Below are 57671 nucleotides of genomic sequence, written 5' to 3'. Positions count from 1 at the left end.
CCTCGCGCTGGCCGGCGAAGTCGTCGAGCAGGCGCAGATGGGTCTCCTCGCGCAGCAGCGCCTGGTGGGCGTGCTGGCCGTGGATCTCGATCAACCGTTCACCGAGCGACCTGAGGTCGGCCGCCGTGGCCGGCTGGCCGTTGATCCAGGCCTTCGAGCGGCCGGCGGCGGTGACCACCCGGCGCAGCAGGCAGTCGTCCGCGGGCAGCTCGCGCTCCTCGAGCCAGGCGCGCGCCGCGGGCAACCGGTGGATATCGAAGCGGGCCGAGAGGTCGGCGCGCTCGCGGCCGTGGCGCACGCTGGCGGCATCGGCTCGCTCGCCCAGGCAGAGCCCCAGGGCACCGAGCAGGATCGACTTGCCGGCGCCGGTCTCGCCGGTGATGGCGGTCATGCCGGTGGCGAGCTCCAGCTCGAGGTGATCGACGATGGCGAAGTCGCGAATGGCAAGCTCTGTCAGCATGACGCCTCCCCGGGGCTCGTTCGAAACCACTGTCTATTCGTACACATGTTGTGCGTTTATACAGTAGTCCAGGGGGGCCGACAATGCACGTCGACGCCATCGGAGGACGCCGTGTCGTTGTCATGGCTTGAGTTCGGCGCACCCAGCCCCATATATCCCCGCAGACGGCGAACACGTTTCGACATTCCCGTGGGTGGCGCGCGCGTCGCCCCCCCAGTTTTCACGAGCGGTATTTCAGGAGAGACACATGGCCAAAGACCCCCAGACCCCGCTTGACGAGGAACTCGCCCGCCAGGAAGAGGAGGCCGAGCCCCAGGCACAGGAGGGCGAGCTGGAGGCCGCCATCGAGGGGGCCGAAGAGGCCGAGCTGGTCGCCCGTGAGGCCGAAGCCTCCGACAATCCGGAGGCCGAGGTGCTGGCGGCCCGCGTCGAGGAGCTCGAGCAGAGCCTGGCCGAGGCCAAGGACCAGGCGTTGCGTGCCGCCGCCGAGGCGCAGAACGTGCGCCGTCGTGCCGAGCAGGAGGCCGAGAAGGCGCGCAAGTTCGCCCTGGAGAGGTTCGTCAAGGAGCTGCTGCCGGTGGTCGACAGCCTGGAGAAGGCGCTCGAGGCCATGGGCGAGGACGCCACCGAGGCGCACCGCGAGGGCGTCTCGATGACGCTGAAGATGCAGCACGACGTGCTCGGCAAGTTCGGCGTCGAGATGGTGGAGCCCCATGGCGAGCCCTTCGACCCGCAGTATCACGAGGCCATGGCCATGGTGCCCAACCCCGAGCTCGAGCCCAACACCGTGATGGACGTGATGCAGAAGGGCTACCTGCTCAACGGTCGCCTGGTGCGACCGGCCATGGTGGTGGTCAGCCAGGCCGCCGGCTGACGGCGAGCAAAAATGGGGGCGGCGGGTCTTGAAAAGCGCCGAGCGGCCCCCAGATAGACGACAACTCCGCGGCGCAGGCCGCAGAACGCGACTTTCAGAAACATTGCAACGACTTTCGAGGATTTCCTATGGGACGCATCATCGGTATTGACCTGGGGACCACCAACTCCTGTGTTGCCGTGCTCGACGGCGACAGCGCCAAGGTGATCGAGAACGCCGAGGGCGCGCGCACCACGCCGTCCATCATCGCCTACACCGATGATGGCGAGATCCTGGTGGGCCAGGCGGCCAAGCGCCAGGCGGTCACCAACCCGACCAACACCCTGTATGCCATCAAGCGCCTGATCGGCCGTCGTTTCAAGGACGACGTCGTGCAGAAGGACATCAAGATGGTGCCCTACGCCATCACCGAGGCCGACAACGGCGACGCCTGGGTGGAAGTGAAGGGCAAGAAGCTCGCCCCGCCGCAGGTCAGCGCCGAAGTGCTGAAGAAGATGAAGAAGACCGCGGAAGACTACCTGGGTGAGACGGTCACCGAGGCGGTCATCACCGTGCCGGCCTACTTCAACGACTCCCAGCGCCAGGCGACCAAGGACGCCGGTCGCATCGCCGGGCTCGAGGTCAAGCGCATCATCAACGAACCCACCGCGGCGGCGCTGGCCTACGGCATGGACAAGTCGCGCGGCGACAAGACCATCGCGGTCTACGACCTGGGCGGTGGTACCTTCGACATCTCGATCATCGAGGTGGCCGACGTCGACGGCGAGACCCAGTTCGAGGTGCTGGCCACCAACGGCGACACCTTCCTGGGCGGCGAGGACTTCGACCTCAAGCTGATCAACTATCTGGTCGACCAGTTCAAGGCCGACAGCGGCATCGACCTGTCCGGCGACAACCTGGCCATGCAGCGCCTCAAGGAAGCCGCCGAGAAGGCCAAGATCGAGCTGTCCAGCGCCCAGCAGACCGACGTCAACCTGCCCTACATCACCGCCGACAACACCGGCCCGAAGCACCTCAACGTCAAGGTGACCCGGGCCAAGCTGGAGTCGCTGGTGGAAGACCTGGTGCAGCGCTCCATGGGGCCGTGCAAGACCGCGCTGGCCGACGCCGGCCTGTCGGCGTCCGAGATCGACGACGTCATCCTGGTCGGCGGCCAGACCCGCATGCCCATGGTGCAGAAGAAGGTCGCCGACTTCTTCGGCAAGGAAGCCCGCAAGGACGTCAACCCGGACGAGGCGGTGGCCGTGGGGGCGGCGATCCAGGGCGGCGTGCTCGGCGGTGACGTCAAGGACGTGCTGCTGCTCGACGTCACCCCGCTGACGCTGGGCATCGAGACCCTGGGCGGCGTGATGACCCCGCTGATCGAGAAGAACACCACCATCCCGACCAAGAAGACCCAGACCTTCTCGACCGCGGATGACAACCAGACCGCCGTGACCATCCACGTGCTGCAGGGCGAGCGCAAGCAGGCCGGGGGCAACAAGTCGCTGGGCCGCTTCGACCTGGCCGACATTCCGCCGGCGCCGCGCGGCGTGCCGCAGATCGAGGTCGCCTTCGACCTGGACGCCAACGGCATCCTGCACGTCTCCGCCAAGGACAAGGCCACCAACAAGGAGCAGTCGATCGTCATCAAGGCCTCCAGCGGCCTCTCCGACGAGGAGATCGATCAGATGGTCCGCGACGCCGAGGCCCACGCCGACGAGGACAAGAAGTTCGAGGAGCTGGTGGCGCTGCGCAACCAGGCCGACGGCATGGTCCACGCCTCGCGCAAGACCCTCGAGGAGGCCGGCGAGCAGGCCAGCGCCGAGGAGAAGCAGGCCATCGAGAGCGCCATCTCCGAGCTCGAGGAGGCGCTCAAGGGCGACGACAAGGACGCCATCCAGAGCAAGCTGGATGCCCTGACCGAGGCCTCCGGCAATCTGGCCCAGAAGATGTACGCCGCCCAGGCCGAGGCCGCGCAGCAGGCCGAGGGCGAGACCGGTGAGGCCGGTGCCAAGCAGGAAGATGACGTGGTCGACGCCGAGTACGAAGAAGTCAACGACGACCAGAAGAAGCAGTAAACCACGACATCTGAACCACGGATGACGCCAGCGCGGGGGCCCGACTCCCGCGTTGGTGTTTCCGCGGTGTCGCTACGGAGGCGGACAGACCCATGTCCAAACGTGACTATTATGAGGTGCTGGGCGTTGAGCGCGGGGCCGACCAGAAGGACATCAAGAAGGCCTATCGGCGCCTGGCCCAGAAGTTTCACCCCGACCGCAACCCGGACGACGACACGGCGGCGGCGAAGTTCCGCGAGGTCTCGGAGGCCTACGAGGTCCTGACCGACAGCGAGAAGCGCGCCGCCTACGACCAGTTCGGCCATGCCGGTGTCGACGGCCAGGGCGGCGGCTTCGGTGCGGGTGGCTTCGGTGGCGCCGGGGCCGGGGGCTTCAGCGATATCTTCGGCGATGTCTTCGGCGACATCTTCGGCGGCGGCGGAGGCGGGCGCCGCAACCCCAACGCTCCGGCGCGCGGCAGCGACCTGCGCTACAACCTCGAGCTCGACCTCGAGAGCGCGGTGACCGGCACCACCGTGGACATCCGCGTGCCGCGCCACGTCGAGTGCGAGCGCTGCGACGGCAGCGGCGCCGAGCCGGGTTCCTCCAAGGAGACCTGCCCGACCTGCCAGGGCCATGGCCAGGTGCGCATGCAGCAGGGCTTCTTCGCCGTGCAGCAGACCTGCCCGACCTGCCACGGCAGCGGCCAGCACATCAAGGTGCCGTGCCACAAGTGCCACGGCGAGGGCCGGGTACGCGAGACCCGCACCCTGTCGGTGAAGATTCCCGCCGGGGTGGATACCGGCGACCGCATTCGCCTCAACGGCGAGGGCGAGGCCGGCATCAACGGCGGCCCGCCCGGGGATCTCTACGTGCAGGTGGCGATCAAGCCGCACCACATCTTCCAGCGCGAGGGCCGTCACCTGCAGTGCGAGGTGCCGATCAACTTCGTCGACGCCGCGCTCGGCGGCGAGCTCGAGGTGCCGACCCTCGACGGCCGGGTCAAGCTGAAGATCCCGCCCGAGACCCAGACCGGCAAGCTGTTCCGCCTGCGCGGCAAGGGCGTCAAGCCGGTGCGCGGCGGCCCCCCGGGCGACCTGCTCTGCCGGGTGGTGGTCGAGACCCCGGTCAACCTCAAGGAAGATCAGAAGGAGCTGCTGCGCCAGCTCCAGGAGAGCCTCGGCGAAGGCAACAGCCACTCGCCGAAGAAGACCAACTTCTTCGACGGCGTGAAGAAGTTCTTCGAGGACATGAAGCCGTAACCTCCCGGCTTCCGCCCGACGCGAAGGGCCCCCGGTATCGTCGGATACCGGGGGCCTTCTGTGTTCGGACTTCAGCGCTGGAGATGGTCCAGGCGCCAGGTCAGCGCCTCTCTATCGGGATGCCACTTGGTATCACGAGGCAATGCCAGTGGCTTGCCGCTCAGCTCGCAGAGCCACTGATTATCCGCCACCAGCGAGTCCACAGTGGGGCTGACGTGCCAGCGATGATCCGGGCCCGGGGCCGGCGCTCCCATTGGGGTCAGACCCTGACGAATCCCCACGTTTTTCTCGACGTTGATCGCTTGTTCGCCGAAAAAGGCGCCGAGGCTGCCCCTATGGGGTCAGACCCCAGCCAAGTCGCGTAGCCCGTCATGGTGCGTCTTGCGAGCGGTTTCGACGCCGCCGGGGTCTGACCCCATAGGGCCTCCCAGCGCTGGCAGTCTGTCACCTACCCATGTCCAACGTATTGATAATTCTGAAATGTTTCTGGGTGGCCTCGGGTCTGGCCCCAAGGGACATGCCGCCGACATCTGCCGCGAACACGTCGTTCTGCTCAAGTAGCGGTTTTGCGCCGGTGGGGCCTTCTCGTATTCCGGGGATGAAGGCTAGAGCCAGCCGGCGCGGCGGAAGCGTTGGTAAAGCAGTCCGCAGGCGCCTCCCATCATCAGCAGGGCCAGGGGGTAGCCGAGTCGCCAGTCCAGCTCCGGCATGTGGGCGAAGTTCATGCCCCAGATGCCGGCCAGGATCGTGGCCACCGCGAAGATGGCCGCCCAGGCCGCCAGCCGCTTGTGGACCTCGCCCTCGTCGATGGCCACCATCGAGAGGTTGACCTGGATCGCGGTGATGGTCATCTCGCGGATGGTGTCCACCGTCGACTCGATGCGGTGCAGGTGATCGTAGACATCGCGGAAATACTCCCGTGTCTTGCGGCACAGCGCCGGTACCCGGCCGCCGAACAGGTGCGCCGCGGCCTCGCCCAGGGGCATGGCGGCATGCTTGAGCTGCATGGTCTGGCGCTTGAGCTTGTAGAGGCGCTCCAGGCTCCGACGGGCCGAGCCCCTGACGAAAATCTCGTCCTCGATGCTCTCGAGCTCGGCCTGCAGCGCCTCGATAACCGGGAAGTAGCGGTCGACGATGGTGTCCATCAGGGCATAGAGCACGAAGGCCGGCCCATGCCGCAGCAGTTTCGGCTCGTGCTCGCAGCGCTGTCGGACTTCGGCGAAGCCCCGGCCCGGGTGCAGGCGCACCGACAGCACATAGCCCGGGCCAGCGAACACGGCCACCTGGCCGGCCTCCAGCTGGTCGTCGCGTATCGTGATCATATGCATGATCATGAACAGCGCTTCGCCGTACTCCTCGACCTTGGGGCGCTGGTGCCCGTTCAGGGCGTCCTCCACGGCCAGTTCATGCAGGTCGAACACCGTCTGGAAGGCAGCCATCTCCTCCTCGTCCGGGTTGTGCAGCGCCACCCACACGAAGCAGTCCGGCATCCCCAGGTAGTCGCCGATCTCGTGGGTCTGGATGTCCCGCACGCGGTGTCCCTTCTCGTAGGCCACGCAGTTGACGATCATTGCCGTGTCCTCCCGCTGGGTGATAGAGCCGTGTGGAAGAGCATAGACCCTGGGGGCGCTCGCCTGCGGCCCCCCTTCTGACGGTGCGGCATGCGGTGTGAGGGGGCGAAGTGCGGGCGGGGCTGGCGCCGAGTGGGCGGCTCGTCATAGGCTGAGCCTTCCAGCGACAGACGACGGGAGAGGACCATGCCGATTTCACGCGCGGAGATCGCCACCGAGTCCGGGGCGAAGCTGATCAAGCGGCTGTGCAAGCACTGGACGCACAAGCTGGAGGTGGAGCACGAGGAGGGCGAGGGCCGGGTGGCCTTCGAGGACGGCACCTGCCTGATGCAGGCCGAGGCGGACAAGCTGGTGGTGGCCATCGAGGCCCTGGACGAGGAGAGCCTGGACCGCCTGGAAGGGGTGGTGGCGAACCACCTCGAGCGCATGGCGGGCGACGAGGAACTGGTCATCGTCTGGGAAAATTGAGCGTCGCCGCACCGACACCACGTGTCGCCCACCTGGGCATGCTGCTGTGGGCGGTGCTGGTGGGGTTGTCGTTTCCCGCCGTGGGGCTGATGAGCGAGCTGCCACCGCTCTCGCTCACCGCCCTGCGCTTCGCCATCGCCTGCGCCGGGCTCTGGTGGCTGGCACGCCGCTCCCCGGCCTTCCTCCCCGGCTGGCGGGCGCTGCCGCTCTACGGCCTGATGGGGCTCTGCCTGGCGGGCTTCTTCGGCGCCATGTTCTGGGCGGCGCACCATGCCACGGCGCTCTCCATGGCCACCCTCTATGTCACCGTGCCGCTGCTGGCCTTCCTGCTGGGGCTGGGGTTCGGGGTCGAGCGCCTGGCCTGGCGGCTGCCGGCGATCCTCGGCCTGGGGGCGGCCGGGGCGCTGGGGCTGGCCTTCGCCGAGTCGTTGGGGGCGCCGGAAGGATTCGGCCTCGGCAGCGGCGAGGTGGTGTTCTTCCTCGGCTGCGTCTCCTCGGCGCTCTACCCGGTGCTCAGCAAGTGGGGGCTGGCCAGCGGCCGCCTGGACGAGTCGGCGGCGGTGCGCACCTTCTGGAGCCTGGGCCTGGGCGGGGTGTTGATCGGCCTGCTGGGCCTGGCGATCGAGCCCGTCGGGCGCCTCGCCATGATGAGCCGGCACGACCTCCTGCTGCTGGTCTACCTGGGGCTGTTCTCCAGCGCCCTGACCTTCTGGCTGATGCAGCGGGCCACCGCGGCGCTGACCCCGGGGGCGGTCACCGCCTACGGCTATCTGGTGCCCTTCGTCTCCATGCTGTTGCTGTTCATCGAATCGCCGCAGCGGATCGGCTGGGTGTGGCTGCCGGGCAGCCTGCTGGTGCTGACGGCCATCGCCCTGCTGCTGCGCAACGGCCGGCCGCCGAAGCCGTTACCCTGAGCCGTCGGGTGGCTCACTCGTCCCCGTCATCGGCCGCGGGCGGCAGGTGGGCGAAGCGGGTACGGATCTCGTCGTGGATCGCCCGGGCGTTGCCCGCGTGGCGGCGCGAGAAGTGGAAGGGGATCAGCTGATCGACGCCGGCCGCGGCGGCGATCTCGCCGCAGGCGCGGGCGGTGAGGTGACCGGTGAGTCGCGCCTGGTCGGCCTCGCGTGCCAGGAAGGGGGCCTCGCAGAACAGCACCTTGGCCCCCCGGGCCAGGGCGATCAGGCGCCGGCGGTTCTCCTTGGTGTCGCCCAGGTCGGTGGCGTAGACCAGCCGCTGGCCGGGCTCGGTGAGCAGCAGAACCTCCGCCAGTCGTGCCGCCTGCCAGTGCTCGCCGTTGGGCAGGGTGAGCCGGGCGGCACCGTCGCCGGCCAGCACATGGTGCTTGAGTTCGCCCAGCCAGGGGCCGGGTGGCCAGCCGAGGGCCTCCAGCCGTTCCTTGCGCACCTTCACCTGAAGGTCGGGCTCGAAGGCGAAGGCGAGCACCGGGGTGCCGTGATCCAGCGTTGCCGCGCGCACGCGAAAGCCGAGCTCCTCATGCAGCACGCCGTCGGTCGCCGGTCGCGGCGGCAGGGTCGTCGGCCGTTGTTCGCCGGCGGTGAGGCGGTAGCGCTCGAGCCGTTCACCGTGCAGCTCGTTGACCTCGAAGCACGGCGCCTTGTCGCCCACCCGATCCCAGAGCACGCCACGGATCTGCCCGGCCAGATGATCGGCCAGGCCCGGCGGGCCGTAGAACCGGCAGGCGGGGAAGGCGCCGATCCGCGAGCGCAGCAGCCAGGGGAAGCCGCCGATATGGTCGAAGTGGGCGTGGCTGATGAAGACGTCGGTCACCTGATGGGCGAGGCGCGCCGGCAGCCGACCGGGGTCGCCCAGGTCGAACAGCAGGCTGCGCTTCTGGTGCCTCAGGCGCAGGTGCAGCAAGGGGTCGCCGAAGACCCCATTGACCAGGGTCGCCGTCAGGGTGGTGAGCCGGATCCGGGGGCGTGGCCCCGGCCGGGTCGCCAGGGGAGTGGGGGTCTCGGTCGGCTCGGCGGCGGGCCGGGTCGGCCTCGCCGCGGTGAGATGGGGGCGGGCGGTGCCCAGTTGTCCGTCGCCGCGGCGCTGGGCGTCGCGAATCACCAGGGTGGCGGTCGGCTCGGTCAGCGGTGGCGCCCGCAGTCGCAAGGATTCTCCCTCCAGGGCGAGCACCTCGCCCAGGGCCTGGGTGCGGCCCCGGGCGTCGAGCAGCCCGACCTGCCGGCCGCACCAGGCGGCGGGGGCCGAACGCGGCGGCGGCGTGCCGATCACCGCCAGGCGTGACAGGTCGAGCGCCTGCGCGGTGGCGTCGGCGAGGTAGGCGTTCCAGGCCTCGGTGCGGCGCCGGGTGCGCAGCTGCCGCCCCGGGTGGCGGGCCTGCGGGTCCGGGGGCAGCGTCAGCCGTTCGAGGCCGAGGGCGTGGCACTCATGGCTCAGCGGGCCGGGGTTGGCATCGGCGGACAGCATCACCAGGGCGCTCACCCGCCCGGCCGCGGCGAGCGCCGGCAGCAGCTCGGCGCCGGCGGCGCCGCGTACCACGCCGGGGGCGTCCAGCAGCAGCGGGCCGTCCGGCACGAGGTCGGCCAGCCGGCGTACCGCTTCGATCAGCGGCAGGCGAAAGCGCGCCGAGTCCAGGGTGGCGAGCGCCGCCACCGCCTCGACCTGCCAGGCGTCGCCCCGCCAGGCTCCCAGGCAGACGGCGCCGGGCGGGCCGACGCCGGGCAGCCCCGGGTCGGCGCTCAGGCAGTGGCAGGCCCGGCCCTCGCCGGCCAGGCTGGCGGCCGCGGCCCGGGCCAGGGTGGTCTTGCCGCTGCCCGGGGCGCCGGTCAGCAGTACGCGTACGTGCCGCTGAAGCAGTGTCAGCAGCGGGTGATCCGGCGGCAGGCGGTCGGGGGGCGAGTGCATGGCGGTGACCCTCGCATCGATACGCCCAGTGTGGGCGATTCCTCCGCGGCTGCCCAAGCGCATCGTCGCCCTCGGGGAGGAGCGGCTCTGGTATACTGCCGCCATCTTCATGTCTTCGAGATCGCAGGAGTCCGCATGACCCGTATCGCCATCGTCGGTGTCGCCGGCCGCATGGGCCGCACCCTGGTCAATGCCGTGCAGCAGGATGCCGGGGCCACCCTGGCCGGCGGCATCGTCGAGCCGGGCAGCTCGCTCGCCGGCGCCGATATCGGCGAGCTGGCCGGCGTCGGCAGGCTGGGGGTGTCCGCGGTGGACTCGCTGGAGGCCATCGTCGACGACTTCGACGTGCTGATCGACTTCACCGCGCCGCGGGTGACGCTCGCCAACCTGGCCTTCTGTGCCGCGCACGGCAAGCGCATCGTGATCGGCACCACCGGGCTTTCCGACGACGAGCTCGCCGAGCTCGACGGCTACCGCGACAAGCTGCCCATGGTCTTCGCCCCCAATATGAGCGTGGGGGTGAATCTCACGCTGAAACTGCTGGAAACGGCGGCGAAGGCGTTGGGCGACGAGGGCTACGACATCGAGGTGATCGAGGCGCACCACCGCCACAAGGTCGACGCGCCCTCCGGCACCGCGCTGAAGATGGGCGAGGTGGTCGCCGAGAGCCTGGGGCGTACCCTCAAGGAGCACGGCGTCTTCGAGCGGGTCGGCCAGTGTGGGCCGCGCGGCGCCAAGGAGATCGGCTTCGCGACCGTCAGGGCGGGCGATATCGTCGGCGAGCACACCGTGATGTTCGCCACCGAGGGCGAGCGCATCGAGATCACCCACAAGGCGTCGAGCCGCATGACCTTCGCCAGGGGGGCGGTACGCGCGGCGCGCTGGGTGGCCGGCCAGGGCAACGGCCGCTACGCCATGCAGGACGTGCTCGGTCTGTAAACCCAAGGCCATCGCAGATAGCGGTATCTCCCGGGGCTGATCCGTCGGCAGGCCTGCGAGGAGGCGCTGTGAACCCCTCCCTGGGCGCTACCGATTCCTTCCCTGGAATCGGACCTCCTCTTCGGCCTGCCCCCGGCGCCCCTCGGGTGTCCTGCGGGGATTGCCCTGCTTGTGGGCCTGCAGGGGGGGGGGGTGGTCGTCGCGCGCCGAATCCTGTAACATCTCCAAAATTTTGGCCGGGCGCATGGGCAGGAGCCCTGAACGCGCTTGTTGCTTCGGCCCAGGCATTCCGAGCGAATGACAACAAGCGGGATGAAACCGGTCTCTATCGGGTTTCGTCCCGCTTTTTTACGGCCGCGCCCCGGCGAGTAGTATTCCTTGACGAGCATGGGAGGACGTTGCGTTGAACAGACCCGCGATACTGGCCCTGGAAGATGGCAGTGTGTTCCACGGCACGGCCATCGGTGCCGATGGACAAACGAGCGGTGAGGTGGTGTTCAATACGGCCATGACCGGCTATCAGGAAATCCTGACCGATCCCTCCTATACCCGGCAGATCGTCACCCTCACCTATCCGCATATCGGCAACACCGGGGTCAACGCCGAGGACGTCGAGTCGGGCGCCATCGCCGCCGCCGGCCTGGTGATCCGCGACCTGCCGCTGCTGGCCAGCAGCTTCCGCTCCGAGCAGTCGCTCGCCGACTACCTCACGAGCCAGAACGTGCTCGGCATCGCCGACATCGACACCCGTCGCCTGACCCGCATCCTGCGCGACAAGGGTGCCCAGAATGGCGCGATCCTGGCCGGCCCCGAGGCCGAGGGGGACGACGCCGCGGAGCGCGCCCTGGCGGCGGCTCGCGAGTTCCCGGGCCTCAAGGGCATGGACCTGGCCAAGGTGGTCTCCTGCCAGCGCGCCTATGAGTGGAGCGAGGGCGAGTGGACACTGGGCGAAGGCTATGCCGATACCACCCGGGGCACGCGTCCCTACCATGTCGTCGCCTATGACTATGGGGTGAAGCGCAACATCCTGCGCATGCTCGCCTCCCGTGGCTGCCGCCTCACCGTGGTGCCGGCCCAGACCCCGGCCGCCGAGGTGCTGGCCATGAACCCCGACGGCGTCTTCCTGGCCAACGGCCCGGGCGACCCGGAGCCCTGCGACTACGCCATCAGGGCGATCGGCGAGATCCTCGAGACCGAGCTGCCGGTATTCGGCATCTGCCTGGGCCACCAGCTGCTGGCGCTGGCCAGCGGGGCGAAGACGGTGAAGATGAAGTTCGGTCACCACGGCGCCAACCATCCGGTGCAGGATCTCGACAGCGGCCACGTGATGATCACCAGCCAGAACCATGGTTTTGCCGCCGACGAGGCGACCCTGCCGGCCAACGTGCGCGCCACCCACCGTTCGCTGTTCGACGGCTCGCTGCAGGGGATCGAGCGCACCGATCGCCCGGCCTTCAGCTTCCAGGGGCACCCGGAAGCCAGCCCGGGGCCGCGTGACGTGGCGCCGCTGTTCGACCGCTTTATCGAGATGATGAAGGCCCGTCGCTAGGCCGAGCCCCGAGAATCGTCGTCATTCGTCACCCTTATTTGCGGGAAGCATCATGCCCAAGCGTACCGACATCCAGAGCATCCTGATCATCGGCGCCGGCCCGATCGTCATCGGCCAGGCGTGCGAATTCGACTACTCCGGCGCCCAGGCCTGCAAGGCGCTGCGCGAGGAGGGCTACCGGGTCATCCTGGTCAACTCCAACCCGGCCACCATCATGACCGACCCGGTGATGGCCGACGCCACCTACATCGAGCCGATCACCTGGCAGGCGGTCGAGAAGATCATCGAGGCCGAGCGCCCCGACGCGGTACTGCCTACCATGGGCGGTCAGACCGCGCTCAACTGCGCGCTGGAGCTCGACAGGCATGGCGTGCTCGAGAAGTACGGCGTGGAGATGATCGGTGCCAACGCCGATGCCATCAACAAGGCCGAGGACCGCGACCTCTTCGACCAGGCCATGAAGCGCATCGGCCTGGAGTGCCCCAAGGCCGAGGTCGCCCACAGCATGGAGGAGGCCTGGCGCATCCAGGCATCGCTGGGCTTCCCGGTGATCATCCGCCCCTCCTACACCATGGGCGGTTCCGGCGGTGGCGTGGCCTACAACAAGGAGGAGTTCGAGGAGATCTGTAGCCGCGGCTTCGAGCTGTCGAACAACCATGAGCTGTTGATCGACGAGTCGCTGCTGGGCTGGAAAGAGTACGAGATGGAGGTCGTGCGCGACCGCAACGACAACTGCATCATCGTCTGCGCCATCGAGAACTTCGACCCCATGGGCGTGCACACCGGTGACTCCATCACCGTGGCCCCGGCCCAGACCCTGACCGACAAGGAATACCAGATCATGCGCGACGCCTCCCTGGCGGTGCTGCGCGAGATCGGTGTCGAGACCGGCGGCTCCAACGTGCAGTTCGGCATGGACCCGCAGACCGGGCGCATGGTGGTGATCGAGATGAACCCGCGGGTGTCGCGCTCCTCGGCGCTGGCCTCCAAGGCCACCGGCTTTCCGATCGCCAAGATCGCTGCCAAGCTGGCGGTGGGCTATACCCTTGACGAGCTCTCCAACGACATCACCGGCGGGCGTACGCCGGCGTCCTTCGAGCCGTCGATCGACTACGTGGTCACCAAGATCCCGCGCTTCACCTTCGAGAAGTTCCCCCAGGCCAACGACCGCCTGACCACCCAGATGAAGTCGGTGGGCGAGGTGATGGCCATCGGGCGCACCTTCCAGGAGTCGCTGCAGAAGGCGCTGCGCGGCCTGGAGACCGGTAACGACGGTCTCGACCCCAAGGTCACCGAATTTACCGCCGATGCCATGGCGCACATCAAGGGCGAGCTGCAGGCTGCCGGTGCCGAGCGCATCTTCTTCATCGCCGATGCCATGCGCGCCGGCATGACCCGGGACGAGATCTTCGCGCTGACCAATATCGACCCCTGGTTCCTGGTGCAGCTCGAGGACCTGGTGCGCATCGAGGCCGAGGTGGCCACGCGCTCGCTCTCCGAGCTTTCCGCCGGCGAGCTGTACCGGCTCAAGCGCAAGGGCTTCAGTGATGCGCGCCTGGCGAGCCTGCTCGGGGTCTCCGAGAAGGAGTTCCGCCGCACCCGCCAGAAGCTGGGCATCCGTCCGGTCTACAAGCGCGTCGACACCTGTGCCGCCGAGTTCGCCTCCGATACCGCCTACATGTACTCCACCTACGAGGAGGAGTGCGAGGCGGAGGTCTCGGCGCGCCAGAAGATCATGGTGCTGGGTGGCGGGCCGAACCGCATCGGTCAGGGCATCGAGTTCGACTACTGCTGCGTGCACGCCGCTCTCGCCATGCGCGACGACGGCTTTGAAACCATCATGGTCAACTGCAACCCGGAGACCGTCTCCACCGACTACGACACCAGCGACCGCCTCTACTTCGAGCCGGTGACCCTGGAGGACGTGCTGGAGATCGCCGACAAGGAGCAGCCGGTCGGGGTGATCGTGCAGTTCGGCGGCCAGACCCCGCTCAAGCTGGCCCGTGAGCTGGAGGCCGCCGGCGTGCCGATCATCGGCACCACCCCCGACGCCATCGACCGCGCCGAGGACCGCGAGCGCTTCCAGCAGATGATCGACAAGCTGGGCCTCAAGCAGCCGCCCAACGCCACCGCGCGCAGCTTCGAGGAGGCCTTCGCCAAGGCCGAGACGATCGGCTACCCGCTGGTGGTGCGCCCGAGCTACGTGCTCGGCGGCCGCGCCATGGAGATCGTCTACGACGCCTCGGAGCTCGAGAACTACATGACCCATGCGGTCAAGGTCTCCAACGACTCCCCGGTGCTGCTCGACCACTTCCTCAACGCCGCCATCGAGATCGACATCGATGCGGTCTCCGACGGCCACCAGGTGGTGATCGGCGGCATCATGCAGCACATCGAGCAGGCGGGCGTGCACTCCGGCGACTCCGCCTGCGCGCTGCCGCCCTATTCGCTGCCCGCCGATGTCCAGGACGAGATGCGCGACCAGGTCAAGCGCATGGCGGTGGAGCTCGGTGTGGTCGGCCTGATGAACGTGCAGCTGGCCTGGCAGGACGGCGAGATCTACGTCATCGAGGTCAACCCGCGCGCCTCGCGCACCGTGCCCTTCGTCTCCAAGTGCATCGGCACCTCGCTGGCCCAGGTCGCCGCCCGCTGCATGGCCGGCAAGACATTGGCCGAACAGGGCTTCGAGGGTGAGATCGTGCCGCACTTCTTCAGCGTCAAGGAGGCGGTCTTCCCGTTCAACAAGTTCCCCGGGGTCGACCCGATCCTGTCGCCGGAGATGAAGTCCACCGGCGAGGTGATGGGCAGCGGCGACACCTTTGCCGAGGCCTTCTACAAGGCGCAACTGGGGGCCGGCGAGGCGATTCCCGCCATCGATGGCGACCGCAAGGCGTTCCTCTCGGTGCGCGAACCCGACAAGGCGGGTGTTATCGAGGTGGCCCGTTCTCTGCTAGCATTGGGTTTCACCCTGTGTGCGACCCGTGGCACCGCCGCCGCCCTCGCGGCGGCCGGGCTCGACGTCGAGGTCGTGAACAAGGTGTTCGAGGGTCGCCCGCATATCGTCGATCTGCTCAAGAACGACGAGATTGCCTATATCGTCAATACCACCGAGGGCCGTCAGGCGATCAGTGATTCCTCGGTGATCCGTCGCACCGCGCTCGCCCGCAAGGTTCCCTACGCCACCACCCTGGCGGGGGCCAATGCCGTTTGCATGGCGCTGGAATACGGCAACGAGATCACGGTGCGCCGGCTTCAGGAACTGCATGCAGGAGCTGCACAATGAACAAGGTCCCGATGACCGTTGCCGGAGAGGCGCGCCTGCGCAAGGAACTCGAGGAGCTCAAGAGCGAGGCGCGGCCCAAGGTGATCGCCGCCATCGCCGAGGCCCGTGAGCACGGCGATCTCAAGGAGAACGCCGAGTACCATGCCGCCCGTGAGCAGCAGGGCTTCATCGAGGGGCGCATCCAGGAGATCGAGGGCAAGCTCTCCAATGCCCAGGTGATCGACGTCACCAAGCTGCCGCGTACCGGCAAGGTGATCTTCGGCGTGACCGTCGAGCTGATCAACCTCGACAGCGACGAGGAGGTGACCTACCGCATCGTCGGTGAGGACGAGGCCGACATCAAGTCGGGCCGCCTCTCGGTCACCTCGCCCATCGCCCGGGCCCTGATCGGCAAGGAGGAGGGTGACGTGGTGGCGGTCAGGACCCCCCGCGGCGACGTCGAGTACGAGATCTCCGGGGTCGAGCATCTTTGACCTTCGGTCAGCTGTAAGCCATAAGCTTTAAGTGGTAAGAAAACACCCCCAAGGCAAAGCCTTGGGGGTGTTTGGGGTTTGACTTACAGCTTACGGCTTAACGCTTACAGCTCTGAGCGGCAGCTCAGTGCCGCCCGTGGTGGCCTTCGAAGCGCTTGACGTTGGAGAGCTTCGGGTTGGCCTGGGGGTTCCTGCGATAGAGCAGCGCCATCTTGCCGATGGTCTGCACCAGTTCGGCGTGTCCGGCCGCGACCAGCTCGTCGATCATGGCGGCGCGGTCGTCGCGCTCCGGCAGGGCCAGCTTGACCTTGATCAGCTCGTGGTCGGAGAGCGCCCGGTCGAGCTCGGCCAGTACTCCCTCGGAGATGCCGTTCTCGGAGACCGTGACCACCGGGTTCAGGTGGTGGCCGATGCTGCGAAATGCTTTCTTTTGTGCCTGTGACAAGCTCATGGTATCGTGCGTCTTCCCGGTTGCGCGCTGCGCACATGGTACGGTGAAACGTCGCGCGGCGAAAGCGCGGACTCGCTCGATGCCACCCGGGCCCGCAGGTCAGGACCCCGTCGCATCTCCCGGGTCTTCCGGAATCCGCTCGACCGACCGCCTGTCTGTCATTCCCGCTTCATCACAGGTGACGCCGTGGCAACTTCCCCCTCTTCCCGCAAGGGCGCCGGCCAGGGTGCCAGAAAGCATGGCGCCAGCAAGAGCAGCGCCGGCTGGCTGAAGGAGCATTTCGACGACCGCTACGTGCAACGCAGCTGGCAGGACGGCTATCGCTCCCGGGCGAGCTACAAGCTGATGGAGCTCGACGAGAAGGACCGGCTGCTGCGCCCCGGCATGACGGTGATCGATCTCGGCGCCGCCCCCGGCGGCTGGAGCCAGGTCGCGGCGGAGCGGGTCGGGCCCGGGGGCGTGGTGATCGCCTCCGATATCCTCGAGATGGATGCCCTGGCGGATGTGGACTTCATTCAGGGCGACTTCACCGAGGAATCGGTGCTCGAGGCGATTCTCGCGGCCCTGGGGGATCGTCCGGTGGACCTTGTGATGTCCGATATGGCCCCCAATATGAGTGGTATGGCGGCGATCGACCAGCCCCAGGCGATGTACCTGGTGGAGCTGGCGCTGGACCTGGCGCGCCAGACCCTGTCGCCCGGCGGCCGTTTCCTGGCCAAGGTCTTCCAGGGCGAAGGATTCGATGAGTACCTCAAGGAGCTGCGCGGCAGCTTCGCGCGGGTGGTGACGCGCAAGCCGGAGGCTTCGCGGGCACGCTCCCGCGAAGTCTACCTGCTGGCCGAGAATTTTCGCGGCTGAGGCAGTGCCTCGGCCGCCCAGAGACGTACGCAGCGCCCCGATAGGCAGGGACTACTGGTGCCATTGCCGGACATGGCGCCTCGACTGTGCCACAGTGGAGCATGACGCAGACCGCGCGGGCCGATTCGCCCGGCGGTGGCTGAACACGGCCCGCTCATGTAGTGTCCAAGATGCCAGGCGCATCCCGGATGACAGACTTATGCAATTGAGGGTGGTCCCTTGAACGACATGGCGAAGAACCTGATCCTGTGGTTGGTCATCGCGGCAGTGCTGCTGACGGTGTTCAACAACTTCAGCGTCGACAGCGCACCGCAGACGACGAACTACTCGCAGTTCGTCCAGCAGGTGCAGAACCAGCAGGTCCGCAGCGTGACCATCGATGGCTACAAGATCACCGGTGAACGCACGGACGGCTCCCAGTTCCAGACCATCCGCCCGGCGGCGGAGGATCCCAAGCTGATGGACGACCTGCTCGCCAACAACGTCACCGTGGTCGGCAAGGAGCCCGAGCAGCAGAGCCTGTGGACGCGCCTGCTGATCGCCAGCTTCCCGATCCTGCTGATCCTCGGCATCTTCATGTTCTTCATGCGCCAGATGCAGGGCGGTGCCGGTGGCAAGGGCGGGCCGATGAGCTTCGGCAAGTCCAAGGCCAAGCTGCTCTCCCAGGACCAGATCAAGACCACCTTCTCCGACGTGGCCGGCTGCGACGAGGCCAAGGAGGAGGTCGAGGAGCTGGTCGACTTCCTGCGCGACCCGACCAAGTTCCAGCGCCTGGGCGGGACCATCCCGCGCGGTGTGCTGATGGTCGGCCCGCCGGGGACCGGCAAGACCCTGCTCGCCAAGTCCATCGCCGGCGAGGCCAAGGTGCCGTTCTTCTCGATCTCCGGCTCCGACTTCGTCGAGATGTTCGTCGGCGTGGGCGCCTCCCGCGTGCGTGACATGTTCGAGCAGGCCAAGAAGCAGGCGCCCTGCATCATCTTCATCGACGAGATCGATGCCGTGGGCCGCTCGCGTGGTGCCGGCATGGGCGGCGGCAACGACGAGCGCGAGCAGACCCTCAACCAGCTGCTGGTAGAGATGGACGGCTTCGAGGCCAACGAGGGCATCATCGTCATCGCCGCCACCAACCGCCCCGACGTGCTCGACCCGGCGCTGCTGCGCCCGGGGCGCTTCGACCGCCAGGTGGTGGTGCCGCTGCCCGACATCCGCGGGCGCGAGCATATCCTCAACGTGCACCTGCGCAAGGTACCGCTGGCCGACGACGTCAAGCCGTCGCTGATCGCCCGCGGCACCCCGGGCTTCTCCGGCGCCGACCTGGCCAACCTGGTCAACGAGGCCGCGCTGTTCGCCGCGCGTCGCAACAAGCGCCTGGTGGGCATGGACGAGCTCGAGCTGGCCAAGGACAAGATCATGATGGGCGCCGAGCGCCGCTCCATGGTCATGACCGAGAAGGAGAAGCTCAACACCGCCTACCACGAGTCGGGCCACGCCATCATCGGCCTGGTGATGCCGGAGCACGACCCGGTCTACAAGGTCACCATCATCCCGCGCGGCCGTGCGCTGGGCGTGACCATGTTCCTGCCCGAGGCGGACCGCTACAGCCTGTCGCGCCAGCAGATCCTCAGCCAGATCTGCTCGCTGTTCGGCGGCCGCATCGCCGAGGAGATGACCCTGGGGCCCAACGGGGTGACCACGGGCGCCTCGAACGACATCAAGCGCGCCACCGAACTGGCCCACAACATGGTCGCCAAGTGGGGGCTCTCCGAGGAGATGGGGCCGATCATGTACGACGAGGACGAGTCCCACCAGTTCCTCGGCGGCCCCGGCCAGGGCGGCAAGCTCAAGTCCGGCGAGACCACTTCCAAGCTCGACAAGGAGGTGCGCAAGATCATCGACGACTGCTATGCCCAGGCCAAGCAGATCCTCGAGGACAATCGCGACAAGCTGGATGCCATGGCCGAGGCGTTGATGATGTACGAGACCATCGACGCCACCCAGCTCAAGGACATCATGGAAGGTCGCGACCCGCGTCCCCCCGAGGGCTGGGACGATCCGGGCAGCGGCGCCCCCTCGGCCGGCGGGCCCGGTGCCGAGGCCACGCCGGAGCAGGTCGATGACGGTGACGAGGAGGACGACGCGCCTCGCCGCCGGCCCTCCGACCCCCTGGGCGGGCCGGCCGGCACCTGAGGCCCTCGCTTCGACTGGCAGGCGCCCCGCGGGGCGCCTTCGCCATTCGGGTTCTCCGTTCTTCGACCCAGGTTTTCGATTCAGACACCATGATGGACGACTCTCCCGCTACCTCCCTGCAGTGCGGTCGGCACCGGCTCGACCTCTCCTTTCCCCGGGTCATGGGGATCCTCAACGTCACCCCCGACTCCTTCTCCGATGGCGGGCGCCACCTGGCGCTGGACGACGCGCTGCGGCATGCCGAGCAGATGCTGGCCGAAGGGGCGGCGATCATCGACGTGGGCGGTGAATCCACTCGCCCCGGTGCCGCCCCGATTGGCCCGCAGCAGGAGCTGGAGCGGGTCGCGCCGGTGGTCGAGGTGCTGGTGCGCGAGCTCGATGCCCTGGTGTCGGTGGACACCAGCAGCCCGGAGGTGATGCGCGAGGTCGCGTCCCTCGGCGCCGGCCTGATCAATGACGTGCGTGCCCTGGAGCGCGAGGGGGCGCTGGAGGCGGCGGTCGGCGGCGGCCTGCCGGTCTGCCTGATGCATCGCCAGGGCGAGCCCCGCGACATGCAGCAGGCACCCCGCTATGATGTGCCGGTGGAAGAGGCGGTGGCCGACTTCCTCGAGGCCCGGGTGGCCGCCTGCGAGGCGGCCGGCCTGCGCCGCGAACGCCTGCTGCTGGACCCGGGCTTCGGTTTCGGCAAGACCGTCGAGCACAACCTGCGCCTGCTCAATCGCATGGAACGCCTGGCGCGACTCGGCCTGCCGCTGCTGGTGGGGATGTCGCGCAAGAGCATGATCGGCAAGGTGCTCGCGCGACCGGTGGAGGAGCGCCTGCCCGGTGGCCTGGCCCTGGCGGCGCTGGCCGTCGAGCGTGGGGCGCGAATCCTGCGTGTCCACGACGTGGGGCCCAGCGTGGATGCCGTGAACATGACCTGGGCCGTACTCAAGGAAGGTTGCGAGCATGACTAGACGCTATTTCGGCACCGATGGCATTCGTGGCACCGTGGGCGAGGCGCCCATCACCGCCGACTTCATGCTGAAACTGGGCTGGGCGACCGGCCGCGTGCTGGCCCGCGAGAGCGGCCGGGCCCGCGTACTGATCGGCAAGGACACGCGGATCTCCGGCTACATGTTCGAGTCGGCGCTGGAGGCGGGGCTCTCGGCGGCCGGCGTCGACGTCTCGCTGCTTGGCCCGATGCCGACGCCGGGTATCGCCTACCTGACGCGGACCTTCCGGGCCGATGCCGGCATCGTCATCTCGGCATCCCATAACCCCTTCGCCGACAACGGCATCAAGTTCTTCTCCGCCGAGGGCGTCAAGCTGGCCGATGAGGTCGAGGCGCGCATCGAGGCGATGCTCGAGGAGCCGTTGACCACCGTCGCCGCCGATCGCCTGGGCAAGGTGCAGCGGGTCGACGACGCCGCCGGCCGCTACATCGAGTTCTGCAAGTCGACCATTCCCGACCGGGTCAGCCTGCACGGTCTGCGCATGGTCGTCGACTGCGCCCACGGCGCCACCTACCATATCGCCCCCAGCGTGTTCCGCGAGCTCGGCGCCGAGGTCAGCCTGATCGGCGCCCAGCCCGACGGGCTCAACATCAACCACGAGGTGGGCTCGACCCATCCGGCGGCCCTGCGGGCGGCGGTGATCCAGCAGGGGGCGGACCTGGGCGTGGCCCTGGACGGCGACGGCGACCGGGTGCTGATGGTCGATGCCGACGGCCGCGAGATCGACGGCGACGACATCCTCTACCTGATCGCCCGCGACCGCCACGCCCGTGGCGAGCTGGGGGGCGGCGTGGTCGGTACCCTGATGTCCAACTTCGGCCTGGCGGCGGCCTTCGAGGAGATGGCGATTCCCTTCGAGCGTGCCAGGGTCGGCGATCGCTATGTGATGGAGCGCCTGGCCGCCAACGGCTGGCAGCTCGGCGGCGAGTCCTCCGGGCACATCGTCTGCGGCCATGTGCAGACCACCGGCGACGGTATCGTCTCGGCCCTCCAGGTGCTGGCGATCATGGTGCGGGAGGGGCAGTCGCTGAGCCGCTTGCTGAACGGGCTGGAAAAGGCGCCCCAGGTGCTGGTCAACGTGCGCTTGACGGCGGGTACCGACGCCAAGGCGCTGATGGACACGTCGGCGCTGCAGGACGCCGTGGCCGGCGTGGAGGCGGAGCTGGGCGACCAGGGCCGGGTGCTGCTGCGCCCCTCCGGTACCGAGCCGCTGATCCGGGTGATGGTCGAGGGGCGTGCCCATCTGGATGTCGAAGGCCTGGCTCGACGTCTGGCCGGCGAGGTCGAGGCGCTGCTCGCCTGAGCCGGCGCCTCGCGACATCGTGTCCCGGCCCGGACGGCTTCGCGGTTGTCTTGACAGGGCCGCTCCTATACCATTTCGCACCACCTTGAAAGAGGGCAAGCCATGCGTACCCCGCTGATCGCCGGCAACTGGAAGATGAACGGCTCCCTGGGCCTGGTCGAGAGCTTCGGTCAGGCATTTTCCCGGGCCAGGCTGCCGGCGGGGGTCGAGGTGGCGTTGATGGTGCCCTTTCCGTATCTCGGCGCCGTTGTCGACGCGCTGGCGGCGACGCCGGTGGCCGTCGGCGCCCAGACGCTGAGCGATCGACCGTCCGGTGCCTTCACCGGCGAGGTCAGCGGTGGCATGCTCGCCGAGCTGGGGGCCCGTTACGTGCTGGTGGGGCACTCCGAGCGCCGCTCGCTCTTCCACGAGGACGACGAGGCGGTGCTGGCGCGGGTGCGGGCGGCGCTCTCCTGTGGCCTCGTGCCGGTGCTGTGCCTCGGTGAGACCCTCGAGGAGCGTGAGGCCGAGCGTACCGAGGCGGTGGTGCTGGGCCAGCTCGAGGCGGTGCTGGATGCCTTGTCACCGGAAGAGCGCGAACGACTGGTGATCGCCTATGAGCCGGTATGGGCCATCGGCACCGGGCGTACCGCCACGCCACAGCAGGCCCAGGCCGTGCATGCGGCCATTCGTGATCGCCTGGAGCGCTATGCCGGCTCCCTCGCCCACGGGCTGCGCATCCTCTACGGGGGCAGCATGAATGCGAACAACGCGGCCGAGCTGCTCGCTCAGCCGGACATCGACGGCGGCCTGGTGGGCGGTGCTTCGCTCAAGGTCGACGATTTTCTAGCCATTTGTCAGTCAGCAGGTTGAATCCATGCAAGTTGCCATTCTCATGATCCATGTGGCGATCGCCATCGCCCTGGTCGTCCTGATCCTGCTGCAGCAGGGCAAGGGCGCCGAAGCCGGTGCCGCCTTCGGTGGCGGTGCCTCACAGACGGTGTTCGGCTCCCGCGGCAGCGGCGGCTTCCTGTCGAAGTTCACCGCCGTCCTGGCGGCTGCCTTCTTCGCCACCTCGCTGACGCTGGCCTGGTACGCCACCCAGGCCAGCCAGGCGCCGGAGGCCGGGATTCCCGACTCGCGGCTGATCGAGCAGCAGCAGAGCGTTCCGACCCTTGACGACGAGGCCAGCGACGTGGATAATACCGCGCCAGTGCTGGAGGAAAGCGGCGACTGAGCCATCGGCTCGGTTGTTCGTCACGATCCCGGCCTCCCCGATGCCGAAGTGGTGGAATTGGTAGACACGCTATCTTGAGGGGGTAGTGACCTTACGGTCGTGCGGGTTCAAGTCCCGCCTTCGGCACCATCTGATACCCCACGAGCCATGGCGCCGAGTGCGCAAGGAACGTCGGATCATCAGACGCAGGATTGGCAGTAGTGGTGGCTTTGATGCCTTGACGAAAGTGAGAGTCAGGCATACAATCACCGACCTAGATTGATGCGGGGTGGAGCAGTCTGGTAGCTCGTCGGGCTCATAACCCGAAGGTCATCGGTTCAAATCCGGTCCCCGCTACCATCTTCCAGGCAGGCGCCTTCCGAGAGGTCGAGTTCGGAAACATGGGGCTGCCGCCTAGCCGAAGTGGTATTACAGGTTTCTTGTGAAAGCCCCTTCCTGTGAAGGGGCTTTTTGTTAGCAGCTTGCCCGGCGACGCATGGCGTCGAGGGCGCTGTTTCGGGCAACGCCAATCAGCCACCTGACTTTCCTGTTCACTCCCGGCCAGGTGCCTGATGCAACGGCTGTAGGAGCTTTTTCCGTGGCAATCAAGGATGCTGCGCTGCATGCGCTGATCGAGCCGGTGGTCACGGCCATGGGGTTCGAACTGTGGGGCATCGACTTCCTGTCCCAGGGCAAGCACTCGCGCCTGGTGATCTATATCGATCACGAGGAGGGGGTGAGCGTGGACGATTGCGCCGATGTCAGCCGTCAGGTCAGTGCCGTACTCGATGTCGAGGACCCGATTCGCGGTGAATATCGCCTGGAGGTCTCCTCGCCCGGGATGGACCGGCCGCTCTTTACCCTCGATCAGTTCGAGCGCTACCGGGGTCACGAGGTGAAGCTCAAGCTGCGAGCCCCTTACGAGGGGCGTCGCAAGTTCCAGGGGTTGCTGGCCGGCATCGAGAACGATGAGGTGCTGCTGCAGCTCGACGGCGAGGAGTACTGCTTTCCCATCGATAGCATCGATCAGGCGCACATCGTGCCCCGGTTCGAGGAGTGATCCCGGCCCCCGAGGGTGGCGAACGAGCACGATGCTCAAGGACAGGTTTTCTGGCGAGGCATAGGCATGAGTAAAGAAATTCTGACGGTCGTTGATGCGATCTCCAACGAGAAGGGCGTTCCCCGCGAGGTGATCTTCGAGGCCGTCGAAGCGGCCCTGGCCAGTGCATCACGCAAGCGCTTCGAGGGCGAGGAAGCCAGCGTGCGGGTGCATATCGACCGACGCACCGGCGACTACGAGACCTTCCGCCGCTGGGAGGTCGTCGAGGACGACGACTTCGACGGTCCCGATGCCCAGATCAAGCTCTCCTTCGCCGAGCGCCGCGACCCGCCCCTGGGGCTGGGGGATGTGGTCGAGGAGCAGATCGAGAACGCCGTCTTCGGCCGCATCGCCGCCCAGACCGCCAAGCAGGTCATCGTGCAGAAGGTGCGCGAGGCCGAGCGCGCCGAGGTGGTGCGCCTCTATGCCGAGCGCGAGGGCGAGCTGGTCGCCGGCATCGTCAAGAAGACCACCCGCGACGGCCTGATCATCGATCTCGGCGACAACGCCGAGGCCTTCCTGCCGCGTAGCGAGATGATTCCCGGCGAACGCTACCGCATGAACGAGCGGGTCCGCGCGCTGCTGACCAAGGTCGATCCCGAGGCGCGCGGCGCCCAGTTGATCCTGTCGCGGACCTGCCCGGAGCTGATCATCGAGCTGTTCAAGATCGAGGTGCCGGAGATCGCCGAGCAGCTCATCGAGATCAAGGGCGCGGCCCGCGACCCCGGCTCCCGGGCCAAGATCGCGGTCAAGACCAACGACCGGCGCATCGACCCGGTGGGCGCCTGCGTCGGCATGCGCGGTTCCCGCGTCCAGGCGGTCTCCTCGGAGCTGCAGAACGAGCGCGTGGACATCGTGCTGTGGGACGACAACCCCGCCCAGCTGGTGATCAACGCCATGGCGCCGGCGGATGTCGCCTCGATCCTCGTCGACGAAGACGCCCACGCCATGGACGTGGCCGTCGCCGAGGACAACCTGGCCCAGGCCATCGGTCGCAGCGGCCAGAACGTGCGCCTGGCCTCCGAACTCACCGGCTGGCGTCTCAACGTCATGACCGAGGACGAGGCCGAGGCCAAGCGCGACCAGGAGATCGACAGCCTGGTCGAACACTTCATCCAGCACCTGGACATCGACGAGGAGGTCGCGCGCCTGCTGGTCGAGGAGGGCTTCACCTCGATCGAGGAAGTCGCCTACGTGCCGGTGGAGGAGATGCTCGAGATCGAGGAGCTCGACGAGGAGCTCATCGAGGAACTGCGCGCTCGTGCCAAGGACGAGTTGCTGAACCTGGCCATCGCTTCCGAGGAGGAGCTCGACGGTGCCCAGCCGGCCGACGACCTGCTCGAGATGGACGGCATGGAGCGTCACCTGGCCTTCATTCTGGCCAGCCGCGGGATCGTCACCATGGAGGATCTTGCCGAGCAGTCCGTCGATGATCTGCTGGACATCGAGGAGATGGACGAGGAGCGCGCCGCGGCACTGATCATGACCGCCCGTGCGCCATGGTTCGAAAGCGAATAGCCGAGAACGAATAGATCGAGAGCGAATCGCTCGTCGTCGAATCATTCGAGTCAGGAATCATTCGATAGCGAACAGTATTAGGTCACGGGCTGAGGAGGGTCGTAATGTCAGAGATGACCGTTAAGGATTTTGCAGCGAAGGTGGGTCGCGACGTGCCCCGCCTGCTGGAACAGATGAAGGAAGCCGGGCTCGAGCACCAGTCCGAGGGCGATGCCGTGTCCGAGGAGGACAAGCGCCAACTGCTCGATTTCCTCACCAAGAGCCATGGCGGCGGTGGTGCCGGGGCCAGGAATCGCATCACCCTGACCCGCAAGACCAAGAGCCGCATCAAGACCGGTGAGCGGGGCAAGACCATCGAGGTACAGGTGCGCAAGAAGCGTACCTACGTCAAGCGCGCCGAGGAAGAGGCGCCCGCGCCCGAGCCGGCCGAAGAGTCCGGCCCGCGCCAGCTGGTCGGCGACATGGCCGACTCCCGGCAGGCCCGGGCCGAGCTGGAGGCCCGCGAGGCCGAGGCGGAACAGGCGCGTGTTGCCGAGGAGGCCGCACGCGAGGAGGCGGCGCGGACCGAGTCCTCGAAGGCCGCCGAGGTGCCCGAGATTCCGGTGCCCGAGCTGGAGGTGGCGCAGGAGGCCGCCGACCAGCCCCCCGCACCGCCCAAGGAGGGCCGCAGCGATCGCCGCACGGCGCCGCCGAAGAAGGCCGCCGCCAAGAAGAGTCGTGGGGGGCGCGACGACGACGACCGGGGCGACCGCGAGGAGCGACGCCGCGGCGGCAAGAAGGTCAAGCGCGCCGAGCGTCGCGGTACCCGTCGTGGCGGCAGTCAGGGCGGCGGCAAGCACGGCTTCCAGAAGCCGACCCAGCCGATCGTGCGCGAGGTGTCGATCCCCGAATCGATCAGCGTCGCCGACCTGGCCGACAAGATGTCGATCAAGGCCAACGAGGTCATCAAGGCCATGTTCACCATGGGCGCGGCGGTGACCATCAACCAGACCATCGACCAGGACACCGCGGCCATCGTGGTCGAGGAGATGGGCCACAAGCCCAGGCTGGTCAAGGACGATGCGCTGGAGACCGAGGTCCTCGAGGGTATCTCCTACGAGGGCGAGGAGATCACACGTTCGCCGGTAGTCACGGTGATGGGCCACGTCGACCACGGCAAGACCTCGCTGCTCGACCATATCCGCCAGGCCAAGGTGGCGACCGGGGAAGCCGGTGGCATCACCCAGCATATCGGCGCCTACCATGTGGAAGACAAGCACGGTGGCGTGACCTTCCTGGATACCCCGGGCCACGCGGCGTTCACCGCGATGCGTGCCCGCGGTGCCAAGGCCACCGACGTGGTCATCCTGGTGGTCGCCGCCGATGACGGCGTGATGCCCCAGACCGTCGAGGCCATCGAGCACTCCAAGGCCGCCGAGGTTCCGCTGGTGGTGGCGGTCAACAAGATCGACAAGCCCGGTGCCGATCCGGACCGGGTCAAGAACGAGCTGTCACAGCACGGCGTCATCTCCGAGGAGTGGGGCGGTGACACCCAGTTCGTCCACGTCTCCGCCAAGACCGGCGAGGGCATCGATGCCCTGCTCGAGGCCGTGCTGCTGGTGTCCGAAGTGCTCGAACTCAAGGCCGTGCCGGAAGCGCCCGGCAAGGGCGTGGTGGTCGAGTCTCGCCTGGACAAGGGGCGCGGGCCGGTGGCCACCGTGCTGGTCCAGAACGGTACCCTGAAGAAGGGCGACATCGTGCTCGCCGGCCTTCACTATGGCCGCGTGCGTGCCCTGACCAACGAACTCGGCCAACAGGTCGATGCCGTGGGGCCGGCGATGCCGGTGGAGATCCAGGGGCTCGACGGGACCCCGGATGCCGGCGACGACTTCATGGTGCTGGCCGACGAGAAGAAGGCCCGCGAGATCGCCAACTTCCGGCAGGGCAAGTACCGTGAGGTGCGTCTGGCGCGTCAGCAGAAGGCCAAGCTGGAGAACATGTTCAGCCAGATGGGCCAGGACGAGGTGGCCAAGGTCAACATCGTGCTCAAGGCCGATGTCCAGGGCTCGCTGGAGGCCATCAAAGGGGCGCTGGAGGAGCTCTCCACCGACGAGGTGCAGGTGGCCGTGGTCTCCTCCGGCGTGGGCGGCATCACCGGTACCGACGCCAACCTGGCGCTGGCCTCCGAGGCCATCGTGGTCGGCTTCAACGTGCGTGCCGACGTCGCGGCTCGCGAGATCATCGAGCGCGAAGGCCTGGACCTGCGCTACTACAGCGTGATCTACCAGCTGATCGACGAGGTCAAGCAGGCCATGAGCGGCATGCTGGCCCCGGAGTGGAAGGAGGAGATCGTCGGCGTGGCCGAGGTCCGCGACGTCTTCCGTGCCCCCAAGATCGGCGCCGTGGCCGGCTGCATGGTGGTCGAGGGCACCGTCTTCCGCAACAAGAAGATCCGGGTGCTGCGCGACAACGTGGTGATCTACGAGGGCGAGCTCGAGTCGCTGCGCCGCTTCAAGGACGACGTCCAGGAAGTGCGCAACGGCATGGAGTGCGGCATCGGCGTGAAGAACTACAACGATGTCCAGGTCGGCGACAAGATCGAGGTGTTCGATCAGGTCAAGGTCGAGCGGACCCTCTGAGGGTCGAGGAGCGATCATGCGCGAGTTCAAGCGTACCGACCGGGTGGCCGACCAGTTGCAGAAGGAGCTGGCGGTGCTCATCCAGCGCGAGGTCAAGGACCCGCGCCTGGGCATGGTCACGGTGAGCGGCGTCGAGGTCAGTCGTGACCTCGGCTATGCCGACGTCCACGTGACCCTGCTGGGCGAGGATACGCCCGAGCGCATCAAGGAGAACCTCAAGGTGCTGCGCCAGGCCGCCGGCTTCCTGCGGGGCCAGATCGCCCGGCGCATCAAGCTGCGCCATGTGCCGGAGCTGCGTTTCCACTACGACGAGAGCGTGGTGCGTGGCCAGCGGCTGTCGTCGCTGATCGAGGAGGCCGTGGCCAGCGACAAGGCGCGTCACGACGAGGAGCCCGGCGACGACGCAGCGGCCGGTGACGCCGATGAGGCGTCCGGCAACGAGGGCGGGCGAGACTGATGGCGCGTCGGCGTCGCGGCCTGCCGGTGAACGGGGTGCTGCTGCTCGACAAGCCCAAGGGATTGTCGAGCAACCACGCCCTGCAGCGGGCACGGCGCCTGTTCCAGGCGCAGAAGGCCGGCCATACCGGGACGCTTGACCCCATGGCCACCGGCCTGTTGCCGGTCTGCTTCGGCGAGGCGACCAAGTTCTCCGCCCAGCTGCTGGCGGCCGACAAGGTCTACCGCACGCGGGTGGAGCTGGGCGTGGTCACCGATACCGGTGACGCCGAGGGCGAGGTGCTCGAGCGTAACGAGGTACCCCGGCTCTCCGAGGCCGATATCGAGGGTGTGCTCGCGCTGTTTCGTGGCGAGATCGAGCAGGTACCACCGATGTATTCGGCGCTCAAGCATCAGGGGCGCAAGCTCTACGAGCTGGCCCGGGAGGGCAGGACGGTGGAGCGTGCAGTGCGGCGCGTGACGGTGTATGATGCGCGCCTTCTCGCCTGCGAAGGCGACGCCTTCGAGCTGGAAGTGCGGGTCAGCAAGGGCACCTACATCCGCACCCTCGCCGAGGACATCGGCAGGACGCTGGGATGCGGTGGCCATATCAGCGCCTTGCGTCGCCTGGCGACGGGGCCCTTCAGCGGTGACGGGATGCTGAGTCTCGAGACGCTGGAGGGGCTGACGGGGCAGGCCGAGCGCGAAGCGGTGCTGCTGCCGGTGGACGTGTTGGTGGCGCACCTGCCGCGGTGCGAGGTCGATGTCGAGGCGGCCCGGCGACTCACCCATGGCCAGCCGGCCCGGGTCGATACCGGGGCCCTGGCGACGGGCGAGACGGCAAGACTCTATCGTGACGAGGCCTTTCTGGGGCTCGGCACGGTGACGGGGCCACAGGAGGTGGCGCCGAAACGGCTGTTGAACACGGCAGTCGATTGAAGGGAAAGACGCTCGAGACTGCAAATATGCGTGGTCTCACACCTACATCATTCAGGCATATTGCTTACTGGAGAGACAGATGGCACTGACCGCTGAACAGAAGGCCGAGATCGTCAACGAATTCGGCCGTGGCGACAACGACACCGGTTCCCCCGAAGTGCAGGTGGCCCTGCTGAGCGCCAACATCGATGGCCTGCAGGACCACTTCAAGACCAACAAGCAGGATCACCACTCCCGTCGTGGACTGATCCGCATGGTCAACCAGCGCCGCAAGCTGCTGGACTACCTGAAGCGCAAGGACTTCGAGCGCTATCAGTCGCTGATCCAGCGTCTGGGCCTGCGCCGCTAAGCGACGCACCCCAAGCGGTACAGAAACGGGCAGCCTTCGGGCTGCCCGTTTTGCGTCTTGGCTATGTTTGCATGAAAGCGTCCGACTCGGGGCTGATCCGGCGACAGGCCTCGAGGGGGCGCTGTGAACCCCTCCCTGGGCGCTACCGACGCCTTCCCTGGCGTAGGACCCCCTCTCCGGCCTGTCCCCGGCGCCCCTCGTCGGTCCCGATGCGATTGTCGAACGGATATGTCGTTACCCGGTGGCCCTGGCGGCCGTCAACCCCTAAAATGGTCGCCGAGTCGAAACGACCCAAACACAGAAAAGTTGAAGGAAGTCGCCGTGAATCCGGTCAAGAAAACGTTTCAGTACGGTCGCAGCACCGTCACCCTGGAAACCGGGCGCATCGCCCGCCAGGCCTCCGGTGCCGTGATGGTCACCATGGACGACACCGTGGTGCTGTGCACCGTGGTGGCAAGGAAGGAAGCCAATCCCAACCAGCCCTTCTTCCCACTCTCCGTGCACTACCAGGAGAAGACCTACGCGGTGGGCAAGATCCCCGGGGGCTTCTTCAAGCGCGAGGGGCGTCCCACCGAGAAGGAGACCCTCACCTCGCGGCTGATCGATCGCCCGATCCGCCCGCTGTTCCCCAAGGGCTTCATGAACGAGGTGCAGGTGATCTGCACCGTGCTCTCCACCGACCGCAACCATGACCCGGACATCGCCGCCCTGCTCGGCACCTCCGCGGCCCTGGCCATCTCCGGCGTGCCGTTCAGCGGCCCGATCGGTGCCGCGCGGGTGGGCTTCGACGAGGACAAGGGCTATTTCCTCAACCCCACCGTGGAGGAGCTGGCAGGCTCCGAGCTGGACATGGTCGTCGCCGGCACCGAGAAGGCCGTGCTGATGGTCGAGTCCGAGGCCAAGGAACTGCTCGAGGACGAGATGCTGGGCGCCGTGCTCTACGGCCACCAGGAGATGCAGGTGGCGATCAAGGCGATCAACGAGCTGGTCGCCGAGGCCGGCAAGCCGAAGTGGGACTGGCAGCCGTCGGCGGAGAACACCGCCCTCAAGGACGCCGTGGCCCAGGCCTTCGAGGCCCGGGTGGGCGAGGCCTATCGCATCACCGACAAGATGGCGCGTCAGGATGCGCTCGCCGGGCTCAAGGCCGAGGCGGTCGAGCAGCTCGCCGGTGAGGAGGAAGGCAAGTTCGACGCCGACGACGTCAAGGGGGCCTTCGCCGGCCTGGAGAAGCGCGTGGTGCGCTCCCGGGTCATCAAGGGCGAGCCGCGCATCGACGGCCGTGACCTCAAGACCGTGAGGCCGCTCTCCATCGAAGTGGGCGCGTTGCCCAAGACCCACGGCTCGGCGATCTTCACCCGCGGCGAGACCCAGGCGATCGTCATCGCCACCCTGGGGACCTTGCGCGACGCCCAGTTGATCGAGTCGCTGGAGGGCGAGCGCAAGGACCGCTTCCTGCTGCACTACAACTTCCCCCCGTACAGCGTGGGCGAGGCCGGCTTCATGGGCGGGCCGAAGCGTCGCGAGATCGGCCACGGCCGCCTGGCGCGCCGCGGCGTGCAGGCAATGCTGCCCGACGACGCCGAGTTCCCCTACACCATTCGCGTGGTCTCCGAGATCACCGAGTCCAACGGCTCGAGCTCCATGGCCTCGGTGTGCGGCTCCTCGCTGGCGCTGATGGACGCCGGGGTGCCGATGAAGGCGCCGGTGGCCGGCATCGCCATGGGCCTGGTCAAGGATGCCGACGGCTTCGCGGTGCTCACCGACATCCTCGGCGACGAGGACCATCTCGGCGACATGGACTTCAAGGTGGCCGGCTCGGCCGCCGGTGTGACCGCCCTGCAGATGGACATCAAGATCGAGGGCATCAACGAGGAGATCATGGAGGTCGCCCTGCAGCAGGCCAACGAGGCGCGCCTGCAGATCCTCGAGCAGATGAACGCGGTGATCGGCCAGAGCCGTGCCGAGGTGTCCGAGAACGCGCCCTCCATGGCCACCATCAAGATCGATCCCGACAAGATCCGCGACGTCATCGGCAAGGGCGGTGCCACCATTCGCAAGATCTGCGAGGACACCGGCGCCTCCATCGACCTGGATGACGACGGTACCGTGCGCATCTACGCCGAGGACAAGGCGGCGGCCAAGAAGGCCATCGACACTGTGTTGGCGATCACCGCCGAGGCGGAGATCGGCAAGCTCTACCGCGGCAAGGTGGTGCGCATCGCCGACTTCGGCGCCTTCGTCAACATCATGCCGGGGACCGACGGCCTGGTGCACATCTCGCAGATCGTGCCCGAGCGGGTCAACGACGTGCGCGACTTCCTCAACGAGGGTGACGAGATCGTGGTCAAGGTGCTCGACATCGACAACCGCAACCGGGTGAAGCTCACCATCAAGGAGATCACCCCGGAAGAGAAGGCCGCCTTCGAGGCCGAGGAGACCGCCGAGCCCCAGCTGTAAGCGGTAAACCTTAAGCTTTAAGCCATAAGAAAAACCGCCGCCAGGGGCAACCCTGGCGGCGGTTTTCGTTTGATCGTCGCGGCTTACCCGGCGACAGGCCTTCGCGGAGGCGCTGTGAACCCCTCCCTGGGCGCTACTTTTTCCTTCCCTGGAAAAAGACCTCCGCTCCGACCTGTCCCCGGCGCCGCTAGGATGACGGCATGTGCTTACCGCTCGATGGCGAGTGCGACGCCCTGGCCGCCGCCGATACACAGGGTCGCCAGACCCTTCTTGGCGTCGCGGGCGATCATCTCGTGCAGCAGGGTGACCAGGATGCGGCAGCCCGAGGCGCCGATCGGGTGACCCAGCGCGATGGCACCGCCGTTGACGTTGACCCTGGAGGTATCCCAGCCGAGCTCCTTGTTGACCGACAGCGCCTGGGCGGCGAAGGCCTCGTTGGCCTCGACCAGGTCCAGGTCGTCGAGGCTCCAGCCGGCCTTCTCGAGGCAGCGGCGGGTGGCCGGGGCCGGGCCGATGCCCATGATCGCCGGGTCGACGCCGGCGTTGCTGTAGGCCTTGATGCGGGCCAGCGGCTCGAGGCCCAGCGCCTGGGCCTTCTCGGCGGAGCAGAGCATCACCACGGCGGCGCCGTCGTTGAGGGAGGAGGCGTTGCCGGCGGTGATGGTGCCGTCCTTCTTGAACGCCGGGCGCATGCCGCCGAGCTTGTCGGCCGTGGTTTCACGGGGGTTCTCGTCGGTATCGAAGACCACCGGGTCACCCTTGCGCTGGGGAATCTCGACCGGCACGATCTGGCCCTTGAACTTGCCTTCCCTGATGGCGGCGGTGGCCTTCTGCTGGGAGCCGGCGGCGAACTCGTCCATCTCCTCGCGGGTGATGCCGTACTTCTCGGCCAGGTTCTCGGCGGTGATGCCCATGTGGTAGTTGTTGAAGGCGTCCCACAGGCCGTCATGGACCATGGTGTCGATGGCCTTCCAGTCGCCCATGCGCTGGCCGTTGCGCGAGTTGGGCAGCACGTGCGGCGAGGCTGACATGTTCTCCTGGCCGCCGGCGAGGATCAGCTCCGCGTCGCCGCAGCGGATCGCCTGGGTGGCCAGGTGCAGGGCCTTGAGGCCCGAGCCGCAGACCTTGTTGATGGTCATGGCGGGCACGGTATCCGGCAGGCCGGCCTTGATGGCGGCCTGTCGCGCGGGGTTCTGGCCGACGCCGGCGGTGAGCACCTGGCCGAGCAGCACTTCGTCGACCTGGTCGGCGGCGACACCGGTGCTGGCCATGATGTCCTTGATCACCAGTGCCCCGAGGTCGCTGGCGGGAATGCCGGCCAGGGAGCCACCGAAGGCACCGACGGCGGTGCGGCGTGCTGCAACGATCACCACTTCTTGCATGAGGAGTTACTCCTGAGGTCAGTCGCGGGCGGTAGTCCCGTCAGCATAGGGGACTCTTGTGCGCTGCGGCAATGCCCAAATAGGGGCGATGCCCGGATCACTCAGTATAGCGGGGGGTGGCGCACGATGCAGGGAGGCATCGGCGGCACCCGGTGGTGCCGCCGGCCACCGGGCTCAGGCCAGCTGGACGGGGATGGCATGGCTGGTATGGCTGACGGCATTGCCTTCCTGCAGGTAGACCAGGGCCGGCTGGTGGGTGTCGAGTTCGGCCTCGTTGTAATGGGCGTAGCTGCAGATGATCACCCGGTCGCCGACGGCGGCGAGGTGGGCCGCGGCGCCGTTCACCGAGATGACCTTCGAACCCTCCTCGGCGCGGATCGCGTAGGTGGTGAAGCGCTGCCCGTTCTCGACGTTGTAGATCTGGATCTGCTCGTTCTCGCGGATGCCGGACATGTCCAGCAGGTCGCCGTCGATGGCGCAGGAGCCCTCGTAGTTGAGCACGGCATGGGTGACACGGGCCATGTGCAGCTTGGCCTTGAGCATGATGGTGAACATGAGGGCGTGATCCTCCGAATAGTGGGGCACCGCGTCAGCGCGGCAGGGTCAGGGTCAGGTTGTCGATCAGTCGGGTCGGGCCGAGCCGGGCGGCGGCGAGCAGTCTGGCCTCACGGGTCGCCGTGGTGATCGGGCCCAGGTCGGGAGCGCGCAGTTCCAGGTAGTCGGGAACGAAGCCGGCGTCGTCCAGTCGGGCCAGGCCCGCTGCCAGGGTGGTCTCGACCGGCTCGCCTGCCTCCAGTGCCTGGCGCAGCTCCTCCAGTGTCCGATAGAGACGCGGGGCGATGGCTCGCTGCTCCGGCTCGAGGTAGCCATTGCGTGACGACAGGGCCAGGCCGTCATCGGCGCGCACGATGGGGACGCCGACGACCTCGATGGGGAAGTGCAGGTCGGCGACCAGGCGACGAATCACCGCCAGCTGCTGATAGTCCTTCTCGCCGAAGCAGGCCACCTGGGGCTGCACCAGGTTGAAGAGCATGCCGACGATGGTGGCGACGCCGTCGAAGTGACCGGGGCGCGAGCCGCCGCACAGCCCCTCGCTGACCTCGAGGACCCGGATCTGCGTCTGGGCCTCCAGGCTGCGAGGGTAGATCGTGGCGGTCCCCGGCGCGAACAGCAGGTCACAGCCTGCGCCCTCGAGCTTGCGCTGATCCTCGGCGAGGGTGCGCGGATAGGCGTCCAGGTCTTCGTTGGGGCCGAACTGCATCGGGTTGACGAAGATGGTGGCTACTACCACGTCGGCGTGGCGCCGGGCGCTCTCGACCAGCGCCAGGTGGCCGGCGTGCAAATTGCCCATGGTGGGTACCAGGGCGATGCGCTGGCCGCGTCGACGGCAGGCGTCGAGGGTCTCGCGCAGGGAGGCTATCTCACGCAGGGTACGCATCTGAGCGGGCTCCTAGAAGCAGTGTTCCTCGGCCGGGAAGCGCCGGGCCTTGACGTCCTCGTGGTAGCGCCGGAAGGCGCCCTGGATGCCGTCGGCCTCCGCCAGGAAGTTCTTGACGAAGCGCGGGGTGCGGCCGTGGGTCACGCCCAGCACGTCGTGCATCACGAGTATCTGGCCATCGGTGTCGGGGCCGGCGCCGATACCGATCACCGGCACGTCCAGGGCCTCGCTCACCGCGCGGCCGAGGCTCGCCGGCACGCACTCCAGCAGGATCACCGAGGCTCCGGCCTCCACCAGGGCGCCCGCATCCTCGAGGATGCGGGCGGCGTGCTCGGTCTCCCGGCCCTGCACCTTGTAGCCGCCAAGCCGATAGACCGACTGGGGGGTCAGCCCCAGGTGGGCGCACACCGGGACGCCGCGGCGGGTCAGCTCGCGGATGCCCTCGGCCATCCAGGCGTCGCCCTCGACCTTGACCAGCTCGGCGCCGGCGCGCATCAGCTCGCCGGCATCCTGCAGCAGGCGCTCGGTGCTCGAGTTGCTCATGAACGGCAGATCGACCATCAGCAGGCTCGCGCCCTTGCCGCGCGCCACGCAGCGGGTGTGATAGCAGATATCGTCGAGGGTCACCGGCAGGGTGCTGGCATGCCCCTGCAGGACCATGCCCAGGGAGTCGCCCACCAGCAGGACCTCGACACCGGCTTCACCGGCGGCGCGGGCGAAGGAGGCGTCATAGGCGGTCAGGCAGCTGAAGGGCTCACCGGCGCGCTTCGAGGCCTGCAGCGTGCTCAGGGTGACGGATTTCATGGCGTGCTCTCGTGGTTGTCGTCGGCGTGGTCTGCTCGGGACCAGTCTCGTCTGTAACCCGTGATTGTTACCCGAACCGTCCCGGAGTGTCGATAGGTAACACATGGCGTGGGCGTGTCAGGCGACGGGTAACACCGGGCGCAGACTGCCGTCGTTCAGCGCCCCGGCCAGCTCGCTCACCCGGCGGCCGTCGGGCAGTCGCAGCGTCGGGGCAAGCTCTGCCAGCGGTACCATCACGAAGGCGCGCTGCGCCATCTCGGGATGGGGGACCGTCAGGCGCGGCAGCGCCAGGCGTCGGTCATCGAAGAGTAACAGATCGAGATCCAGGGTGCGGGGCCCCCAGCGGCGCTGGCGGACCCGGCGGTGGCGCTGTTCCAGGGCCTGCAACTGGTCGAGCAGGGCCAGCGGCGAGAGACGGGTCTCGAGGAGTGCCACGGCATTGATGAAATCGGGTTGGTCCTGGGGGCCGACCGGTCGGCTCGCGTAGAGCCGCGAGGCGGCGACGCAGCGGGTCAGCGGCAGTCGGTCGAGCGCCGCGAGGGCGCGTTCGACCTGAAGGCGAGGATCGTCGAGGTTGCTGCCCAGGCCGATCCAGGCATGATGGCCGTTCATGCGTCGCCCGAGGGGCCTCGGGGCTTGCGCCGCCTGCGGCGCCGCTTGCGGGGCGCCCCGCTGCCGGCGGGGTCGGCCCCGACCTTGCCCAGCAGGCGGCGCTGCTCGTGCTCGTCGGCCTCCTGGAAGGCGGTCCACCAGTCGCCGAGGTCCGGCTCGAGTTCGCCGGCGGCCTCGCGCAGCAGCAGCAGGTCGTAGGCGGCGCGGAAGCGGGGGTGCTCGCGGGTCTGGTAGACGCGGCGGCCACGGCGCAGCGGCAGGCGCTGCTGTAGGTCCCAGATGTCACGCATCGGCAGGCTGAAGCGCTTGGGGATCGAGATATGCTGGAGTTGACGCGATACCACCTGCTGGGCGGCGGCCTGCAGTGCCGGGATCGGTGGCATGTCGTCGGCTTCCAGGGCCGCCAGGCGGAGTTGCACCGGCCCCCAGAGCAGGGCGGCGAACAGGAAGGCCGGCGTGACCGGCCGCTCCTCGGCGATGCGGCGGTCGGTGCTCTCGAGGGCCAGCTCGACCAGCCGCTCGGCCCAGGGCAGTTCGGCCATGGCCTCGTCGGCCTCGGGGAACAGCATGGCGAACAGGTCGTAATGGCGCAGCAGGTGGAAGGTGTTGAGGCCATGACCGCCCATGAACAGCTTGAGTATCTCGTCGAACAGCCGGGCGGGAGGGATCTGCAGCAGCAACGAGGCGTGTTCGCGGATCGGCGCCTCGGTGGCCGGGTCCAGGCGGAACTCGAGCTTGGCGGCGAAGCGCACCGCGCGCAGCATGCGCACCGGATCTTCCCGATAGCGGGTGGCCGGGTCGCCGATCAGGCGCAGGGTGCGCGCCTCGATGTCACGTACGCCGTCGGCGAAGTCATGGATCGAGAAGTCGGCGATGCTGTAGTAGAGGGCGTTGACGGTGAAGTCGCGCCGCAGGGCGTCTTCCTGGATGTTGCCCCAGACGTTGTCGCGCAGCAGCAGGCCGTCGTCGGACTGCTGGGCGATATGGTCGCCGTGATCGTCGCCCGGCTTGCCGCGGAAGGTGGTGACCTCGATCACCTCGCGACCGAAGCGCACGTGCACGATGCGAAAGCGCCGGCCGATGATCCGCGAGTTGCGGAACAGCTCCTTGACCTGCTCCGGGGTGGCGTCGGTCGCCACGTCGAAGTCCTTGGGCATGCGTCCGAGCAGCGAGTCGCGGATGCAGCCGCCGACCAGGTAGGCCTCGAAGCCGGCGTTGTGGAGGCGATAGAGGACCTTGAGCGCCCCATCGCTGAAGTGCTGGCGCGATACCGGGTGCTCCTGGCGCGGAATGATGCGTAGCCCGGTGCTGCCGCCGGGCGCATCCTGGGGGCCGAGCAGCGCTTTCAGGTGCTCGCCCGGGCTCTGCAGAAAGCGGGTAAATCCTTTGAACATGCGGCGATATCGACTCGCGGGGGTACGAAAAGCGTTGAGTGTAGCCGACACCCGACACCTTGCAAAGCATCGGGGGACCAGAACTCGCGGATGGCGCGGGAGAAGCAGCGACGGAAGGGTGACAAAAGCAGAAAGGGGGACCATCTGGCCCCCCTGTCAAGCAATTTTGCAGCGTCCGTGCTGCTGGTTCTTCTTCGTGATGGCGCATCGCCTTGAATACGCACCACAGTCACCAAGGAGAATTTCAGGCAAGCAGTGTTGTTGTCCTTGTTGACGCTCCTGAGGGCGACCACCTCGTATTCAAAACAATAATCCAACCACGACGGCACGGAGATATGCCTCCCCCCGGCTTGTTGGTCTTGTTGCCGGGAGTGCACCTTGACGACCGTTGTTCTTGTTGGCGGCCGTAATCTGGTGCGTCGCGTCCTGATGGCTCCGGTGCTTCGAGCGTCTTGTTCTTGTTGACCCGAAGGGCTCGCGCGTGACCGTCTTGCTGTTGTTGTTGCCGGTCGTCGCGTCTGCAGCATCTCTGGCCCGAGGGTATTGTTCTTGTTGGCGGGTCAGGCCCGTCACCGCGTCTCTGCCCTGTTGTTGTTGTTGGCAGTGGGTGACATCCGGATTTGTTTTTCTTGCCCTATATGATAGCAGGTCTCATGCCATGTCATTTTTACCCATTTAAAATCATGGTGTTACTGGTAGCCGGTCGATGGGGGTATCGAGGAGGGGGCGGGAGTGTTACCGGACGGGCCCCTTCGTGGGGCACTCCCTGGGTGGGAAGGTAACAAGTGGTGCAAAAGCGGACCGGGAGCTGGAAATACTGCGCCCGCGGCGTCGGTCGCGGGCACTAGAACCTTGGTCTAAGACGTCGGGGCACGACACGGAGGAGGGCCGCGCCCGGCTCATCCGGCGCTGCGTCGGGGGCTCTTCTTGCGCGGGATGCCGAGTCGCTGCCGCCGCTCCCACAGGCACTTGCGGCTGATGCCGAGCTTCTGGGCGAGCTCGGTCTCGCTCATCTGGTCCTGGTGCTCGAGCACGAAGTGCTGGAAGTAGTCCTCCAGCGAGAGGTCCTCCTCGGCGTCGCCCGGCTCGTCGGCGCCGCGGTCGGGGCTGGGCGGGGGGGCGGCCAACGGGCGAGGGGGCGCCGACAGCCCCAGGTCATCGGGGTGGATCAGGTGACCCTCGGCGAGGATGACGCCGCGTTCCAGGGCATTCTCCAGCTCGCGCACGTTGCCGGGCCAGGGGTAGTCGTGGATGGTGCGCCGGGAGGCGCGTGACAGCCGCAGTCCCTCGCGGCCATGGCGGTGGCACGCCTTGTCCAGCAGGATGTCGGCGATCTCGAGGATGTCGTCGTCGCGCTCGCGCAGCGGCGGCAGGTCGATCTGCATCACGTTGAGACGGTAGTAGAGGTCGAGACGGAATTCGCCGGTGCGTGACAGGGCGCGCAGGTCACGGTGGGTGGCGGCGATCAGGCGCACGTCGACGTGGCGGGTCTCCACCGAGCCGATCTTGCGGATCTCGCCCTCCTGCAGCACGCGCAGCAGGCGCGCCTGGGCATCCAGTGGCAGTTCGCCGATCTCGTCGAGGAACAGGGTGCCGCCGTCGGCGGCTTCCACCAGGCCGGTGCGGGCGGCGCTGGCACCGGTGAAGGCGCCCTTCTCGTGGCCGAACAGCTCGGACTCGATCAGCGTCTCGGGAATCGCCGCGCAGTTCACGCAGATCAGCGGCGCCGCGGCGCGCCTGCTCTGCTGATGGATGGCGCGAGCCACCAGCTCCTTGCCGGTGCCCGACTCGCCCTGGATCAGCACCGTGACGTCGGCGGGGGCGGTCTTGCGGATGCGGGTATAGACCACCTGCATGGCGGCGCAGCTGCCGATCATCGGCTGGGCGTTGCCCCCCGGCTCCGTGATGTCGGGAGGCTCGGTGCTGCGGGCGGCCTGCTGGTGAAGTGCCCGCGCCACGGTCTCGAGCAGCTCGTCGTGGTCGAAGGGCTTGGCCACGTAGTCCACCGCACCGAGCTTCAGGGCGTCCACCGCCGAGCGCATGCTGGCGTAGCTGGTCATGATCAGCACCGGAATGGGCGCGGCACGGGCGATCAGCTCGGTGCCGGCTTCACCGGGAAGGCGCAGGTCGCTGATCACCAGGTCGAAGCGCTGGGGATCGAGCTCGAGGGCCTCGGCTACCGAGCCGGCCTCGCTGACCCGGTAGTCATGGCGCTCCAGCAGCCGCCGCAGCGCGGTGCGGATGATGGCTTCGTCTTCAACGATCAGAATCCGGCTCATCGGGGCTTTCACCATCCTGTCGGTTGAGGGGCAGCCAGAGGCTGATGCGGGTGCCGCAGGGCTGTCCAGGCGGCGGGGAGTCGATATCGATCTGCCCGCGATGCTCGGCGATGATGCTATAGACCAGTGGCAGGCCGAGCCCCGTTCCCTCACCGGGCGGCTTGGTGGTGGTGAACGGCTCGAACAGGTGGTCGCGGACGCGCTCGTCAATGCCGTGGCCCTCGTCGGTCACGGTGACCAGCAGCCACTCCCCTTCCGGGGTAGCGTCGACGATCACCCGGCCGCCCGGCTCGCTGGCGTCGCGTGCGTTGCCGAGCAGGTTGATCATCACCTGCAGGAGCCGCTGGGCGTCGCCCTGGACCACCAGGTCGGGGGGGCAGAGATTGTGATAGTCCACATCCTCCCCCGAGCGGGCCAGGTGGATCAAGTGCAGCGCCTCGTCGGTGACGGTGGCCATCGACACCGGGGCGAAGGCCTGGCCCGCCACATGGCGGCCCCCATGGGCGAAACCGACCAGCGAGGAGACGATACGTGAGACCCGGTCGGTGAGCTGCTGGATCTGTCCGGCGGTCTCGAGCAGTTGGGGATCATCGGTGTCGTAGCGCAGGTTCTGGGCCAGCGAGGAGATGCCGGTGATGGGGTTGCCGATCTCGTGGGCCACGCCGGCGGCCAACTGGCCGATCGAGGCCAGCCTGGCGGCATGCACCAGCTCGTCCTCCAGCCACTTCATCTCGCTGTGGTCCTCGATCAGGATCACCTTGCCGCCGCGCTCGTCGTCATCGTCCTCGAGCTCGGCCTTGTGCAGCGTCAGATAGCGCAGGCCGCCTTCCAGTTCCACCGGCTGCTTGTAGAGGTGGCTGTGGGGCTCGGCGAGGATGCGTCCGAGCAGCTCGTCCCAGGGGGCGGGGAGGCTGTCGCGACGCGCGCCGATCACGCTCTCGCCGGGGATGCCGGTGAGCGTGGAGAGGGCGTCGTTCCACATCAGCAGCTCCCCGTCGTCGCCGAAGGCGCAGAGCCCCACGGGCAGGCGCGTCAGGGTGCGCCGGTGGTAGCGGCGCAGGCCGTCGAGCTCCCGGGCCAGGCCGGTCAGGCGGGTACGGTAGGCTTCCAGGCGGCTCTCGACGAAGTGGATGTCCTCGGTGGCGTCGCCGCCATCCTGGCGATAGGGCAGGTAACGGTCGACGATGTCCTGGGCCACCGACGGGCCCATCAAGCCGGACAGGTTGGCCTGGATGCGGTCGCGCAGGCGGCGCAGCGCGTAGGGGCGGCTCTCCAGCGGCGAGAGATGCAGCGCCGCCAGGGCGCGGTCGACCTCGCGCGAGGCGACATCTTCGCCCAGCGCCCGGGCCAGGTAGTGCTTGAACTCCTCGCCGTTGGTGGCCTCCAGCGGCAGCCGCTTGGGCCGGATCACCGCGTCCACCGAGCAGGCCTCGGCGGCGGCCCGCTCCCCCGGTGAAGTCCGGGTGGCCAGCGAGACCAGGATCAGGATCAGGATGTTGGTGGCCAGTGACACCAGGGTGACGATGTACCACACCGGCTCGCCGGTGAGCCCCTCGAGCCCCGGAGGGAGCAGTACCAGGGCCGGCAGGCCGGTGAGCAGCGGGGGCCACAGGCCAGCCAGCCAGATCAGGGTGCCGGCGACGAGGCCCGACACCATCCCCTTGCGATTGGCCCCGGGCCAGTAGAGCAGCGCCAGCATGCCCGGCAGGCACTGGGCCATGCCGATGAAGGCGGCCAGGCCCAGGGTGGTGAGGTCGTGGTGCACCCCTACGGTGCGATAGAAGAGCCAGCCACCGAGGATCACCGCACCGATCAGCGCCCGGCGCAGCCAGCGCAGCCAGCGGTAGAGGTCGGGTTGGTCGACCGGCGGGTGGGCCACCAGTACCAGGTGATTGAGGATCATCCCCGACAGCGCCAACGAGATGATGATCATGGTGCCGCTGGCCGCTGCCAGGCCGGCGATGAAGGCCAGGGCGCCGACCCACCAGGACTCCGAGAGGGCGAAGGCCAGGTAGGCCGCCCCGCCCCCCGTGGCTTCTGCCCCGACCCGCTGGGCGCCCCACAGGATCAGCGGCACCGGCAGTGCCATCAGCAGCAGGAACAGCGGCAGTGTCCAGGCGGCCTGGAGCAGGGTGCGTCGGGAGAGGGTCTCGGCGAAGGTGATATGGAACATGTGCGGCATCAGGAAGGCCGCGGCGAAGAACAGCAGCAACAGGGTGCGCCACTGGGCCGGGTCGAGGTGCTCGACGCCGGCCTGGGCCGCACGACCGGGGCCGTCCAGCCAGGCCTGGAGGTCGGCGGGGCCGTCGAAGACGACGAACAGGGCGAAGGCACCCAGCGCCAGCATGGCGCCGAGCTTGACCGCCGACTCCAGCGCGATGGTGACGAGCAGGGTGTCGTGGCGGGCGTGCAGCCGGGTGTGGCGGGCGCCGAAGAGGATGGTGAACAGGGCGATCAGCACGCAGAAGACCAGGGCCAGCAGCGACGGCGAGGCGGCGCCGGTCAACAGGAAGATGGCGTCGCCCATGGTCTGTACCTGGAGGGCCAGCAGCGGTATCACCGCCAGCAGGCTGACCAGGGTGACCAGGGTGCCGACCCAGCGTGACCGGAAGCGGAAGGCGAAGAGGTCGGCGAGCGAGGAGAGCTGGTAGGTGCGGCTCAGGCGCTGGATCGGTACCAGCAGCACCGGGGCGAGCAGGAAGGCGCCGGCCACCCCGAGGTAGTAGGCCAGGTAGCCGAACCCGGCATTGCTGGCCAGCTCCAGGCTGCCGTAGATCGCCCAGGCGCTGGCGTAGACACCCAGCGCCAGGGTATAGACCGCCGGGTGGCGGGCGATGCGCGAGGGTATCCAGCCACGCTCCACCGCCAGGGCACAGAGGAACAGCAGCAGCAGGTAGCCGGTTCCCAGCGCCAGGACACTGGCCAGGCTGGCGCTCATCGGCGCTCCTCGTCGCCCGGGCTCGTCGGTAGCCTGTCAGCGCTCATCGAGTTTCCTCTTCTGCTCCAGCCACACCGTCAGGGCGATCAGCACTCCCCAGATGAGGAAGGGACGGTACCAGGCCACCCCGGGGTTGGCCCAGCCGCTCATCAGTAGCGGCGAGAGCAGGTAGCCGCCGAAGACCAGGAAGAGCATGAGGCGATAGACGTACACGGTGCGCTCCTCTCAGTGGCTGGCCGCGGTGGCCGAACGCTCGGGGCGGGGGTGGATGCGGCCGGCGTCCCACGTCGTGATCGCCCGGGCGAGCTGCTCGGCCACCGGGGCCGTGGCGAGTTCCGCCGGCGGCCGCTGGTCGAGCGCCACCAGTGCCCGGTGCAGCAGTGGCCGCACCGCGTCGTCGTCCAGTGGCAGCGGCGGTGCCAGGTTCTGCTTGGAGAGCTTCTGGCCGTCGCCGCCCATGATCAGCGGCAGGTGCAGGTAGCGCGGTTCGGGCTGGTCGAGGCCGTGCTGCAACTGGCGCTGCCAGGGGGTATTGTCGAGCAGGTCGAAACCGCGGACCACATCGGTGATGCCCTGGTCGGCGTCGTCCACCACCACGGCGAGCTGATAGGCCCAGAGGTCGTCCTTGCGCCTGAGTATCACATCGCCGAGCGTAGCCGGGTCGAAGTGCTGCTCGCCGAACAGCCGGTCGTGCCAGACGACCGGGCGCAGGCCGAGATCGCTGCGCAGCCGCCAGGCCGCCGGCTTGCCGGGCTCGCGCAGGCCCTCGCGGCACCAGCCGGGATAGATCGGGTGGTCGCGCCACTGCTTGCGTGAGCAGCTGCAGGGGTAGGCCAGGCCCCGGTCGACCAGGGTGTCCAGCGCCGCCTGATAGGCCGCACCGCGTTCGTGTTGCCAGTGGATCGGTCCGTCCCACTCCAGGCCGAAGGCCTCGAGCTGGCGCAGGATGGTCTCGGCCGCACCCGGCGGGCAGCGCGGCGGGTCGATGTCCTCGATGCGCAGCCGCCACTGCCCGCCGACCCGGCGGGCATCGAGAAAGCTCGCCAGCGCCGCCACCAGCGAGCCGAAGTGCAGCGGCCCCGAGGGGGTCGGGGCGAAGCGGCCGCGGTAGTGGCTCATGGCTGGCTCCGCCGGTGGGCGTCAGACATGCAAACGGGCACCCAGGGGTGCCCGTCGCGACGTTGCTGCAAGGCGATCGGCATGGCCGGCTCAGCCGCCCAGCTGCTTTTCCTTGAGTTCGGCGAGCGTCTTGCAGTCGACGCAGAGGGTGGCGGTGGGCCGCGCTTCCAACCGGCGGATGCCGATCTCGACGCCACAGGCCTCACAGAAGCCGTAGTCGTCCTCGTCGATCTTCTCGAGGGTCTCGTTGATCTTCTTGAGCAGCTTGCGCTCACGGTCGCGGGTGCGCAGCTCCAGGCTGAAGCCCTCCTCCTGGGTGGCGCGGTCGGCCGGATCGGCGTAGTTGTTGGCCTCTTCCTGCAGGTGGCGCACGGTGCGATCCACCTCTTCCATCAGTTCCTGTTTCCAGCCCAGCAGGATCTGTCGGAAGTGCTCCAGCTGCTGTTCGTTCATGTACTCTTCACCCGCGGCCGGCTCGTACGGGGTGAATTTCTTGGGAGCTTCCGTCTTCTTTTCTGCTACTGGCATGGGACTGCCTCGTTACTGTGGTGACTGCTGATCAATACCCGCCATGGTGCAAGGTATCTCACGCCAAAAGGATGCTTGTTTAGCGGAAAAACGCAGGCTTTGCAACTCCTCTGGCTGCCCAATCTGCGCGGGTGCAACGAAAGTCGGTACAATGTCCCCGTTGGACCGCGTGGCGACGAAAGAATGCCCATTCCGGCCGATCATCGCACAGGCACAGGAGCCAGTCATGTCATGGAATTCGCGTGTCGAGCGGGTCGCCCCCTTCCGGGTCATGAGCCTGCTGGAGGCCGCCCAGGCCCGGGAGGCGGTCGGGCACGATGTGATCCACCTGGAAGTGGGCGAGCCCGACTTCGCGACCCCCGCACCGGTGGTGGCCGCTGGCCAGGCGGCACTGACGGCGGGGCACACCCGCTATACGCCGGCGGCAGGGCTGCCGGCGCTGCGCGAGGCCATCGCCGGTCACTATAGCAAGCATTTCGGCGCCGAGGTCGATCCCGCGCGGGTCCTGATCACCCCGGGGGCGTCGGGAGCGTTGCTGCTGGCCAGCCAGCTGCTGGTCGGCCCCGGCGACCGGGTGTTGATGGCCGACCCCAACTATCCCTGCAATCGCCACTTCATGGCCCTGGCCGGCGCCGAGGTGGACGCCGTACCGGTAGGCACCGAGAGCGGTTGGCAGCTCGACGCGGACCTGGTCGCCCGCCATTGGCGCGACGATACCCGCCTGGCGATGCTCGCCAGCCCCTCCAACCCCACCGGCCATATGCTCGATGCCGAGCAACTGGCGGGGGTGGCCGCTGCCGTGGCGGCGCGCGGGGGGCAACTGCTGGTCGACGAGATCTATCAGGGCCTCTGCTATGACCTGGAGCCGCTGTCGGTGGCGTCGGTTACCCCGGACGCCTTCGTGGTCAACAGCTTCTCCAAGTATTTCGGCATGACCGGCTGGCGGCTGGGGTGGCTGCTGGCTCCCGCTGATGCGGTGGAGCCGTTGACCCGGCTGGCCCAGAACGTCTTCCTGGCGGCGCCCACGCCGGCCCAGCATGCGGCCCTGGCCGCCTTCACGCCCGAGTGTCGAGAGGTCCTCGAAAGCCGGCGCGTCGAGCTCGGCCGCCGCCGCGATGCCCTGCTGGCCGGGCTCGCGCGGCTCGGGCTGGCGCCGTCGTTGCCGCCCCAGGGGGCCTTCTATCTGTGGCTCGATATCTCGCGCTACAGCCGCGACAGCCAGGCCTTCTGCCGGCGGTTGCTCGAGGAGGAGAACGTCGCCATCACCCCGGGCATCGACTTCGCCCTCGCCGGTGGCGAGCATCACGTGCGCATCGCCTTCACTACCGGCATCGCGCGCCTGGAGGAGGCGGTGAGCCGGCTCGAACGCTTCCTGGCCAGGGGCTAGGCGCATGCAGTATGCCGAGCTGGTCCCCGGTACCCTGCTGCGTCGCTACAAGCGCTTCCTCGCCGACGTGCGCCTCGACGACGGTCGCGAGGTGGTGGCGCACTGTCCCAACACCGGCTCCATGCGGGCGGTGAGCGTGCCGGGCGGCCGCGTGTGGCTGGCGGCGAGCGACAACCCCGCGCGCAAGCTGGCCTGGACCTGGGAGCTGATCGAGCTGCCCCAGCCCGATGGCTCGCGGGCCATGGCCTCGGTGCATACCGGCCGCGCCAACCGCATCGTCGAGGAGGCGCTGGGCGAGGGGCGGGTGCCGGCGCTCGCCGGCTATGCGGCGCTCCGGCGCGAGGCGAAGGTGGCGCACGGGGGCGGGGAGAAGGCGTCCCGGCTGGATTTTCGCCTCGATGATCCGGTGCGCGGCACGGCCTTCGTCGAGGTCAAGCAGGTGACGCTGAGAGAAGCCGATGGCCACGGCTATTTCCCCGATGCGGTGAGCGTGCGCGGCAGGAAGCACCTGGAGGTGCTGGCCGAGCTCGCCGCCCGGGGCCAGCGTGCCGTGTTGCTGTTCTGCGTGGCCCACGAGGGCATCCCCGACGTGGCGCCGGCCGATCACCTGGATCCGGGCTATGCGGCGACGCTGCGCGACGTGGCTGGCCGTGGCGTCGAGGTGCTGGCGCACCGCTGCGAGGTCATGCGTCGCGAAGGCGTACCGACGGCGATCCGCCTGGGCGGTGCGCTGCCGGTGTCACTCGAGCGCCGGGTGGATGTCGCCCTCGGCCTCGACTGAGTCGGGGGCGACCCAGAGGTCGCCACGCGGCACCCGCTGGCGTCGTTCGCTCAGGCCGGGACGCACTCGGGCAGGGCCTGTGCCACGCGCTCCAGGGCGTCTCGTCCCTTGGCGTCGCCGGCGTGTCGTTGCCACCATTGGCGGTGAACGCTGCGGACCCGGACCGTGATCTCGGCGAGCCCCAGGACCTGCGCCATCGCCAGCCGATGCAGGCCCTTGTTGGTCTTGATGATCCGACCGTGACGGTCGATCGTCACCCCCAGCCTGTCCTTGCCCTCGTGCTTGTCGAAGCCGAAACAGGCCATGTTCTCCATGTACAGCAGGTAGAGCCGCAGGTACTCGAGGATGCGTTCACGGCTGTCGAGCAGCATCCCCTTGTGGTGGGAGCGCAGCGGGCGGCCCTGTTCCCGCTGCTGCTCGAGCCGCCGGAAGGTCTCGCTGCGGCTCGGCTCCAGCCGATGGGTCCAGAGATCCTGGATGAAGCGGGTGCGACTGCTGTCGGCCAGGGAGTGGTGGGGCAGGTCCCAGTCACCGGACCACAGGAACAGGTTCGAGGCCTTGCGCCGCTCCGTGCGGTCGGGAAAGGCATCGGGATAGCTCATGCAGCGGACCAGTCGCCCGGGGTTCACCTCGAGATCCAGGCGATCGCCCAGGGCGGCTTCGACACTGCGCCGTGGCAACCCCTGGGCTTCCAGCCACTGGCCGACGGGTCGCTGGGCCAGCCAGCGCCGGAATGCCCACTCCTCCAGGGGCCGGCCCAGACGACGCTTGAAGCCCTCCTTGGCCTGGTAGGCGAGGCGCGACGTCAGCATCTTGCGGCGGAGCCGGGCGTCGTAGAGCGGCGGATGCACCAGCTCCCCGGTGGGGGTCTTCGGCAGCTGCGGGGCCGCCAGCCGAGCCGACAGGGACTCGGTCAGGCGATCGCCCAGCGATGCACTGGGCGGTCGTGACTCCAGGTCACGGGCCAGCGTCCAGAGGGCCTGGCCCTGCAACCCGGTGGGGACCGCTCGGGGGGCCGAGGGGGGGCGGCCAGCCAGAGCCTCGAGCTGGCTGTGCAGCCGGCTGCCGAGGATGGTGAAGAGCCAGGATCCCGGAGGGAGGTCATCGGCGGCGAAGCGCTCGGCATTGAGCCAGGCCAGCAGCAGGGTGTCGTGCACGACATCCTCGGCCTGGCGGACGTCCTGCACGAAGTGAAGGGCGGTGGCTAGCATCGCGGGGGCGACGGCTTGCCGAAGCCGGTGGAATCCCTCGGGGTCCCGGTGGCGGCAGGCGTCCAGGGCCTGCTGCAGTGGCGCCGGGGTCTCCGGCAGGTTCGCACTCATCCGAAGGGTCACCTGTCTATATAGAATCGCTGGATGAAGCTGACTTCGGCGGGCTCACTGTTGCGGTCGTAGCGCACCTCGAGGTCGAAGCGCATGGGGGCATCCTCGTGGATGCGGAAGACCGCGATCTGCGACACGCTGTCGCCGCTGCGCAGGGTACGGAAGGCGAGCGGTTCGCCGTCGCCGCTGCCCAGCTCGCCGACCCGGCCGTTGACGGTGGCCGGCACGACCCGGGTCGTGCCGGCCTCCCGTTCCTCGAGCACGCTGACATTGAGCAGCGCCATCACCGGGTTGCGCTGGATGCGGTGTTCCTCGGCCACCTCGCGGGGCAGGAAGCTGGTGGTCACCGCACTGTAGTGGATCTGGTAGTCGCCGATCTGTTCGAACTGCTGGGCCGGCAGCGGCGGGGCAAGCAGCAACAGCCACCCCAGGGCCAGGCCGGTCAGGACTCGCTGGATCATGGTATGCCCCCGATCTTGCGCTTCGGTTCGTGTTCGTTCTCTGCTCGAGTCAGTCACTCCGGCGGGTGACGCGGAAGATGGCGATCTCGCCGAACAGGTTGGGCCACCAGCGCGAGGTCCAGTGGCCCTCGTGGTCGCCGATACCCACCGCCCGGTCGACGATGATCAGACCCTTGTCGCGGCAGAGTTGTTCAAAGTCGTTGAAGGTCGACAGATGGATGTTGGGGGTGTCGTACCAGGCGTGGGGCAGCGACTTGGAGACTGGCATGTAGCCCTTGAGACCGAGATAGGCCCGGTGCCGCCAGTAGGCGAAGTTGGGGAAGGTGATGATGCACTCTTCCGCCACGCGCAGCATCTCGTCGAGCATGCGGTCGGGACGGCGCAGGGCCTGCAGGGCCTGGGTCATGATCACCAGGTCGCAGGCGTCGTCCTCGAAGTTGGCCAGCCCCTCGTCGAGGTTCTGCTCGATGACGTTGACGCCGCGTTCGATGCAGGCGGTGATACCCGCCGGGTCGATCTCCAGCCCGTAGCCGGTGACCTTCTTGTCGCGGGCCAGGGCCGCCAGCAGGGTGCCGTCGCCGCAGGCCAGGTCGAGGATGTGGGCCCCCTCGGGCACCCAGTCGTGGATCAGCTTGAAGTCGGCACGCATCATGGGTGGTCCTCCAGGCCGAGGTCCCGGGCCACGCGGGCCATGAAGGCGGTGAACACCGCCTGGTAGCGGGGCTCGGGCATCAGGAAGGCGTCGTGACCGTGGGGTGAGTCGATATTGGCGTAGCTGACCGCCTTGCCGGCACGCACCAGGGCGTTGACCAGTTCCCGCGAGCGTGACGGCGGGAAGCGCCAGTCGGTGGTGAAGCTGACCACCAGAAAGGGGCAGGCCGCCGGGGCCAGGGCCCGGGCGAGGTCGCCACCGTGGGGCGCAGCCGGGTCGAAGTAGTCCAGCGCCTTGGTCATCAGCAGGTAGGTGTTGGCGTCGAAGGAGGTGGAGAAGGTGTCGCCCTGATAGCGCAGGTAGGACTCCACCTGGAACTCGACGTCGTAGCCGAAGTTGAGGTCGTCGGTGCGCAGGTCGCGGCCGAACTTGCTGCCCATGGCGTCCTCCGACAGGTAGGTGATGTGTCCCACCATGCGGGCGAGCTTGAGGCCGCGTCGGGGCACCTTGTCCCGCTCGGCATACCAGCCGTCGTGATAGTCGGGGTCGGAGCGGATCGCCTGGCGGGCGACCTCGTTGAAGGCGATGTTCTGGGCCGACAGCTTCGGCGTGGCGGCGATCACCGCCGCATTGGCGACTCGCTCGGGATAGGCGAGGGTCCACTGGACCACCTGCATGCCACCGAGGCTGCCGCCGATCACCGCGGCGAAGCGCTCGATGCCGAGCCGGTCGGCCAGCCGCGCCTGGCTATGGACCCAGTCACCCACCGTCATCATGGGAAAGTCCGGCCCCCACTGGCGGCCGGTCTCGGGGTTCTCGCTGTTCGGGCCGGTGCTGCCGTGGCAGCCGCCCAGGTTGTTCAGCGAGACCACGAAGTAGCGGTCGGTATCGATGGACTTGCCGGGGCCGATATGGGCGTCCCACCAGCCCGGCTTGCGTTCGTCGGGGGCGTGGAAGCCGGCGGCGTGGTGGTGGCCGGAGAGGGCATGGCAGATCAGCACCGCATTGGAGCGCGCGGCGTTGAGCGTGCCGTAGGTTTCATAGACGAGGTCGTAGGCCGGCAGCGTCTTGCCGCAGGCCAGGGCCAGGGGGTCGTCGAAGTGCGCCGTCTGCGGCGTCACCAGGCCGACCGAGTCGCGCGGAAGCTCGGGCATCAGTCGTTCGGTGTCCAGTCGTTGCGTGGTGCCTGTTGTCATGGTGTCCTGGCTCAGAGGCCGACCAGGGCGCCGGAGATGCCGGCTGCACGGGTCAGCGAGCCCACCACGATACCATCGATGATGCTGATGGCGATGAAGGCCACGATGGGCGACAGGTCGATCATGCCCAGCGGCGGGATCACGCGGCGTAGCGGCGTCATGATCGGCTCCACCAGTTGCATCACCAGCAAGGCACCCGGGTGGCTGGCGTTGGGGGCGACCCAACTGAGGATGATCATCACGATCAGCGCGAAGAAATAGATCTTCAGGATCGCGTTGGCCAGTGCCGCGATCGAGCCGATGGCCACGCCGATCAGCGGTGGCATGCCGAAGCCGGCCACCTGCAGGATCACCACGATGCTCACCGCCTTGAGCACGAAACCGGCCGCCAGGGTGGCCAGGTCGAAACGGTTCATCACCGGGCCGAGGAAGCCCTGGAAGGGACGCACCGCCGGCTGGGTGATCTTCACCACCGACTGGCTGATGGGATTGTAGTAGTCGGCCCGGGATGCCTGCAGCAGGAAGCGCAGCATCAGCAGGAACAGATAGATATTGATGAGGGTGTTGACCAGCAGCAGGCCGGCACTTCCCAGTTGACTGCCCATCAGGGCTCCTCCTTGTCTTGGAAACTCAGTCTTGTATACACATGCCGAGTGAATGCTGGCCGGGTCAGCGCTTGCCGAGCTCGTCGGCCATCTCGCGGGCTCGGGCGGCGCAGGCCTCGAGCGCTTCCCCCAGGGTCCGGCGCAGGCCGGCGCTTTCCAGGTGCTCGATGGCGCGCTCGGTGGTGCCGCCGGGGGACATCACGTTGCGCTTGAGCTCGGCGGGGGTCTTGTCGCTCTGCTGGGCCATCTTCGCCGCGCCCAGCGCCGTCTGCATCGCCAGGCGGCGGGCGGTCTCGGCGGGCAGGCCGAGGGATACGCCGGCCTCCTCCATCGCCTCGAACATCAGGAAGAAGTAGGCCGGGCCACTGCCGGAAACCGCGGTCACGGCATCGAGCAGGGCTTCCTGCTCGACCCACTCGACCAGGCCCACCGCCTCCAGCATCTCGGTGGCGAGCCGGCGCTGCGTGTCGCTGACGTTGGCATTGGCGAACAGGCCGGCGGCGCCGGCGCCGACCAGCGAAGGCGTGTTGGGCATGCAGCGCACCACCGCCAGGTTGCCGCCCAGCCAGTGCTCGAGCGTCTCGGCGGGCAGGCCGGCGGCCACCGAGATGATCAGCGGCCGGCGGCGCTGGACCACGTCACGCAGTCCCGCGCAGACGTCGCGCATCACCTGGGGCTTTACCGCCAGCACCACCACATCGGCCTGGTCGGTCGCGGTGGCATTGTCGGTCGCGGTGTGGATGCCCAGTCGGCTGCGTACCGGGGCCAGTATCTCGTCGCTGGGCGAGGTGGCGGTGATGGCGGAGGGCGAGAAGCCGTTGTCGATCATGCCGCCGATGATGGCGCTGGCCATGTTGCCGGCGCCGATGAAGGTGACTCTGCTGGCCATGTGATCTGTCCTGTGTCGGTCGACGAATGTTTGGCCGGCCTGCGTTACCGGCACGCGAATTATTGTGGTTCCTGTCGTGCTGCCCGCTCGCCGAAGATGGCGGTGCCCAGCCGGACCAGGGTGGCGCCTTCCACTACGGCGGCCTCCAGGTCGGCGGTCATGCCCATCGACAGGGTGTCCAGCGGCGCGTCCGGGAAGCGTTCCTGCAGTGCCGCCAGGGCCTCGCGCAGCCGGGCAAAGGGCACACGCTGGGCCTCGCGGTCCTCGACCGGCGCGGGAATCGCCATCAGCCCGCGCAGGCGCAGGGCCGGCATCGCCAGCACCGCCTCCGCCAGGGCCGGCAGCTCGGCGAGCAGGACGCCGGACTTGCTGGGCTCGTCGCTGATGTTGACCTGCAGGCAGATGTTGAGTGGCCCGAGCCCTGCGGGGCGTTGATCGTTGAGACGCTGGGCGATCTTCTCCCGGTCTAGGCTGTGTACCCAGGCGAAGTGCTCGGCCACGGCGCGCGTCTTGTTGGATTGCAGTGGACCGATGAAATGCCAGACGATGTCGTCGAGGTCCGCGAGTTCGGCCTGCTTGTCGAGGGCTTCCTGGACATAGTTCTCGCCGAAGTCGCGCTGGCCGAGATGCCAGGCCTCGCGTATCAGGGCCGCCGGCTTGGTCTTGCTGACGGCGAGCAGGCGGGCGCCGGAAACGGGACGCCCGGCGTCCTGCAGGGCCTCGGCCAGGCGGGCACGGGCAGCGGCCAGTGACTCGGAAAGTACCAAAGCCTTCATCACGAAAGGTCTGTCATACTGGTCATAACTGAAGGGAACCTTATCATCCCGGAAGCAGGGGAAACGCATGGATATTACCGAACTGCTGGCGTTCTCGGCAAAGCAGAACGCGTCGGACCTCCATCTGTCGGCAGGCCTGCCGCCGATGATACGTGTCGACGGCGACATCCGCCGGCTCAATGTGCCGGCCATGGAGGACCGCGAGGTCCGCAAGCTGATCTACGACATCATGGCGGATCGGCAGCGCCGCGACTACGAGGAGTTCTACGAGACCGACTTTTCGTTCGAGGTCCCGGGGGTCTCGCGCTTTCGTGTCAACGTCTTCAACCAGGCGCGCGGGGCCGGGGCGGTATTTCGTACCATTCCCTCGGAAGTGCTGACCCTGGACGACCTGGGAATGGGCGACGTCTTCCGCCGCCTGGCCATGTTGCCCCGCGGCCTGGTGCTGGTGACCGGCCCCACCGGTTCGGGCAAGAGCACGACGCTCGCGGCGATGATCGACTACATCAACGACAATCGTTACGAGCATATCCTCACCATCGAGGATCCGGTGGAATTCGTCCACCGCAGCAAGCGCTGCCTGGTCAACCAGCGTGAGGTGCACCGTGATACCCATGGCTTTGCCCCGGCCCTGCGCAGCGCCCTGCGCGAGGACCCGGACATCATCCTGGTCGGCGAGATGCGTGACCTGGAGACCATTCGCCTGGCATTGACCGCGGCCGAGACCGGTCACCTGGTGTTCGGCACCCTGCACACCACGTCGGCGGCCAAGACCATCGACCGTATCATCGACGTCTTCCCCGGCGACGAGAAGTCCATGGTGCGCTCGATGCTCTCCGAATCGCTGCAGGCGGTGGTCTCCCAGGCCCTGCTGAAGCGCCAGGGCGGGGGGCGGGTAGCGGCCCACGAGATTCTCGTCGCCACGGCGGCGGTACGCAACCTGATCCGCGAGGACAAGGTGGCGCAGATCTACTCGGCGATCCAGACCGGCGGCAACCTGGGCATGCAGACCCTGGATGCCTCGCTGGCCAGGCTGGTGGCCGACAACGTGGTGGCCCGGGACGAGGCTCAGGCCAAGGCCAAGAGCGTGCTGGCGAGCTGAGCACGAGACGAGTAGAGGAGCAGGGACATGACGGCAACAGAGTGGCTTCACCAACTGCTGGACATCATGGTGCAGAGGGAGGCGTCGGATCTGCTGATCTCGGTGAATGCCCCGCCGACCCTGAAGATGACGGGCCAACTCACCGCCCTGGGGGATCAGGCGCTCAGTGTTCAGCAGGTCAACGAACTGGTCAGCGCCTCGATCCCCGAGGGGTTGCGCGCGCGTTTCCAGGCCGAGCGTGAGGCCAATTTCGCGCTCAGCCTCAGCGGGCGCGGTCGTTTCCGGGTCAGCGCCTTCCAGCAGCGCAACCAGCTGGCGATGGTGATCCGCCGTATCGCCTTCGATATTCCCCACCTGGAGGAGCTGTCGCTGCCCCCGGTGCTGGGAGAACTGGCCAACATCAAGCGCGGCCTGGTGTTCGTGGTCGGGGGCACCGGCACCGGCAAGTCGACCACCCTGGCGTCGATGATCCAGCAGCGCAACGAGACCATCGGCGGCCACATCATCAGTGTCGAGGATCCCATCGAGTACGTTCACCCGCACAAGAAGGCGATCATCAACCAGCGGGAAGTGGGCATCGACACCGATTCCTTCGAGGTGGCGCTGAAGAACACCCTGCGCCAGGCGCCCGACGTGATCCTGATCGGCGAGGTGCGTACCCGGGAGACCATGGAGCATGCGCTGACCTTCGCCGAGACCGGCCACCTCTGCCTGGCCACCCTGCACGCCAACAATGCCAACCAGGCGCTGGATCGCATCATCCACTTCTTCCCCCATGAGCGGCACGAGCAGATCTGGCTCGACCTGTCGCTCAACCTGCAGGCCATCGTCGCGCAGCAGCTGTTGCCGACGGTGGACGGTGGCCGCTGCCCGGCCATCGAGATCCTGCTCAAGTCGCCGCTGATCGGTGACCTGGTGCGCAAGGGCGAGGTGACCGAGATCAAGAACGTCATGGCGCGCTCGCGGGACCTGGGCATGCAGACCTTCGACCAGGCGCTCTATGACCTCTTCAGGGCGGGCAGGATCACCGAGGAGGTGGCGCTGGTGCACGCCGATTCCGCCAACGACCTGCGGATGATGATCAAGTACGGTGACCAGAACAGCGAGGGGCTTACCCAGGCCAGGGAGGCGGCGAACCACCTGTCGCTGCGCAACGAGGACGACTTCTAGGCATGCCGTGGCCGTATGCCGGTCAGGGGGCGTAGACACCGCCGAGGATGCGGCACCCCGAAGCCCCGGTGACCGAGGGCAGGTTGCCGGGCCGGGCCTGGAGCCTTCGCCAGGCGAGCCAGGCGAAGGCGCCGGCCTCCAGCCAATCGGCGGGCCAGCCCCAGTCGGCACTGGCGACCAGCGGCGTCTCGGGCAGGTGGCGCGCCAGGCGGGCCAGCAGATCGGCGTTGTGGGCACCGCCGCCGCAGGGGATCAGGGCGGCGGCGGAGGGGGCCGCCAGCCGTTCCCGCGCCATCCCGATGCCCAGCGCGATGCTGGTCGCGGTCAGCTCGGCGAGTGTCGCCTGCACATCCTCCAGCGCCTCCTCCCCGGTCAGCCGTCGTTCCAGCCAGTCGAGGTGGAACAGCTCGCGGCCCGTGCTGCGGGGGGGCGGCTGGTGGAAGAACGGCTCCGCCAGCAGGCGCTCCAGCAGGGCGTCATCCACCCGGCCCGAGGCCGCCCACTCCCCTCCGGCATCGAAGCGCCCGTCGCGGTGGCGGGCATGCCAGGCATCCAGCAGGGCATTGGCCGGGCCGGTGTCGAAGCCGAGCGGAGCCCGTTCGTCCTCCGTCGGTGGCAGCAGCGTCAGGTTGGCGAAACCGCCCAGGTTCAGCACCAGCCGCCACTCGCCCGGGGCACGCAGCAGCGCTTCATGAAAGGCCGGGGCGAGGGGAGCCGCCTGCCCCCCGGCGGCGAGGTCGCGGCGGCGGAAGTCGGCCACCACCGGGCAGCCGGTGAGTTCGGCGAGCAGGCTGGGGTTGTCGAGCTGCAGGGTATAGGCGGGGCCGCCATCATGGCCGTGGGGGGCATGCTCGATGGTCTGGCCATGACTGCCCACGGCGGCGATCGCCTCGCGCGGCGTGTGGCTGGTGGCCAGCAGTGCCTCCACCGTGTCGGCCTGCAGGCGGCAGAGGGCATCCTCGGCAGCGGCCAGCTCGGCGAAGCTCACCCGCTCGGCATGGCAGAGCCGCCAGAGGCGCTGGCGCAGCGGCTCGGGCATCGGTTCGGCGTGGGTCGCCACCAGGCGCGGGCGGCCCATCGCGTCGCTCTCCACTATCTCCACCAGGGCGGCGTCGATGCCGTCGAGACTGGTGCCGGACATCAGGCCGATGAACAGTGACATGTGTGTCTCCCGAGTCGAGGTGGCGTAACCGCACGCCACCGAGTCATGCTACCATTCTGCCCCATTCGATGGGCCCTGTACGCAGGGGGATCAACCGTGATGTCGTGGAGTGGGAGAAGATGACCGATGTGGCGAGCGCGCTGGCGCTTCTGAAACGAGGCACCCAGGAGATCCTGCTCGAGGAGGAGCTGGTCAAGAAGCTCGAGTCCGGGCGCAAGCTGCGCATCAAGGCGGGCTTCGATCCGACGGCCCCCGATCTGCACCTGGGTCACAGCGTGCTGTTGACCAAGATGCGCCAGTTCCAGGAGCTCGGCCATGAGGTGATCTTCCTGATCGGCGACTTCACCGGCCGTATCGGTGACCCCTCCGGCAAGAACGTGACGCGCAAGCCGCTCACCGCGGAGGAGGTCAGGGTCAACGCCGAGACCTACAAGGAGCAGGTGTTCAAGATCCTCGATCCCGAGAAGACCGAGGTGCGCTTCAACGCCGAGTGGTTCTCCGCCATGAGCGCGGCCGACATGATCGAGCTGGCCGGGCAGAGTACCGTGGCGCGCATGCTCGAGCGTGACGACTTCGAGAAGCGCTACAAGTCCGGACAGTCCATCTCCCTCCACGAGTTTCTCTACCCGCTGGTGCAGGGCTATGACTCCGTGGCATTGAAGGCGGACGTGGAACTCGGTGGCACCGACCAGAAGTTCAACCTGCTGATGGGCCGAGAGATCCAGAAGCACTTCGACATGGAGCCCCAGGTGGTGATCACCATGCCGCTGCTGGAAGGCCTCGACGGCGTGCAGAAGATGTCCAAGTCGCTGGGCAACTATGTCGGCGTCGACGAGGCGCCGGGGGCCATGTTCAACAAGCTGGTCTCCATGCCCGACAGCCTGATGTGGCGCTACTTCGAGCTGCTCTCGCTCAAGCCCAACGAGGAGATCGAGGCGCTCAAGCGCGATGCGGAGCAGGGGGCCAACCCCCGCGACATCAAGATGGTGTTGGCCCGCGAGCTGATCGGCCGGTATCACGGTGCGGACGCCGCGGCCAACGCCCACCGGTCCGCCGGCAACCTGCTCGCCGAGGGCGAGCTGCCGGAAGACCTGCCCGAGGTGGAGGTCGACTTCGAGGGCGGCGCCCAGGCGCCGATCGCCGCGGTACTCAACCGCTCGGGGCTGGCCAACAACAGTGCCCAGGCCAAGGACATGCTGGGCAACGGGCGGGTGAAGGTGGATGGCGAGGTGGTCGAGCGCGACCATATGCTGGATACCGGCAAGAGCTACGTGATCCAGGCCGGCAAGAAGCGCTATGCGCGGGTGACGGTGCGCTGACCTGGAGCAACGGATGACGAATCGGTGGCTCCTCGGGTCTCCCGAAGCCCTCACTGCCAGTGCCCGCCTCGCGCGGGCGTTGTCGTCTCCCGGGCAGTGGCTGACTTGTCCACAGGGTCCCGGCCGCCGCGCGGGCTGTGGATGGTCTTCCATGTC

At 67.9% G+C, this 57671-nt stretch carries 50 protein-coding genes and 2 tRNA genes (1 of these 52 running past the window's edge); 29 read left to right on the top strand and 23 right to left on the bottom strand.

The window, feature by feature from the left end; all coding sequences use genetic code 11:
• A protein-coding gene (recN, locus tag QLQ85_RS02155; protein ID WP_282737479.1) for a DNA repair protein RecN crosses the window boundary here: on the bottom strand, positions 1-460 show its 5' end (the start). The gene continues 1217 nt to the left of window position 1, outside the view; only the first 460 of its 1677 coding nucleotides appear in the window; the start codon lies at positions 458-460; its stop codon lies beyond the left edge, outside the window.
• Positions 461-707: 247 nt separating this feature from the next.
• Between recN and grpE the strand changes: the two genes are divergently transcribed.
• From grpE to dnaJ, 3 genes are all read left to right on the top strand, one after another.
• Positions 708-1334 (top strand): nucleotide exchange factor GrpE, encoded by a 627-nt coding sequence (gene grpE / locus QLQ85_RS02150; RefSeq protein WP_102628580.1) that lies wholly within the window; start codon positions 708-710, stop codon positions 1332-1334.
• 128 nt (positions 1335-1462) lie between these two features.
• Positions 1463-3394: a molecular chaperone DnaK gene (dnaK, locus tag QLQ85_RS02145; RefSeq protein WP_282737478.1), complete on the top strand. Its 1932-nt coding sequence runs from the start codon at positions 1463-1465 to the stop codon at positions 3392-3394.
• A gap of 92 nt (positions 3395-3486) precedes the next feature.
• Entirely contained in the window at positions 3487-4635 is a 1149-nt protein-coding gene (dnaJ, locus tag QLQ85_RS02140; RefSeq protein WP_282737477.1) for a molecular chaperone DnaJ, read from the top strand.
• A 605-nt stretch (positions 4636-5240) separates the two neighbouring features.
• Here the strand turns inward: dnaJ and corA are convergent.
• Positions 5241-6206: a magnesium/cobalt transporter CorA gene (gene corA, locus QLQ85_RS02135; protein WP_282737476.1), complete on the bottom strand. Its 966-nt coding sequence runs from the start codon at positions 6204-6206 to the stop codon at positions 5241-5243.
• Positions 6207-6392: 186 nt separating this feature from the next.
• On the opposite strand from corA, the gene QLQ85_RS02130 reads away from it, so the two are divergent.
• Both QLQ85_RS02130 and QLQ85_RS02125 read left to right on the top strand, forming a co-directional pair.
• On the top strand, positions 6393-6674 hold the full coding sequence (locus QLQ85_RS02130) for a DUF2218 domain-containing protein (RefSeq protein ID WP_282737475.1): 282 nt from the start codon (positions 6393-6395) through the stop codon (positions 6672-6674).
• Positions 6671-7588 (top strand): EamA family transporter, encoded by a 918-nt coding sequence (locus QLQ85_RS02125; RefSeq protein WP_282737474.1) that lies wholly within the window; start codon positions 6671-6673, stop codon positions 7586-7588. The genes QLQ85_RS02130 and QLQ85_RS02125 overlap by 4 nt, the downstream gene beginning before the upstream one ends.
• A gap of 13 nt (positions 7589-7601) precedes the next feature.
• Here the strand turns inward: QLQ85_RS02125 and QLQ85_RS02120 are convergent, their stop codons facing one another.
• Positions 7602-9551 carry a Clp1/GlmU family protein gene (locus tag QLQ85_RS02120; protein ID WP_282737473.1) on the bottom strand — a complete coding sequence of 650 codons (1950 nt, stop codon included), beginning with the start codon at positions 9549-9551 and terminating at the stop codon, positions 7602-7604.
• Positions 9552-9686: 135 nt separating this feature from the next.
• Here QLQ85_RS02120 and dapB point away from each other — a divergent pair, with 135 nt between their 5' ends.
• The 4 genes from dapB (at position 9687) to greA (ending at position 15795) form a co-directional block, all read left to right on the top strand.
• Positions 9687-10490, top strand: coding sequence for a 4-hydroxy-tetrahydrodipicolinate reductase (gene dapB, locus QLQ85_RS02115; protein WP_282737472.1), 804 nt, complete (start codon positions 9687-9689; stop codon positions 10488-10490).
• Positions 10491-10893: 403 nt separating this feature from the next.
• Positions 10894-12039, top strand: coding sequence for a glutamine-hydrolyzing carbamoyl-phosphate synthase small subunit (carA, locus tag QLQ85_RS02110; protein ID WP_282720822.1), 1146 nt, complete (start codon positions 10894-10896; stop codon positions 12037-12039).
• 52 nt (positions 12040-12091) lie between these two features.
• Positions 12092-15322 (top strand): carbamoyl-phosphate synthase large subunit, encoded by a 3231-nt coding sequence (carB, locus tag QLQ85_RS02105; protein WP_282737471.1) that lies wholly within the window; start codon positions 12092-12094, stop codon positions 15320-15322.
• Positions 15319-15795, top strand: coding sequence for a transcription elongation factor GreA (gene greA / locus QLQ85_RS02100; RefSeq protein ID WP_282737470.1), 477 nt, complete (start codon positions 15319-15321; stop codon positions 15793-15795). Before carB ends, greA begins: the two co-directional genes overlap by 4 nt.
• 124 nt (positions 15796-15919) lie before the next feature.
• On the opposite strand, the gene yhbY is transcribed toward greA, so the two are convergent.
• Positions 15920-16246, bottom strand: a complete 327-nt coding sequence (gene yhbY, locus QLQ85_RS02095; protein WP_102629256.1) for a ribosome assembly RNA-binding protein YhbY — start codon at positions 16244-16246, stop codon at positions 15920-15922.
• Between the two features lie 186 nt (positions 16247-16432).
• Here yhbY and rlmE point away from each other — a divergent pair, with 186 nt between their 5' ends.
• From rlmE to pnp, 15 genes are all read left to right on the top strand, one after another.
• Positions 16433-17104, top strand: coding sequence for a 23S rRNA (uridine(2552)-2'-O)-methyltransferase RlmE (rlmE, locus tag QLQ85_RS02090; RefSeq protein ID WP_282737469.1), 672 nt, complete (start codon positions 16433-16435; stop codon positions 17102-17104).
• A 219-nt stretch (positions 17105-17323) separates the two neighbouring features.
• Positions 17324-19291 carry an ATP-dependent zinc metalloprotease FtsH gene (ftsH, locus tag QLQ85_RS02085; protein ID WP_282737468.1) on the top strand — a complete coding sequence of 656 codons (1968 nt, stop codon included), beginning with the start codon at positions 17324-17326 and terminating at the stop codon, positions 19289-19291.
• Between the two features lie 89 nt (positions 19292-19380).
• Positions 19381-20247, top strand: a complete 867-nt coding sequence (folP, locus tag QLQ85_RS02080) for a dihydropteroate synthase (protein WP_456070028.1) — start codon at positions 19381-19383, stop codon at positions 20245-20247.
• A complete protein-coding gene (glmM, locus tag QLQ85_RS02075; protein ID WP_282737467.1) occupies positions 20240-21589 on the top strand; it encodes a phosphoglucosamine mutase in 1350 nt (449 codons plus the stop codon). Before folP ends, glmM begins: the two co-directional genes overlap by 8 nt.
• 102 nt (positions 21590-21691) lie before the next feature.
• Entirely contained in the window at positions 21692-22441 is a 750-nt protein-coding gene (tpiA, locus tag QLQ85_RS02070; RefSeq protein WP_282737466.1) for a triose-phosphate isomerase, read from the top strand.
• 4 nt (positions 22442-22445) lie between these two features.
• A complete protein-coding gene (secG, locus tag QLQ85_RS02065; RefSeq protein WP_282737465.1) occupies positions 22446-22805 on the top strand; it encodes a preprotein translocase subunit SecG in 360 nt (119 codons plus the stop codon).
• A 42-nt stretch (positions 22806-22847) separates the two neighbouring features.
• A tRNA-Leu gene (locus QLQ85_RS02060) sits at positions 22848-22934 on the top strand.
• Positions 22935-23067: 133 nt separating this feature from the next.
• Positions 23068-23144: transfer RNA gene (locus QLQ85_RS02055), tRNA-Met, on the top strand.
• Positions 23145-23382: 238 nt separating this feature from the next.
• A complete protein-coding gene (rimP, locus tag QLQ85_RS02050; RefSeq protein ID WP_282737464.1) occupies positions 23383-23844 on the top strand; it encodes a ribosome maturation factor RimP in 462 nt (153 codons plus the stop codon).
• A 66-nt stretch (positions 23845-23910) separates the two neighbouring features.
• Positions 23911-25401, top strand: coding sequence for a transcription termination factor NusA (gene nusA / locus QLQ85_RS02045; RefSeq protein ID WP_282720813.1), 1491 nt, complete (start codon positions 23911-23913; stop codon positions 25399-25401).
• Between the two features lie 104 nt (positions 25402-25505).
• A complete protein-coding gene (infB, locus tag QLQ85_RS02040) occupies positions 25506-28019 on the top strand; it encodes a translation initiation factor IF-2 (RefSeq protein ID WP_282737463.1) in 2514 nt (837 codons plus the stop codon).
• 16 nt (positions 28020-28035) lie between these two features.
• The gene (gene rbfA / locus QLQ85_RS02035; protein ID WP_282720811.1) at positions 28036-28476 is read left to right on the top strand and encodes a 30S ribosome-binding factor RbfA; all 441 of its coding nucleotides are present in this window, start codon (positions 28036-28038) and stop codon (positions 28474-28476) included.
• Positions 28476-29393, top strand: coding sequence for a tRNA pseudouridine(55) synthase TruB (truB, locus tag QLQ85_RS02030; protein WP_282737462.1), 918 nt, complete (start codon positions 28476-28478; stop codon positions 29391-29393). The genes rbfA and truB overlap by 1 nt, the downstream gene beginning before the upstream one ends.
• A gap of 79 nt (positions 29394-29472) precedes the next feature.
• Positions 29473-29742, top strand: a complete 270-nt coding sequence (gene rpsO, locus QLQ85_RS02025; protein WP_102629268.1) for a 30S ribosomal protein S15 — start codon at positions 29473-29475, stop codon at positions 29740-29742.
• A 321-nt stretch (positions 29743-30063) separates the two neighbouring features.
• Positions 30064-32199, top strand: a complete 2136-nt coding sequence (gene pnp / locus QLQ85_RS02020) for a polyribonucleotide nucleotidyltransferase (RefSeq protein WP_282737461.1) — start codon at positions 30064-30066, stop codon at positions 32197-32199.
• A gap of 206 nt (positions 32200-32405) precedes the next feature.
• Here the strand turns inward: pnp and QLQ85_RS02015 are convergent, their stop codons facing one another.
• The 11 genes from QLQ85_RS02015 to dksA form a co-directional block, all read right to left on the bottom strand.
• A complete protein-coding gene (locus tag QLQ85_RS02015) occupies positions 32406-33581 on the bottom strand; it encodes an acetyl-CoA C-acetyltransferase (protein WP_282737460.1) in 1176 nt (391 codons plus the stop codon).
• Between the two features lie 174 nt (positions 33582-33755).
• A complete protein-coding gene (gene panD, locus QLQ85_RS02010) occupies positions 33756-34136 on the bottom strand; it encodes an aspartate 1-decarboxylase (protein WP_282720807.1) in 381 nt (126 codons plus the stop codon).
• Positions 34137-34170: 34 nt separating this feature from the next.
• Entirely contained in the window at positions 34171-35019 is an 849-nt protein-coding gene (gene panC, locus QLQ85_RS02005; RefSeq protein ID WP_282737459.1) for a pantoate--beta-alanine ligase, read from the bottom strand.
• Between the two features lie 12 nt (positions 35020-35031).
• Positions 35032-35823, bottom strand: a complete 792-nt coding sequence (gene panB, locus QLQ85_RS02000) for a 3-methyl-2-oxobutanoate hydroxymethyltransferase (RefSeq protein WP_282737458.1) — start codon at positions 35821-35823, stop codon at positions 35032-35034.
• A 117-nt stretch (positions 35824-35940) separates the two neighbouring features.
• On the bottom strand, positions 35941-36435 hold the full coding sequence (folK, locus tag QLQ85_RS01995) for a 2-amino-4-hydroxy-6-hydroxymethyldihydropteridine diphosphokinase (protein WP_282737457.1): 495 nt from the start codon (positions 36433-36435) through the stop codon (positions 35941-35943).
• Entirely contained in the window at positions 36432-37829 is a 1398-nt protein-coding gene (gene pcnB, locus QLQ85_RS01990; RefSeq protein ID WP_282737456.1) for a polynucleotide adenylyltransferase PcnB, read from the bottom strand. The genes folK and pcnB overlap by 4 nt, the downstream gene beginning before the upstream one ends.
• Positions 37830-38728: 899 nt before the next feature.
• Positions 38729-40108, bottom strand: a complete 1380-nt coding sequence (locus tag QLQ85_RS01985) for a sigma-54-dependent transcriptional regulator (RefSeq protein WP_282737455.1) — start codon at positions 40106-40108, stop codon at positions 38729-38731.
• Entirely contained in the window at positions 40086-43046 is a 2961-nt protein-coding gene (locus QLQ85_RS01980; protein ID WP_282737454.1) for an ATP-binding protein, read from the bottom strand. Before QLQ85_RS01980 ends, QLQ85_RS01985 begins: the two co-directional genes overlap by 23 nt.
• 36 nt (positions 43047-43082) lie before the next feature.
• On the bottom strand, positions 43083-43259 hold the full coding sequence (locus QLQ85_RS01975) for a hypothetical protein (RefSeq protein ID WP_170064182.1): 177 nt from the start codon (positions 43257-43259) through the stop codon (positions 43083-43085).
• Positions 43260-43271: 12 nt separating this feature from the next.
• On the bottom strand, positions 43272-44165 hold the full coding sequence (gene gluQRS, locus QLQ85_RS01970; protein WP_282737453.1) for a tRNA glutamyl-Q(34) synthetase GluQRS: 894 nt from the start codon (positions 44163-44165) through the stop codon (positions 43272-43274).
• A gap of 90 nt (positions 44166-44255) precedes the next feature.
• Positions 44256-44693: an RNA polymerase-binding protein DksA gene (gene dksA, locus QLQ85_RS01965; RefSeq protein WP_102629279.1), complete on the bottom strand. Its 438-nt coding sequence runs from the start codon at positions 44691-44693 to the stop codon at positions 44256-44258.
• A 226-nt stretch (positions 44694-44919) separates the two neighbouring features.
• Between dksA and QLQ85_RS01960 the strand changes: the two genes are divergently transcribed.
• Complete coding sequence (locus QLQ85_RS01960) at positions 44920-46080, top strand: pyridoxal phosphate-dependent aminotransferase (RefSeq protein ID WP_282737452.1); 1161 nt, start codon at positions 44920-44922, stop codon at positions 46078-46080.
• Between the two features lie 4 nt (positions 46081-46084).
• Complete coding sequence (gene sfsA, locus QLQ85_RS01955; protein ID WP_282737451.1) at positions 46085-46861, top strand: DNA/RNA nuclease SfsA; 777 nt, start codon at positions 46085-46087, stop codon at positions 46859-46861.
• A 50-nt stretch (positions 46862-46911) separates the two neighbouring features.
• Here sfsA and QLQ85_RS01950 read toward each other — a convergent pair whose 3' ends face one another.
• The 7 genes from QLQ85_RS01950 to QLQ85_RS01920 form a co-directional block, all read right to left on the bottom strand.
• Positions 46912-48183: an RNA polymerase sigma factor gene (locus QLQ85_RS01950; RefSeq protein WP_282737450.1), complete on the bottom strand. Its 1272-nt coding sequence runs from the start codon at positions 48181-48183 to the stop codon at positions 46912-46914.
• Between the two features lie 8 nt (positions 48184-48191).
• On the bottom strand, positions 48192-48644 hold the full coding sequence (locus QLQ85_RS01945) for a DUF4426 domain-containing protein (protein WP_282737449.1): 453 nt from the start codon (positions 48642-48644) through the stop codon (positions 48192-48194).
• Positions 48645-48693: 49 nt separating this feature from the next.
• Positions 48694-49293, bottom strand: a complete 600-nt coding sequence (gene metW / locus QLQ85_RS01940; RefSeq protein ID WP_102629292.1) for a methionine biosynthesis protein MetW — start codon at positions 49291-49293, stop codon at positions 48694-48696.
• Positions 49293-50450 (bottom strand): homoserine O-succinyltransferase MetX, encoded by a 1158-nt coding sequence (metX, locus tag QLQ85_RS01935; RefSeq protein ID WP_282737511.1) that lies wholly within the window; start codon positions 50448-50450, stop codon positions 49293-49295. Before metX ends, metW begins: the two co-directional genes overlap by 1 nt.
• 53 nt (positions 50451-50503) lie before the next feature.
• On the bottom strand, positions 50504-51097 hold the full coding sequence (locus QLQ85_RS01930) for a YggT family protein (RefSeq protein ID WP_282737448.1): 594 nt from the start codon (positions 51095-51097) through the stop codon (positions 50504-50506).
• A 64-nt stretch (positions 51098-51161) separates the two neighbouring features.
• Positions 51162-51986 carry a pyrroline-5-carboxylate reductase gene (gene proC / locus QLQ85_RS01925; protein WP_282720794.1) on the bottom strand — a complete coding sequence of 275 codons (825 nt, stop codon included), beginning with the start codon at positions 51984-51986 and terminating at the stop codon, positions 51162-51164.
• Between the two features lie 59 nt (positions 51987-52045).
• The gene (locus QLQ85_RS01920; RefSeq protein ID WP_282737447.1) at positions 52046-52762 is read right to left on the bottom strand and encodes a YggS family pyridoxal phosphate-dependent enzyme; all 717 of its coding nucleotides are present in this window, start codon (positions 52760-52762) and stop codon (positions 52046-52048) included.
• 67 nt (positions 52763-52829) lie between these two features.
• Between QLQ85_RS01920 and QLQ85_RS01915 the strand changes: the two genes are divergently transcribed.
• Positions 52830-53864, top strand: coding sequence for a type IV pilus twitching motility protein PilT (locus tag QLQ85_RS01915; protein WP_282720792.1), 1035 nt, complete (start codon positions 52830-52832; stop codon positions 53862-53864).
• Positions 53865-53891: 27 nt separating this feature from the next.
• On the top strand, positions 53892-55034 hold the full coding sequence (locus QLQ85_RS01910; protein ID WP_282737446.1) for a PilT/PilU family type 4a pilus ATPase: 1143 nt from the start codon (positions 53892-53894) through the stop codon (positions 55032-55034).
• 22 nt (positions 55035-55056) lie between these two features.
• On the opposite strand, the gene QLQ85_RS01905 is transcribed toward QLQ85_RS01910, so the two are convergent.
• Complete coding sequence (locus tag QLQ85_RS01905; protein ID WP_282737445.1) at positions 55057-56196, bottom strand: anhydro-N-acetylmuramic acid kinase; 1140 nt, start codon at positions 56194-56196, stop codon at positions 55057-55059.
• Between the two features lie 119 nt (positions 56197-56315).
• Here QLQ85_RS01905 and tyrS point away from each other — a divergent pair, with 119 nt between their 5' ends.
• Positions 56316-57515 carry a tyrosine--tRNA ligase gene (gene tyrS / locus QLQ85_RS01900; protein ID WP_282737444.1) on the top strand — a complete coding sequence of 400 codons (1200 nt, stop codon included), beginning with the start codon at positions 56316-56318 and terminating at the stop codon, positions 57513-57515.
• Positions 57516-57671: the final 156 nt, after the last annotated feature.

This window comes from Halomonas kalidii, from assembly GCF_030010475.1.
Taxonomy (GTDB): domain Bacteria; phylum Pseudomonadota; class Gammaproteobacteria; order Pseudomonadales; family Halomonadaceae; genus Halomonas; species Halomonas heilongjiangensis.
This window is presented reverse-complemented; position numbering and strand designations above follow the sequence as displayed.

Coding starts and splice junctions, on each gene's coding strand:
- tyrS (WP_282737444.1), top strand. CDS start 56,316: ATGACCGATGTGGCGAGCGCGCTGGCGCTTCTGAAACGAGGCACCCAG.
- secG (WP_282737465.1), top strand. CDS start 22,446: ATGCAAGTTGCCATTCTCATGATCCATGTGGCGATCGCCATCGCCCTG.
- QLQ85_RS01910 (WP_282737446.1), top strand. CDS start 53,892: ATGACGGCAACAGAGTGGCTTCACCAACTGCTGGACATCATGGTGCAG.
- dksA (WP_102629279.1), bottom strand. CDS start 44,693: ATGCCAGTAGCAGAAAAGAAGACGGAAGCTCCCAAGAAATTCACCCCG.
- rbfA (WP_282720811.1), top strand. CDS start 28,036: ATGCGCGAGTTCAAGCGTACCGACCGGGTGGCCGACCAGTTGCAGAAG.
- QLQ85_RS01980 (WP_282737454.1), bottom strand. CDS start 43,046: ATGAGCGCCAGCCTGGCCAGTGTCCTGGCGCTGGGAACCGGCTACCTG.
- yhbY (WP_102629256.1), bottom strand. CDS start 16,246: ATGAGCTTGTCACAGGCACAAAAGAAAGCATTTCGCAGCATCGGCCAC.
- grpE (WP_102628580.1), top strand. CDS start 708: ATGGCCAAAGACCCCCAGACCCCGCTTGACGAGGAACTCGCCCGCCAG.
- glmM (WP_282737467.1), top strand. CDS start 20,240: ATGACTAGACGCTATTTCGGCACCGATGGCATTCGTGGCACCGTGGGC.
- corA (WP_282737476.1), bottom strand. CDS start 6,206: ATGATCGTCAACTGCGTGGCCTACGAGAAGGGACACCGCGTGCGGGAC.
- panC (WP_282737459.1), bottom strand. CDS start 35,019: ATGCGTACCCTGCGTGAGATAGCCTCCCTGCGCGAGACCCTCGACGCC.
- QLQ85_RS01985 (WP_282737455.1), bottom strand. CDS start 40,108: ATGAGCCGGATTCTGATCGTTGAAGACGAAGCCATCATCCGCACCGCG.
- nusA (WP_282720813.1), top strand. CDS start 23,911: ATGAGTAAAGAAATTCTGACGGTCGTTGATGCGATCTCCAACGAGAAG.
- proC (WP_282720794.1), bottom strand. CDS start 51,986: ATGGCCAGCAGAGTCACCTTCATCGGCGCCGGCAACATGGCCAGCGCC.
- QLQ85_RS02120 (WP_282737473.1), bottom strand. CDS start 9,551: ATGCACTCGCCCCCCGACCGCCTGCCGCCGGATCACCCGCTGCTGACA.
- QLQ85_RS01930 (WP_282737448.1), bottom strand. CDS start 51,097: ATGGGCAGTCAACTGGGAAGTGCCGGCCTGCTGCTGGTCAACACCCTC.
- QLQ85_RS02015 (WP_282737460.1), bottom strand. CDS start 33,581: ATGCAAGAAGTGGTGATCGTTGCAGCACGCCGCACCGCCGTCGGTGCC.
- QLQ85_RS01905 (WP_282737445.1), bottom strand. CDS start 56,196: ATGTCACTGTTCATCGGCCTGATGTCCGGCACCAGTCTCGACGGCATC.
- pcnB (WP_282737456.1), bottom strand. CDS start 37,829: ATGTTCAAAGGATTTACCCGCTTTCTGCAGAGCCCGGGCGAGCACCTG.
- tpiA (WP_282737466.1), top strand. CDS start 21,692: ATGCGTACCCCGCTGATCGCCGGCAACTGGAAGATGAACGGCTCCCTG.
- carB (WP_282737471.1), top strand. CDS start 12,092: ATGCCCAAGCGTACCGACATCCAGAGCATCCTGATCATCGGCGCCGGC.
- QLQ85_RS01950 (WP_282737450.1), bottom strand. CDS start 48,183: ATGAGTGCGAACCTGCCGGAGACCCCGGCGCCACTGCAGCAGGCCCTG.
- dnaJ (WP_282737477.1), top strand. CDS start 3,487: ATGTCCAAACGTGACTATTATGAGGTGCTGGGCGTTGAGCGCGGGGCC.
- truB (WP_282737462.1), top strand. CDS start 28,476: ATGGCGCGTCGGCGTCGCGGCCTGCCGGTGAACGGGGTGCTGCTGCTC.
- QLQ85_RS01915 (WP_282720792.1), top strand. CDS start 52,830: ATGGATATTACCGAACTGCTGGCGTTCTCGGCAAAGCAGAACGCGTCG.
- dapB (WP_282737472.1), top strand. CDS start 9,687: ATGACCCGTATCGCCATCGTCGGTGTCGCCGGCCGCATGGGCCGCACC.
- QLQ85_RS01960 (WP_282737452.1), top strand. CDS start 44,920: ATGTCATGGAATTCGCGTGTCGAGCGGGTCGCCCCCTTCCGGGTCATG.
- greA (WP_282737470.1), top strand. CDS start 15,319: ATGAACAAGGTCCCGATGACCGTTGCCGGAGAGGCGCGCCTGCGCAAG.
- sfsA (WP_282737451.1), top strand. CDS start 46,085: ATGCAGTATGCCGAGCTGGTCCCCGGTACCCTGCTGCGTCGCTACAAG.
- folP (WP_456070028.1), top strand. CDS start 19,381: ATGATGGACGACTCTCCCGCTACCTCCCTGCAGTGCGGTCGGCACCGG.
- infB (WP_282737463.1), top strand. CDS start 25,506: ATGTCAGAGATGACCGTTAAGGATTTTGCAGCGAAGGTGGGTCGCGAC.
- QLQ85_RS01920 (WP_282737447.1), bottom strand. CDS start 52,762: ATGAAGGCTTTGGTACTTTCCGAGTCACTGGCCGCTGCCCGTGCCCGC.
- dnaK (WP_282737478.1), top strand. CDS start 1,463: ATGGGACGCATCATCGGTATTGACCTGGGGACCACCAACTCCTGTGTT.
- panB (WP_282737458.1), bottom strand. CDS start 35,823: ATGAAATCCGTCACCCTGAGCACGCTGCAGGCCTCGAAGCGCGCCGGT.
- QLQ85_RS01945 (WP_282737449.1), bottom strand. CDS start 48,644: ATGATCCAGCGAGTCCTGACCGGCCTGGCCCTGGGGTGGCTGTTGCTG.
- gluQRS (WP_282737453.1), bottom strand. CDS start 44,165: ATGAGCCACTACCGCGGCCGCTTCGCCCCGACCCCCTCGGGGCCGCTG.
- QLQ85_RS02130 (WP_282737475.1), top strand. CDS start 6,393: ATGCCGATTTCACGCGCGGAGATCGCCACCGAGTCCGGGGCGAAGCTG.
- metX (WP_282737511.1), bottom strand. CDS start 50,450: ATGCCCGAGCTTCCGCGCGACTCGGTCGGCCTGGTGACGCCGCAGACG.
- metW (WP_102629292.1), bottom strand. CDS start 49,293: ATGCGTGCCGACTTCAAGCTGATCCACGACTGGGTGCCCGAGGGGGCC.
- folK (WP_282737457.1), bottom strand. CDS start 36,435: ATGAACGGCCATCATGCCTGGATCGGCCTGGGCAGCAACCTCGACGAT.
- panD (WP_282720807.1), bottom strand. CDS start 34,136: ATGTTCACCATCATGCTCAAGGCCAAGCTGCACATGGCCCGTGTCACC.
- rpsO (WP_102629268.1), top strand. CDS start 29,473: ATGGCACTGACCGCTGAACAGAAGGCCGAGATCGTCAACGAATTCGGC.